Origin of the sequence: Butyrivibrio proteoclasticus (assembly GCF_900115735.1) — a bacterium.
GTDB lineage: Bacteria > Bacillota > Clostridia > Lachnospirales > Lachnospiraceae > Butyrivibrio > Butyrivibrio proteoclasticus_B.
This window is the reverse complement of the sequence record NZ_FOXO01000020.1, coordinates 1-57,671: the sequence shown is the minus strand read 5'-3', so window position 1 is coordinate 57,671 and position 57,671 is coordinate 1. Positions and strand designations below refer to the sequence as shown.

Here is a 57,671-nt window from a genome sequence, read left to right as displayed (position 1 = left end):
TTGCATAAAAAAAAGACGTAAATCTTTAGTCGCTTGTTTAATATATCATAGTAACTAATCTTAGTCAATGACTTTTTTATTTATAAACAATTTCCCTCTGAACGATAAAGCTGAGTAAAAAAAGCAAACAATCAACAGGTACCTTCACAACTATTTCCGGCACGTCGCCAAACAATCCATGTCCTATCGTTACAAAGAAGCCACTCAATAACATAATGCAAACTGCAAGCGCAAAATATTTTATTGCAGCATTTATTTTACTTCCTTTTCCTTTGAACACAATTCCATAGTTAATAGCAAAATTGTAAATTGCAGAAATAATCCTGGCAAGAATCGTTGAAAGCATGATATATCCTATCGCCGTTGGAACATTCCTAAAGATAGCACAGAATATACTGAACATCACTATATCAACAACACTTGATGACAAAGAAGAAAATAAAAACTTAAGGAATATTGCATAAATCCTTATTGAATCTACTATCGGATTAAAATGACTCGACTTATTTTCTTCTAAATATATTGTACTTATAGGTACCTCAATAATATTAATCCCCTGATCCTTTGTTGCTATCAGCATGTTGGTCTCAAATTCAAAGCGCTCTCCATCTTCAGTCAAAAGATATTTCATAAAGCAAGTACCAATTCCCCTGAGCCCTGTCTGAGTATCACTTATCGATAGCCCCACAAGCAGTTTCATTATCATGCGTGTCAACTTGTTTCCAAATACAGACCTTGCAGGTATTCCGCCTTCATCAAAGTTTCTCACGCCCAGTACAAGAGCTCCAGAATCAGCTAAAAGAGCTCCCTTACACTTTTTAATATCAGAAACAGTGTGCTGTCCATCAGAATCAGCAGTTATCACTCCTGCCAGATCCTCATATTCATTAAGGCAATAGTTAAAAGCAGTCTTAAGCGCCCTGCCCTTTCCCATATTGACCGCATGTTCAAGAACAATAGCCCCTCTCTCTTTAACGCTTTTAAAAACGTGTCCGAATCTTTCTTTGTCCGAGCCATCATTTACAACAATGATCGGTCTTACCAAAGCACTATTCAATTCATCCACAAGCTTTATCAGTTTCTCATCCGGTTCGTAAGCCGGGATAATAATCGGTGTAATCATATTGAAGTAAGAACAACTCCTTTTTCACTTATTTCAATTTTATAAACGGTACTTGGAATAAATTTTTCTCCATTCTTCATCAGTGGATCAAAAAGCTCTGCTGCCGTTCCATCCACATCTTCCACATATAAATATGAAGCATGGCTTGTTAATATCTTGTTTGCCATATCCCCAAAGCTTTCCTGTTCTGCAAGATAGCCATCATAAACCAAAGCCACAGGCGAAGCCTCTTTACTAATGTAAGTATCATGAACCCACGTATATGTATGCCCGTCTCTCATGACAAGAACTCGTTTTCCCCAAAGGCTCTCGTTTTGAACAAGGTTATCCACCAGGATTCTTCCCTCATCGTCAACCATATCATAACAATATTTTATATTTTCCTCTACACTTTTTCTGTATCCCCACAAATGCTTGTATACGCCTGTATAATCTGCTGTCAAAAGAACAAACATAAGAAATGCAATACCAATCCGCTTACTGATTTTAAGAGAGACTTTACTACATCCATTACAAAAGACTCCCATAATAAGATAAAAACCACCAAGAGTAAACGGACAAGCATATCTGGAAATGGAAACCGCCATTGCATAGGCGTCGAGATACTGATCTTCCGTCTGAAAAATGGAAATATGTGCAAGGAATATGATTCCATAGCATAAAAGTCCTGATATTCCAAGAAAAATTCCTATCTTCTTTGCCTCCACCGCATTCAGGATTCCACTTCTTTTTAAAGCAAAAAGAAATGCCGCAAGGATCAATACTGCCGCCCCCGTTGAAATATCAAATGTAAGATTTGAATCCGCATGCATCGGCATTGTCCAGAAGCCTTCTATAAAATACCCGGCCTTTTCCAAAGTGTTCTGAGGTGCAGTATAAGTACCTGAAGTCGCCATACGTAGTCCTGCTCCTGTCAGCTTTGCAACTCTTCTATTTATAAAACAGAACAAAAGCCAGCTCATATAAAAGCCACCAGACACAGCACAGGATATCAGTATTTTCCAGCTCTTTTTCCGGGTAAACAGGTAAAACAGGAATGCAAATATCGCCCACTCAATGCCCACGGATTTAGTCAAAAAAAGAACCGAAGAATAAAGAGCAATCCTGACATAGTAAAAACTTTCATCAACAATATCCTGATCATAAATAGCAAGAAGAAGCGCTCCATACACTATTCCCATGGTTATATCAGCCGGTGTTCCGTAATAGATTATCCCATTAAATACACCAGGCAATAGCGCTACCACCGCAAAGGAGGTCACCTGAAGAGTTGTTTTTTTTAAGGCTCCGACCCCCCATCCATCCCCTATCCACTTTCTTAATTTGCCTGCAAGAGGCATAAGAAAAATGAGGTTCAGTGAAAAATAGCCAGCAAATTGAAGACTCTCATTATAACTGCCAGAGCTGATCTGTAAAAAAAGCCATTTAAATATAGATGTGACCGGTGGATAATCCCCAAATTCAGGAGAAACATTTCCATATTTTCCCGGAAATCCATTCATATAAAAAAGCTGTTTTGCATCAGATGACCAAAAATTAATATCATCCCACCATGAAAACACCTGCTGCCTTGTAAGTATTGTAACTATTGCTACAACTGCAACAAACATGATAAATAAGGGATCCAGCGCATATATTTTTAATGAAAATCCACAAAAAGGCTCTTTTTTTGTGGTCTTTTCCGCATTATTTTTCTTAGCAGAAAAAAAACTCCCCAACAGAATCACCACAACAAACACAAGTCCAACAACTCCTATAAGCTTCATTCCCCTGAAAAAAGCAAGAATATAAAGAAGCAAAATTGTCGTGGCGCCTGATAGTGCTATTCCATCCCCAATACTAACCTTATATCTATCAGCTATGCAAATACTTAAAGCCAACATAGCCGCAACTGTCGTCCAAAATATCATCAGTATTTACCTCACTTACGCCATTATACACGATACAAGCCATCCCCACAAACCGCATCTGAGCAAAACAACGCTTTTCAAAGTAAAGCCAAACGCAAAGAAGCGGCATACACATGATGTATACCGCTTCTATATATAATTTCAAGTCACCTTCCTGCAGAAAAGGTAACTTAAGCGCGATCTCAGCAATAATTATTGAACATCATTCCTGAGTACTCGCTTGTAATATACGGAGATAAAGTATTGTCATTGCTGTCCGGATTCTTATAATTAACAACCGGTCTTTCAACATACTTCATAGGATCGACCGCTATATCTTTTGCCTTGTTTATAAGTGCATCTGTAAAATTCTTGATCGGCTTTAGCATTTCATCATTTTGAAGTCCTGCAACCGCCTGCCTGAGCATTTCATCATCTATAGAAATAGTTCCATCGCCCTCAAGCTTTATACCCATATCCTCTATAGACGACATATGCTGCCTCGCTATGCTCACAGCTTCAGCCTTAAGCTTGTCACTCTTAAACTTCGCATCCTGTTTGCCGGACGCTTCAAGTATAAATCTATTATAATTATCGACAAGAGATGAGATATGCTTAACCAGTGCTTCATTATCTCTTTTCAACCCGACATTTACCGGGGATGTAGTGACATCTTTAATTTGAATATCGAACTTACCGCCTACCGTAAAGTGATTAGATATCGCTATTCTATCTTCGCCATTCAATGTAAAGTGCGCATTCGCAGCGGGTGAAGATATCTGATCAAGCCCCAATGCCTCGACTGAACCTGTTGATAGTTCACCTCCAGACTCATAAATCTCAAACTGGCTGGTCTCGCCATTTCTTATACCGGTGCGCGCACTTCCAATCTGAAGCGCAGCTCTATTATCGCTACTTTCAACAACTTCAGCATTTAATCCTATACCGGCTCTATTTATAAGCTTTTCAAGCCTCTGTAAAACATCTATATTCTTGTCTGATTGATAAACACTAAACTGGAACTCATACTCCTGCTTGTCAATCCTGACGTCAAATGCATAATTTTCAGGCAAAAGAACTGTCGAAGAATCCTTGACCAAAAATCTTCCCGTATTAATCTGACTAGTTGCCAACTGTGAGATCTCAATATCAAATCCTGCATTTCCAACATCATCATCGGGTGTTCTTCCGATATAAGAAGCCTCTACCTTTGCATCATCTGTCGTAAACGCAGAGGTATGATTAAGCGAAGTCTTATCTTCCTGATTACTAAGCCCAAAAATTTTACCTTGAAGAAGCCTGGCCTTTTCTTTTATCTCAATCGCATCGTTGCGAGTTATATCGTCATCCGTTAGCAAATACAGAGGGGACTGTTTATTGATTTTGGCAATAGATTTATACACATCTCGAAGCTCATCCTTACGATGTGCATCAGCCTGCGTAACATCTTTAGATACATAATCTTGTATGAAATGGTTATAAACACCATTTAAAGAAACACCTGCCATATGTAGCCCCTCCTTTCTTCCTTGATAACGCACGAGTCCTTTCCTCTGCCAATCCTTTGGCATCTGCCGCGCGAGGGCACACCTAGCCACATTTAGTTACTTATATATTTACCTAAACTTGCCAATAAGTCAATAAACATATTCAAAATAAAAATTAAAAAAGTATAAATTATTGCAAACGTTTCACTGTTCTGCAACCATGTCAAGTGCTGCTCTTATAACCTGATCCATGTTGTAATACTTGTACTGCCCCAGTCTTCCACCAAAGAGGATATTGTTGTACTCGCCTGCAAGTGATGTGTACTGTGAAAAAAGATTATTATTCTTTTCATCATTCATTGGATAATATGGTTCATCACCATGTTTCCAGTTTGCAGGGTACTCTCTTGTTATAATAGTTCCTTTACCGTTGCCATACTCGAAATGCTTGTGTTCAATGATTCTTGTATAAGGAATCTCTCTTTCAGTGTAATTAACAACAGCGTTACCCTGATAGTTATCAACCTCCGGAAGCTCCTCTGTTTCAAATCTAAGTGATCTGTATTCAAGTGTCCCCAGCTTATATCCAAAGAACTCATCAATCATACCTGTAAATAAAATTTTATCGAAGCTGTCTCCACTTACTGATTCAAAAGGCTGAACAGGAATATTCCCATCCATTTTGACAAAATCATAATAATCAGTATTTGTCTTTACAGTTATAGATCCTGATAAAAATGGTACTTCCTCATCTTTTCTGATCAAAAGAAGCTTCTCAACAAGTGCTGTATAACCTCCTATAGGAATACCCTGATATCTGTCATTAAAATAATTGTTATCATAAATATATCTCATAGGAAGCCTCTTTATGATAAAGGCCGGAAGCTCCTTACAATCTCTTCCCCACTGCTTTTCCGTATAACCCTTTACAAGCTTCTCATAGATATCTCTTCCTGCAAGAGAAAGAGCCTGTTCTTCAAGGTTATCAGCAACGAACTCTGTTGTTCCCTTTTCCTGATTCATTCTCTCTATTTCTTCGCCTGCCTGTTTATCAATAATAGCCTTAGCCTCAGCAGGAGTCTTAATCCCCCACATTTTGCTGAATGTATTCATATTGAATGGCAGATTATAAAGTTCATCCTTATATGAAGCTACAGGACAGTTAATGTAGTTATTGAACTCAGCAAACCTATTAACATACTCCCACACTTCTTTATCAGAAGTATGAAAAATATGCGCACCATACTTATGCACATTAATCCCCATTTTATTTTCAGTATATATATTACCGGCTATATGATCTCTTCTATCAATAACAAGAACGTTCTTGCCCTTAACAGCCATCTCATGTGCAAACACAGCCCCAAAAAGTCCTGCTCCAACCACCAAGTAATCGTATTTCATGATACTTTCTCCTATTCTCAACTTATAATAATAACTACTTCATTATAACAAACTTTGCTCATATAACAACAAATGCACAGTTTCCAGTGATCTCATAAATGTTTTATCTCGAACAAATGAATATAAAATAAAAAAATAGCTATGCGACTTATTTTACCAATACGAAATAAGTCGCATAGCTATTTTATGCATTCTTGAATCAACAATTCAAGAATGCATAAACCAAGCCAATTTAAATCGACTTCGTCGATGAGGCTTGGTTGACTCTTCACTCATGTTCTCACGAAATCCGCAGTATATGCGGATTTCTGGAATTTAGTTCAAGATGTCATACTTTTATCAAATCATTGTGAACGATACCAGAGAAACAAAAAGCTTACCACTCTCTGGTTATGCATCCCTCAAAATATCAGTCTGCCTGGTACTTATCAAGCTGTGAGAAATCTCCCATCATATCAAGGATTTTCTTACGTCCTGCCTTATTAAGTTTAACATACTGCTGCATAACGCGGTTTTCAACAATCTTCTTGCCAAGATCTGTTCCCTGCTCCAGTGTTGAAAAATCTACCGGATTCAAGTTAAGACGATCGCACATTTTTATAACTGTACCGTAAGCCATACCCTCGATCCCCCTATCAAGTGCTGTAACAAGCGTGCTATATGGAATAGACATATCTATTGCGAACTGTCTGACACTCTTATACTGCTGTAAGATTTCTCTTTTTAAAATTTCTGCCTTTGTCATGTCATACCTCCTATTTATTTTTTATCTTGTGAATAATCATTCTTTTGGCAAAGTAAAGTCTACCACATTAACGTTTTTTCGTCATTCACTTTTTAGGGGAATTTTCTAATAAATTTTCATCAAGATTAACAAGGGTTTTTTGGCATTTTAACGAAATTGCAAGTGATAACAAGAATTTGCGAAAGTGTTCACACTTTTTTCACAATTCATTGTTACAATAACAACTTTTTTGCGTTAACTGAATATTATCGCACATCCGTTAACCGCTATAATCGACATGACAATTTACGAAAAAACAAACAGCACAAAAGTGCTGTTTATCATCATTAAATATTTGTTATTTTGTGTCGCACATAGACTTGAATTCCATGCACATATACAAGTCCCGTACTAATCCCTTATTTCCTGAATTCTATTGGTTAAATATACCATAATCTCATTGTAGGCATCTTTCGGAATACTATAAACTTTATGAACATTTCCCTCACATTGAATGTCTATAGCGCCCATTTTACGCCTAACTGCAATGATTTTTATAAAATCAGTAACATCTGTAAACGGTGATATAAAAAATCTTATCCTCATAAAAAAGTCTGTTCCCGCAAATGGGACAAAAATTTAATTTTGAACTAATCTTATCATCTAAAACTTGCTTACAATTATCACAGCGCATTGACTATTATTCGTCTCCTTTTAAACGAAGCCTTCATCTATAATGATACCATTTTGCTTTATATACTGTGAAGCCCTCACCTTACAAACGTCATTCCTGTCTATAAGTGCCACGTCAAAAGAATGATCTTTCCATGGCAATCTGCAGAGATTTAAATCCCCCCACGCCACCTCATCTGCCATATTATTTGCTATACCGGCAGCAAAAGACGTCCTGCAGACACCTGCCACATATATATCGGGAATTTCATGCTTTAAAAATGAAGCTGTTGCACCAAAACCACAGGTAAAATCTATGACTCGCAATGGTTCTCTTCTCTCGTCATATATCGCAACAATCGCAGCACAGGCTTCGTCCCATTGAAGACTAAAACTCCAGATATCAAATCCCCACTTATCAATAAACTTCTTCCGGCTATTTTCCATAGCTTCATTATGGCCCTCAAAACCACCTCCACCATGATGATAAATAAAGCTATTATCACATACATACTGCATAAATCCTGCTCTTGCAATCCTTATCCCCAGATCATCATCCTCAAAATACCCTGGTGAAAAGCGTCCGTCAAAAACCTCTCTATCAGGAGCAACCGCATCAAGAGCCTCTTTAGAAACCATAAGAGCAAATCCTGTCAGCCTGAATCGTCGTATATATGGATTGTGCCTGGGAACAGCGTTATCCTTTGAATAGTTTCCAAATATCTTAAGGCTCTCATCTAATGCCAGCTTTTTATGCCAACAATTTTCAAGCTTTTTCCCTGCATATTTTTCAAAACATAAAGGTTCTACTTCCTGAAGTGATGCGCTGTTTGAAAGCGCCGATACTGCCCCCACATTTTTATTTTCATACAACCCCATTCTCAAAAAGAAAACTGAATTAGGCATAAGTACAGCATCATTATTCAAAAAGAAAATGTCTCTATCCCTGTCGCAGTTTCGAGCTCCAAGATTACATCCCAAAGGAAATCCTAAATTTTCACCACTCTCAATAAGCTTAAAAGTGTATTTCGCAGTAGCCCTTTTTTCTTTCAAAAACTCTTTGACCAATACATCTGTTGAATCATTGTCCACCACAACAACTTCGATATCCTCCATAAAGCAGGTATTTTCTATACTCTCAATACACTTCCTTAAAAATTCCAAATCGTTGTATGACAACACCATGACGCTCAGTTTTTTTACCCTTAAAGAACTATCTTTTTTCAATTCAAAAAGCATATCTTTGATAGTTGCAGCATCTTCAGGCACTTCGCAATAAAGAAGCGCCTGCTGCACACAAAGATATGCTTTATTTAAATTTATGTCCTTATAAATCAGTCCCAACATGTAAAAGAGCTCATAGTTGCAAGGATCATATTTCAATCCCCGTGCTATAGCATCGAATTCCGCAGTGGTGTCCTCAAGCATTTCCCATAAAGAAGCCTCAAGAAGGCAAAGTCTGGCCGCATCTTTATCAGTCTTCCGGTCAATATGAAAGAACTCCTCCTGCAACTCGTAGAGGGCCTCTTTGTAATCTCCGCTCGAAATCAGCTCCTGCAGTCTTTCGTACATGCTTCACCTTACATTTTGGTCATAACAATCTATAGAATCAAAAAAAGAACTCTCAACCTTCCATCCGGTATCTTCCATAAGCTTTTTAACCATTGGTTTAAAAGAAACATAAGGCTCCGGATCCTTTCCGAAGTGTAAAAGCTTCTCATCTGCTCCAATATACTTCGCAGCCTCTTTCACAAAAACTTTAAGCTCCTTATAGTTGCCGCTTGCTATATTGTAGACTTCTCCGTCTCTGCCTTTCTCTCCAAGGAGCATTATGGCTTTAGCTGCATCTTTGGCATCGAGATAGTCCCAATACTGCCTGCAGGAACTTAAATAAACTTCCTCTCCCCGTTTAAGCTTTCTTACAAGATCAGGCAACATCCTTCCTTCCGGTTCGTACTTACCAATCAGGCTGAATATTCTGCCCCACACAAAATGTATTTCGGCTTTTTTAGCTTTATTCTTAATAAGGTGGAAAGCCGCTGCCTTTGCAGCTCCATAAGCAGAAAACGGCTCTAAAAGGGCATTCTCATCAAGCTCTTTTGAATCATCTTTTACACCATATTCCGCCTGTGACCCAATACCAACAAACACCACTTTATTTCCTTTATCAGCAAAAGAAATAGCGCTGTCCATGGCTTTAAGGCTTCCGTCTATGTTCTTAACCTGAGAATCAAAATCATCCCTTCCACCGCCCCATGATAGATGAAAAAAGATAACCTCTTTATCTTTAATATCCTCTTCATCAATAAGGTTTGGAATTTTGTCATAGTCCTCCATATCAATAAAGCGGGTTTTCAAATTCTGAGCACTTTGAAATCTGTCATTGTGCAAAGAGCCTTCTCTGCCAATGGCATAAACAACATAGTTACTTTCCAAAAGCTGTTCTACAAGATTGGCACCTGCAAATCCAAATGCACCGGTTACAATTGCAGTCCTCATCATTCCCTTCCAAGGGCCTTTCTGATAACGCTGGCCATAAACTCTATCTTTTTCTCATTCATTCCCGGATAAACACCTACCCAGAAAGCATTGTTCATGACTCTGTCAGTTACTTCCAGAGATCCAACCACCCTATAATCAACACTCTCTTTGTACTCAGCAAAGCAAGGATGTCTTAAGATATTTCCAGAAAAAAGAAGTCTTGTCTGAATATTATTTGCTTCAAGGGCCTTTGTTATATCATTCCTTGATACCCCGCTTTTCTCTTTCACGCACATGATAAAACCAAACCATGAAGGATTGGAGTTCTCTGCTGCCTCTGGAAGAATAAGAAGATCATTTACACTTTCAAGTTCCTTCCTGAGCATCGCCCAATTATTTCTACGGGCATTGGCAAAAGGAATAAGCTTATCAAGCTGAGCGCATCCAACTGCTGCCTGCATATCTGTTGCCTTGAGATTGTATCCAAGATGACTGTATACGTATTTGTGGTCGTATCCAACAGGAAGGTCTCCAAACTTGCCATCAAATCTGTGGCCACAGAAATTGTCTTTTCCCGGAGGACATACACAATCTCTTCCCCAGTCTCTAAAGCTTCTTACCATTCTATGCAGGAGTCCGTTATTGGTATAAACACATCCTCCTTCTCCCATAGTGATATGGTGTGGCGGGTAAAAGCTTGATGTTCCAATATCTCCCCAGGTTCCGGTAAATCTTGTTTCGCCATCGATCTCATATTCTGAACCGAGAGCATCGCAGTTATCCTCAATAAGCCACAAATTGTGCTTATCGCAGAACTGCCTTACAGCCTTTAAATCAAATGGATTACCTAAAGTATGAGCAATCATTACCGCTTTTGTCTTGTCGCTTAATGCCTCTTCGAGCCTTGTCACATCGATATTGTACTGAGGAATTGTAACATCAACAAATACAGGAACAGCGCCATACTGGATAATGGGTGAGATAGTTGTAGGGAATCCGCAGGCAACTGTAATTACCTCGTCACCTTTTTTTACTCTTCTTTCACCAAGTTCAGGAGCAGTAAGAGCCATAAATGCGATGAGATTAGCTGAAGATCCGCTGTTTACAAGACTCACGCCTTTTACTCCAAGAAGCTTGCCAAATCTCTCCTCGAATTCATCTGTATATCTGCCTGCAGTGAGCCAGAAATCAAGTGAAGAATCCACGAGATTTTTCACTTCCTTCTCATCAAAGACTCTCCCTGAATAAGGAATTCTGTCGCCTTTTTCAAAACCTGTATTATCCACCTTTAAAAATTTATCATAGTAATCTGCCACAAGATCTAAAATTTGTTTTCTGGCAGCTTTTTGTGCTTCATTGCCTGACATTAATCAAAATACTCCTTTATTTCTTTTTCCATAACTTCTATTGCGTGACCCTCAAGGTACCCACGAGTCCACTCTGCCGTCTTCTCAACAGCCATTTCAATATCCCACTTTGGTGCCCAGCCTAACCTGCTCTTTATTTTTGAGCAGTCGAGCTTAAGATAATTGGCCTCATGAGGACCATTATCAGATTTAATCTCTATATCCGGCTCGCCGTATTTTGCCCGGAACAATTTGGCAATCTTAAGCGTAGTGACAGCATCTGCCTCATTGGGGCCAACATTGTAAAAGCCGGCACTCTCGCCATTTTCATATTGCATTTTAGCAATCAAAAGATATGCTGAAAGAGCCTCCAGCACGTGCTGGTAAGGTCTAGTAGATTCAGGGTTTCTAAGAGTTATCTTTTGCCCGCTTCTGGCCGCTCTAACGCAATCGGGAATGATTCTGTCTTTAGCAAAATCGCCACCACCAATTACATTTCCGGCTCTAGCAGTGGATGTAGCTATCCCCATTTCCCTGAAAAATGAATTAATGTATGAATGAGTCACAAGTTCAGAGCATGACTTACTGTTGGAATACGGGTCATAACCATCAAGTTTCTCATCCTCTCTGTAGCCCCATTCCCACTCGTTGTTCTGATAAACTTTATCGGTAGTAACATTTAAAAAAGATCTGACCGTGTCCGACTCTTTTACGCACTCGCAGATGTTTACCGTCCCCATAACATTTGTTTCATAGGTATAGCGCGGTCTTTCATAAGAATCTCTGACAATTGGCTGAGCAGCCAGATGAAAAACTATCTCCGGTTTTGCCTCGTCAAAAAAAACTTTAAGTTTGTCAAAATCTCTGATATCTCCAATGCATGAGCAGATATCCTCACCCCCCCCGGAAATATCAAATAAGTTTTCATCTCCCTCAGGAGATAACGCATAGCCATAGACTTTTGCTCCTGCCATGATTAGAATCTTGGTCAGCCAGCTTCCCTTAAAGCCTGTATGACCGGTGACAAGCACCCTTTTCCCTTTGTAAAAATCTAACATTACTCTTCCTTTTGTACTTCTAAAGCTTCCTTTTCATAGTCCTGAGCAAGCTCATTATTGCCTAAAGCTTTATAACATTTGGCAATAGCAAGCCTTGGAAGCTCCTTGGATTTTTGAATGTCCAGTATACTCTCACATTCGTATGCTGCATTATAATACCACACTATAGCCTCATCATAGTCGTTTTGGCTATAGTAAAAATCACCAAGTTCGTAGCAAACCTCACTGGACATTTCAGTTATTGCGTCTTTCAAAGCATACTTCAAAAGAGCTGCAACATCCCCTTCGATAACCGCAATATGAGACAGGATGCAGCTTCCCTCTTTTATCTCATCAAGACTTCTGTGGGTATCCTGTAGCGATTCTTCGAAAAATCTTTTTGCTTTAAAAAAGTCATCATCCGTTCCTGACATCATAAGTTCTCTAGCGTACATTCCATAAAGGCGTCTTGATAAGAACTTGCCATCTTCGATAGCCTTTCTAAAGGAACACAAATCTCTTGATGAATGATTCTCAGCTGGATTATGTATGATTTCAATTTCAGAATTTACAATAACAGGATCTAAAACCACCTGCTCATGAATCGGGTCTTCCCATACAAAATATCTGACCCTCTTAAAGAGCTTGGGTCTTAATTCCCGATCATAATTGTATACTGTTCTAAAAGACAACTGGTTACAATAGTACATCTGTACAATATCAATATCAAGTTCTTCAAGATCTCTTTTCATCTGTAGGAAACGTTCACGATTGGCCTCATCAAGCTCCTCATCTGCATCTGCCGAATAAATATAGTCACAGCTTGCCTTAGAAAAAGAATAATTTCTGGCCTCACTAAAATCTCCGGTCCACTTAAAGTCATATACTTTAGCTCCGAATGCATTTGCCACCTCTTTTGTCCTGTCAGTTGATCCGGTATCAACAACAATCATTTCATCTACCAGGCCCTTTAAACTGTTCAAACACCTTTCAAGGCAGCTTTCTTCGTTTTTCACTATCATGCAAAGACTGATCGTAACCATACTATACCCCCTGGATATGCGATATTATTATAATAATCGTAACGTTTTATAGTATATTTTTCAATATCCTTTACCTCGAAACAAACATAATGTAAACTAAAAGGAGTTTTGAAAAGGACAGATTTTTTAATGAAAAAGACATTTTTACATAAATCATTAAGCGTATTTATTGTTGCTTCGCTGCTTTCCGGATGCAACATACAAGATTTCGGCAACACTTCAATTCCTGATTCTTCTGCCGACTCAGCAGTTGTTTACTCAACTACTCTGACTCCTGCAGCACCTTTTAACGGTGCATCTTATATCGAAGAGTCCAGTCTTACTTCTGTAGGTCAGGAACTTGCAGATGCTGAAGATGACGTTGACATAGAAGATGCCATAGCAGGCATAGAAATTGTGCAGAACTATGATACCGAACTAAGCGTTCCAACTTTCATCACCAAACAGGGTGATAACTGGTTCATAGTAGATTGTTATCACAATCGCGTTATTTACTCTCAGGACCTTAATGCACCTCTTGATGAATGGTACATCATGTCAAGCGATGCCACACAGCCACATACCATAGCAAGCGATGGCACTGTATACATGATCGACGACACAGAAAATAACAGAGTTCTGGTATATGAAATAGTTAATGATAAATTCGTTCATACCCAGACCTTTTATGATATTGGAAACAGACCACATTACACTGTTTACAACGAGATTACGGATACCTTTTATGTGTGGAGTTCTACTACCGGCGAGCTTTACTGTTTCAGACACACATCGGATTCAAGCAGAATGTACTTGACCGATATTCGCAAAATTGACGAACTTGATGGCATTTATGTCCGCTCTTTTTCTATAATTGATGGATACATTTACTTTGTTTCAGGAGTTTCCGACACAAATTCTGCCGCCGCTTCTAACATCATAATGTGCGACCTTGACACTTTAGAGATAAAAGAAAAATACACCGTCCCCGCAGAAATTGCAGGAATGGTGCAGATTACTAAAATTCAGGATTATTATTATATTTCAGTTTCAACAGATACAACAGGCTCACAGGACTTCGCAACCATAATAAAGACAGCCTCCCTGTCCGACTTAAGTCAGGGAAAATACGAAGACATCTATTCAGAATACTTTATTGGAGGAGGAACCCCTTACTACATCTCAAATGTAGATGACACCTATTTTCTTACAGAACACAGACTTAAAGGTCACTCAATCTGGTCTTTTAAAGTTACTGATAATAACATAACGGATGTCACCTCAATATTTTAAAGTTCCTGTCCCCTTACAATTTTTTTAATACTTCTCAAATCTTCAGCGGTTATCTGATGTTCACTGTATCTGGCCTTTTCATAAATACTAAAGGCCACAGACACTCTTCCATTTGATGCCTTTTCAAGTTCACTTGGTGTCTGACTTTTCTTAACATCAGTATAACCGCTTCCATTTTTAATATACTTCCTGAATAAGAGTCTGACTCTCCCCTCATTACTGAGCCTCATCTGCAAAAAAGATCCATTTCTTTTTCCTGATTTTTCACTTTCTTTTTTATCAAACGGACTTAAATACTCAACTTTATCACGCCCAAGCTTATCCTTAAGAACATTCCTTGAGTTCTTCAACGTCTTGTAAAGTCTGCCTATCCCCCTTATCAAAAGAACTATCGCAGCAATAAGAACAACTGCTGCCAAAACCCAGTAAAGAAATTCCCATATGCTGTGCCAAATGGAATCATCTTCATAATCTTGCGGCAGAAGACTCTGGAGATTACCAAATTCCTGTTTCTCCTGGAGCGGCACATATTCTTCCGGTTCTTTAAAACTTAAAAATCCAAAAAGCCACCTCAAGAAACTAATGACAAGATATTTTACCGCAGCAGCAATTTCTTTTCCGTAGTCGAACAAGGTACAGATAAACATTGAAACAGCCACAGTCATCACTGACAAACGCACCATTCTGCCATTATTCTTTTTTACCATCTCTATTGGAACACTTGAACCATCTTTAAAGGGAACCATTGCATCCAGTATCTGTCTGGCATTGTAATATAAAACCGCCAGAATTCCCCACACTGCTTCGCCCACAAGAACCACGATCACGCCTTCCTGTATTTTAACGATCCTGCAAAAAATGTAGAGACCAATAAAGAAAAAAGCCTCCGAAATCTCAGGATAAAAAACAAGAGTTTCTCTTATCCTCTCAAGAGCAGTGATTATTAGCACCAAAAGCAAATTGATGCACAAAAAGACAATGACCACTTCCTTCTTAAAGCCAAGCCTCAGAGACATTACACTTAAAAAATTCAGGCATAACGCTATCACTATGTTGTTTATTATCCTTAATATTTCTATTCTCTTATTCATGTATAACCACTTTGAAATCGATTTTTAAATTTTCCGGACGTTCCTGCTTCATATCCTTGGTTAAAGGGCACAGCCATAACAGTTTCCCGGACTTTTGAGCCAAGAAACCTGCTGCCTTTAAAGAATCATCACCTCTGGTGGTAGAAATATAGCAAAATGTTGTATTTTCTATATCAACGTTTGCCACTTCTCTTTCCACCAACTCCGCCATAGAATTGGGTAACGTCTTCTCAAGGTCAATCCTTGCAAGAGCTCTTTTTATGCTAACCATATGAAGTGATGATGCTCCCGCCATAATAAAGATGCTTTCCCCTGTAACCTTGTCTCTACCATTGGTCAAAAGAGATACCGGCACATTTTCCTCGATAAATCTCCCCGCTAAAGACATAGTTAGTCTTATGCAATCCTCCAAAAGTTCCCTTTCGAACAATATTCCCGGTTCATCCACATTTAAAATAAACATCACTTCCTGAGAAGATGTATGATCATGCAGGTTCACCTTCAGATTTCCTGTCTTGGCAGTTGCCTTCCAGTTCACCATGTTCTGCGGATCGGTCTTGGAATAATCCCTGATCCCACGAAAAGTAAAATTATCCTCATACAAAAAACGCTTTGAAAGCACATCTCCCATAAGCTGTCTAAATGGCACTTCTGTCTTACTGACAGAAAGCGGCGCCGGATAGACATAGAGATTCGTGTGCTGTTCAAAGGTGTTATATCTGATATCAGGGCTAAAAAGATCTGATGCCTTGAGAGAAGTCTTCAAAATGCTAAAATATCCTCTCTTTTGACAATCAAGTTCCAACTTTCTTGTTATTTTTTCATATAATCCCAGGCTAAATACGTCCGTCACATTGACCCTGTCAGAGACAGAGGAATTGGTCTCTTCTGAAAATGTAAGTCCCCTATCAGTCTGAAAGCTGACCTGCAAGATGTGCAGGGGCAAAAAATTCCTGTTAGTGATAACTTCCTGTAAATGAGCCTTCTCGCCCTCATTTACTGCTTCTTCAACAAAATCAAGCCTCGCCATAAGCCCTTTGTCCCAAAAATTACCAAAGAGCCATTTTTCCAAATGATATAAAGCGAAAATAACTATTGGTATAAGTATAATAGGCATCAGAAATCCTCAGTCGGTACAGAAATTTCATCAAGAATGCTATGAATTATTCCACTTGCATCCGTATTCACTCCATAGCCGGAAGCCAGAATAAGTCTATGAGCCAAAACAGGCACTGCAAGTCTCTTGATATCCTCAGGAACAACATAGTCCCTTCCTTCAGCAAAGGCCAAAACTTTGGCACAGTTAAGAAGTGCAAGACTTCCCCTTGTGCTAACGCCGGAAGAAACATCTCTTCTTTTTCTGGTAGCAACTATAATATCTGCTATGTACTCCTTTATCTGAGGGTGAACTTTTACCTTCATAGCCTCACCATGCATTTCTTCTATTTCTTTTGGACCTGTCACAGAGCTGATCTTTTCTAAAGCTTCTCCGCTTCCACTACCATCAAAGCGCTCTAGAATTTTTATTTCTTCATCTCTGTCAGGAAATCCGACAGACAGCTTCATAAGGAATCTGTCCAGCTGCGCTTCAGGGAGAGGGAAAGTTCCACTAGTCTCAACTGGATTCTGTGTCGCAATAACAAAAAACGGCCTCTCAAGAGTTCTTGTCTGCCCGTCAATTGTAACCTGCCTCTCCTCCATACATTCAAGAAGTCCTGCCTGTGTTCTTGGAGTTGCCCTGTTTATCTCATCCGCCAATAGAATGTTACAAAAAACCGGACCCTTGTTAAAAACAAACTCTCCCTTAGACATCTGATAAACATTAAGTCCTGTGATATCAGACGGGAGAAGGTCCGGTGTAAACTGAATTCTCTTAAAACTTCCATCTACTGATCTGGCCAGTGCCTTAGCAAGCATGGTCTTGCCGGTTCCAGGGACATCTTCTAATAGAACATGTCCACCGGCCACCATAGCAACCACCGTCAAAAGAACTGTCTCGTCCTTACCAACTAACACCCTGCCAATATTGTCTCGGATATCCTTTATGCTCCCCATATCAAACAACCACTACCTTGTTTCTTCCTGTATTTTTGGCCTTGTACAAAGCTGAATCAACATTCTGTATAGTCTTCGCGAAATCACCCGTGTACTTGGAAACACCCACAGATACTGTAAATGGAACAGGTGTATCTGTAGCAGCCTCTATATCGCGCCTGAACTGTTCCATTCTTGCGCAGGCATTATTCACATCGCAGTTCTTGAAGATAATAATAAATTCCTCACCGCCAAATCTGATAACATAATCATCACCGTGAGTTTCAGTTGAAAGCTTTTTACCTATATACAAAAGTGTAAGGTCCCCTGTATAGTGACCATGCTCATCATTAACCTGCTTAAAGTAATCGATATCAAGCATTGCTATTGCAATAGGCTCCTGAGCATCAATAAGAGCATTCTTTGTTACAATTTTTTCCAAAAGGTGTCTGTTATAAACCTGAGTGAGTGGATCTGTAACCATCGCAAGTTCAAGCTTCTGACGAACCCTGTAATGATCAAGGTAGTACAATGTCAAAAGAATGTGTGAACATACAACCGCAAGACCAACCGGAATCTGCAGTGCAAGGATAATATCAAGGTTTGGATAATGATTAAAAGTGTTGGTGATAAGGATCTCAAGAATAAAGATCACACTGGAAAGGAAGGTATATCTTGGCCTTGAAACGAATCCAACGGTCAAAAATACCACGTTCATGATAATAAAGCCTTCACTGGCATGAACCTTGATCTCAAGATGATAGATGGCCCACATAGTTGCCAACACTATGCAATGGGCAAGAGCAAAATCCAAAAAGGTAATGAGCTTGCTGTCACGCACAAAATTAATGAGCACCAAAAAAAGCGCCAGCGCCACAAGTATTGAAAATCTGGGAATAAGTGTCGGAAGATAAGTGCCATTGAGCAAATAATCCGAGAAAATATATGTAATAGAAACAAATGCGCCAACCACTAAGCTGATAGCCACATAATTCTGATAATAATCGCACTTTGACTGGTAAAAATCAGCCAAATCATCATCATTCATAGAACGGTAATCTTTAAATAGGTTCCATAAAGCTTTAGCATTCTCAATAATTTTCATAAACACAACTCCCCTAATACAATATTGTACTAGGAATACATAAATTTCGAAAGCTATTTTTTGAATAAAAAACATCAAAAAAGGATGCGACACAAAAGCCGCATCCCCTGTGATTATTCTTCTGAAGTATCTCCAACCGGCTTTCCACCTGTTGCAAGCCACTTAAGATATGCATTGATAAATGGATCAAGATCACCATCAAGAACGCCATCTGCGTTAGATGCCTTAAATCCTGTTCTTGTATCATTAACCATTGTGTATGGCTGAAGTACATAGGATCTGATCTGGCTTCCCCATGCATTATCCTTCACTTCACCACGAATTCCATCAAGCTTTGCTGCCTGTTCTTCCTGTTTCATGATGAACAGTTTAGCCTTCAACATCTGCATAGCCTTATCTTTGTTCTGGAACTGTGAACGCTCATTCTGGCAAGCAACTACAACACCTGTAGGAATATGTGTGATACGTACAGCTGATGATGTCTTGTTGATGTGCTGTCCACCGGCACCACTTGAACGATATGTATCAATTCTAAGATCATCAGGATTGATCTCTACATCTACGTCCTCTTCAATATCAGGCATAACATCGCATGATACGAATGATGTCTGACGCTTAGCCTGCGCATTGAACGGGCTGATACGAACAAGTCTGTGAACACCATGCTCTGACTTTAACAGTCCATAAGCATTTGTTCCTGAAATCTGGAATGTAACTGATTTGATTCCTGCTTCATCTCCGTCGAGAAGATCGAGAACTTCTGTTGTAAAGCCCTTTCTCTCTGCCCATCTTGTGTACATACGATAAAGCATGCTTGCCCAGTCACAAGCTTCTGTTCCGCCTGCTCCTGCATTGAGACGAAGGATTACGTCATATTTATCATAAGGCTGATTGAGAAGATTGCTGATACGGATATTCTCTAAAGTCTCTTCAAACTCATCAAGCTCTGATCTGATTTCAGCAGCCATATCATCATCATCTACGCCTTCTGCATTCTGCATATCAATAAGGTCAATAATATCACCGTACTGATTGTTAAGTCTTTCGATGTTTTCAACAAGATCCTGCATATTCTTAAGATCTTTTGTCTTTTTGTTGGCCTTTTCTGCATCATCCCAGAAACCAGGCTCTTCCATCTCACGGCTAAGCTCTTCAATTATTTTTTTCTTAGACTCAAGGTCAAGGGAAGCAGTTACTTCTTTTAAAGTATCCTGCAAGTTCTGAATCTCAACCTTCATCTGATCTAAAACTACCATATACTTACCTTTCTAATTACTTAAACTCTTCCATGACAATTCTTAAACTTTTTACCACTTCCGCATGGACATGGATCATTTGGATAAACCTTAGCTTCAACTCTCTTAACAGGAGTCTTTGCAACTGAATCATCCTTATTTGTTCCTGTAACCTTGGCTACCTGCTCACGCTCAACCTTCTCCTCGATGTGAACATGGAAAAGAAGTCTTACTGTATCTTCCTTGATGTTTCTGGTCATATCATCAAACATCTCGTAGCCTGCAAGCTTGTACTCAAGCTTAGGATCTCTCTGGCCATATGCCTGAAGACCGATTCCCTGACGGAGCTGATCCATATCATCGATATGATCCATCCACTTTCTGTCAATTACTTTCAGAAGGATTACACGCTCAATCTCACGGATTGTTTCTGGCTCAGGGAACTCTGCTTCTTTTGTCTCGTAAAGCTTAACAGCTTCCTCTTTTAACTGCTGAAGAAGACCAGCCTTTGTAAGAGTTTCAATGCGGCCTCTTGTAATCTTCTTAAGTGGTACAGTTGGAAGAAGTAGCTCATTGAGTTCGCCAAGATTCCAGTTATCAGGATCATTTTCCTCTCCAACAACTGTTTCTACTGCATTCTCTACAATATCCGTTATCATCTTGTAGATAGAATCCCTCATAGAGTCACCATCGAGAACTTTCTTACGTTCTGCATAGATGATTTCTCTCTGCTCATTGTTAACCTGGTCATACTCGAGAAGGTTCTTTCTTATCGCATAGTTGTTGGACTCAATCTTCTTCTGAGCTGATTCAATAGCCTTTGAAAGAGATGAGTGCTCAATTTCCTGTCCATCAGGAATCTTAAGAGCATTGAACATTGCTATAAGTCTCTCTGAACCAAAGAGTCTCATGAGGTTATCCTCAAGTGAAAGGTAGAACTTGGATTCACCGGGATCACCCTGACGTCCGGCACGACCACGGAGCTGATTGTCGATACGTCTGCTCTCGTGTCTCTCTGTACCGATGATCTTAAGTCCGCCTGCTGCCCTTGCCTCTTCGTCAAGCTTAATATCTGTACCACGGCCTGCCATGTTAGTAGCGATTGTAACAGCGCCGTGCTTACCAGCCTCTGCTACTATCTCAGCTTCCATTTCATGGAACTTGGCATTAAGTACCTGATGCTGAATACCACGTTTTCTAAGGAGCTTACTTATTTCCTCAGAAGACTCAATAGTGATAGTACCAACCAGTACAGGCTGTCCCTTTGCATGAGCTTCCTCTACTGCATCGCAGATAGCGTTCAACTTCTCTTTTTTAGTCTTATAAACTGCATCCTGAAGATCCTTACGGATAACAGGCTCGTTTGTAGGAATCTCGATAACGTCCATTCCGTAGATATCACGGAATTCTCTCTCCTCTGTAAGAGCAGTACCTGTCATACCACATTTTTTCTCGAACTTGTTAAAGAAATTCTGGAAAGTGATAGTAGCAAGAGTCTTGGACTCTCTTTTAACCTTAACATGCTCTTTTGCCTCGATTGCCTGGTGAAGGCCGTCTGAATAACGTCGTCCCGGCATTACACGGCCTGTGAACTCATCAACAATAAGAACTTCATCATCCTTAACGATGTAATCATGATCTCTCTGCATAAGGTTGTTTGCACGAAGAGCAAGGATGATATTATGCTGAATCTCAAGGTTTTCAGGATCAGCAAGGTTCTCGATTCTAAAGAATCTCTCAACCTTGGCAACCCCCTGTGCTGTAAGGTTTACAATCTTATCCTTCTCGTTGACGATAAAGTCACCGGTCTCTTCTCTCTCAACACCCATGATGGCATCCATCTTAGTGAGATCTTCCATATCCTCACCACGTGTCATCTGCTTTGCAAGGATGTCACATGCCTCATAAAGCTTGGTTGATTTATCAGACTGACCTGAAATAATAAGAGGTGTTCTTGCTTCATCAATAAGGATAGAGTCTATCTCATCGATGATGGCATAGTTAAGTCCACGAAGAACACACTGCTCTTTATAGATCGCCATGTTATCACGAAGGTAATCAAATCCAAGTTCGTTGTTTGTTACATAAGTGATATCACAGTTATAAGCAGCTCTTCTCTCTTCAGAAGTCATACTGTTTAAAACAACACCGACAGTAAGACCAAGGAATTCATGGATCTTACCCATCCACTCAGCGTCACGCTTTGCAAGATAATCGTTTACTGTTACTACATGAACGCCTTTACCCTCAAGGGCATCGAGGTAAGAAGGAAGAGTAGCTACAAGTGTCTTACCTTCACCGGTTCTCATCTCAGCGATTCTCCCCTGATGAAGGATAACGCCACCAATAAGCTGTACTCTGAAGTGTTCCATTCCAAGAACACGCTTACCTGCCTCACGAACTGTCGCATATGCCTCTGGCATAATATCATCAAGTGTCTCCCCATTTGCCAGTCTCTTCTTGAACTCATCTGTTTTGCCTCTGAGTTCTTCATCGGAAAGAGCCTGCATCTTTGGTCTCATAGCCTCAATTGAATCAACAGTACTGCGAATTCTCTTAAGTTCTCTCTCGCTATGTGTACCAATAATCTTATCAATAATACTCATGTTTTATTCCTCATAAAAAAGGGCATAATAACCCAATATTTTAGCAAAAGTCCGTTGTACATTGTAGCAGATTAATAATAGCTTTTCAATACGCTTGTCGTCATAGCAAATATCTAATGACATGCCCCTCATGCGCAAAAAGGTGCCGGTCAAAATGACCGACACCACTGATAAATTATCAATATTCTTTTGCCTGTTCCTCACCATTAAGTACTCGAATAGCACCCTGTGCAAGAGCAAGAAGCTCATCCTCGCCCGGATATACAGTTACAGGGCAGATCCAGTCAACTCTCTCTTTGATGGCATCAGTGATCACCTGGCCGTAAGCAATACCACCTGTAAGAATGATCTGGTCAACTTTACCCTTTAGTACTGTTGCGCAAGCACCAATGTTTTTACAAATCTGGTAAACAAAAGCATCACGGACAAGAATAGCCTTCTCATTACCCTCTTCGCACATCTTGTTAACTTCTCTCATATCGTTAGTTCCAAGATATGCATTAAGTCCGCCGCCTCCGACGATTTTCTTCTTCATCTCATCATATGTGTACTTGCCTGAGAAGCACATATCTACAAGAGCCTTTGCAGGAATACCATTGGCTCTCTCAGGTGAAAATGCACCGTCACCGTTAAGTGCTGCGTAAACATCTATCATCTTGCCGTTTTTGTGAACACCTGTTGATGTACCACCACCCATGTGTACAACAATTACACTGATCTCGTCATATTTTTTGCCAATTTCTTTAGCGTATCTTCTTGCAACAGCTTTCTGATTAAGAGGATGGTCGATAGATACACGTTCAATCTCAGGAACACCTGAAATACGTGCTACAGGTTCCATCTCGTCAACTACAACAGGGTCAACAATGTAAGAAGGAACACCGATCTCATCACCGATCTCTCTTGCAAGGATGCCGCCAAGGTTAGAAGCATGCTGGCCCTGAACACCCTTTCTAAGATCCTCTAAAAGAGCATCTGTGCACTCATATGTGCCGCCCGGGATAGGTCTTAAGAGACCGCCCCTTCCAACTATTACGTTAAAAGACTTAATATCAATACTCTCTTTTTTTAGGAAATCAAGAATGATGTTCTTACGGAAATCCTTCTGATCGATTATGCTTGCGAACTGATTGATCTCCTCAGTGCTGTGTCTTAATGTTTCCTCTTTTACAAGAGTCTCATCTTCAAAAATACCAACTTTTGTAGAAGTAGAACCGGGATTTATGATCAAACTTTTTATCATGATTATTCTCCTATTTTTAATGTAGTTACGCCTCGACAAAACCTCGTCAAGTTCTCTCAGCTTACTTATTTGCTACTACTGCAGCAAGTGCGATTGAGTTAACCTTAACTTCAACAGAATCTGATCTTGATGTAAGGATTACCGGTGCCTTTGTTCCTGTAAGAATGTTACCGTTCTTAACCTTCGCAAGTCTTACGATAGTCTTGTATGTAAGGTTTCCTGCGTGGATATCAGGGAAAAGAAGGATATCAGCATCGCCGACGATCTTTCTGTCAAGTGCTCCTGCTTTGTGCTGAGCTGCCTCAGGATCAATTGCAAGGTCCATTGAAAGAGGTCCGTCAACGATACAGTTCTTGATCTCGCCCTCTTCGTTAAGTCTTGTGAGCTCTGCTGCCTCAACAGTAACAGGCATCTTAGGGTTAACAACTTCTACTGCTGCAAGTGGAGCAACCTTAGGGCAGTCAACACCGCAAGCTCTTGCAACATCTACTGTATATTCAATAATAACTTTCTTATCTTCAAGTGTTGGATATGGCATGAAAGCAACGTCTGTAAGGAATAAGAGACGATCAATGCCTGGAATTTCAAATACGCAAACATGAGAAAGCGGACGGCCTGTACGAAGACCAACTTCTTTATCAAGAACGCTCTTAAGGAAGTCTTTTGACTCAAGAGCACCCTTCATGTAAATATCAGCCTTGCCTGATGACACAAGTGAAACTGCAGTACGAGCTGCCTCAATAGTATCCTTAACATCAATGATCTCAAAGTCAGAAAGGTCCATTTCAACCTCTTTTGCCTTCTCCTCGATCAGGTCCTTATCACCAACAAGGATAGAATCTACGATTCCTCTCTCTTTTGCAATCTTGACAGCCTCAAGTACGTGTGTGTCCTGTGCAACTGCAACAGACATTTTCTTGGTGCTTGCTGTCTTAAGTTTAGCAAGAATGTCGTCAAAACTCTTACTCATTTTAATAAACCTCCATTTGTCTATAAACTAAAGAAAGTGTTAAACTTCGCCATATGACAAAAGTTTAACACTCCCTATTGTTAATTTCAACGTCTTTATAAATTTTTTATTAGAATTTAGAATCCTTCCATTCTGCGCTGTTTGCGGAATTCACGCCTCTTGATGGCACCCTCCCACTCAGCCTTTTCATTTTCAGTCTTTATATTAAGTCCGTAAGGAACAAGGCATGGTGTCCCGTCGTCATCGATGCACACCTCAGTAAGATATGCTCTGTTGAGCACATGGCGCATTCCCGTCTTAACATCCTCAACATAGGTATCTACCCTTACTTCCATTGAAGTTTTGCCAACATATGTGATCTTGCCTATCATTACAAGAACATCTCCGAGAACTGCCCCCTGTTTGAACTGCATATTGTCGATTGCTGCCGTAGCTATAGGATTTCCTGAATGCCTTACAGCTACTGTTCCTGCAACCTCATCGATCCAGCTCATAAGTTTTCCGCCGAAAAGTCTGTCCTCGGCGTTGATATCATCATACTTAACCACCTTAGTCCATTCTGTGATGGAATCCTCAACATTTTTGTTTGCTATCTGCTTGTCAACATGAAAAACCTTGCCCATACTCGATACCTCCAAAAAGAGATTTTTATACCTATAATTCTAACCTAAAATTCATATAAACGCCATCTCAATCATCATTACTCTTTGTTTAAAAAAATGCTGTATGCTATTATAATCTAAGAATATTTTTAGGAGCATTTTAATGGCAAAAATCAGCTTTATCATTCCCGTATATAACACAGCCAAATACATTGCCAAGTGTATGGATTCTGTTTTAGGACAGACATTTTCAGATATAGAGATAATCATTGTAGATGATGGTTCAACCGATGGTATTAGTCCTGTACTTTGTGATAAGTACGCAGACAAAGATACACGTGTCAAAGTAATACACAAGGCAAACGGAGGTCTCATGTCCGCATGGATTGAGGGTTCGAAAGCCGCCACATCTGATTACTTATCTTATGTAGACAGCGATGACTGGATTGACCTTGATTTGGCAAAAGAACTGATGGCATTCACTGACCCATCTTTTACAGATTCAGAAATTATTTCCAGCAACTACATTGTTGAAAAAGCAGGCGAACGCCGCAAGGAAACTCAGTCTCTTGCACCTGGAATTTATATGGGAAAAGACCTCGAAGAGCTACATTCGCACATTCTCGGCGATGAAGTACGACCGATCACCATGTCCAGATGTATGAAGCTTATTTCAAGAAAGCTCCTTATGGAGAATCTGAAATACTGCAATACTGACATCTCTATGAGTGAAGACGTGAACATTATTCTTCCGTGCCTTCTGGACTGTAAAAGACTTGTAATAGTAAAGGAAGGATATTTTTATCACTACAGACTTGTAGGTTCATCCATCGCCCATTCCTACAGTCCCAAACTGCTTACCAATCTTGAACTTACCGATAAAACCTTTAGAAGTATTTTCGCCGACAAAAATATACCTGATTATGACAGACAAATGGACAGGGAATATGTCATTATGCTGCTCATTGTGCTAAAAAATGTACTTAGAAGCACTGACATGGGCACCATCAAAGGTGTCAGGGAAATATTCCTGAGCCCTGATATAAGAAAAAAAGTGATGTCAACCAAGGTAAACATCACTTCCAGATCAAACCGATTACTCTATACCTGTATAAGACATCCCAATGCATTTACCGTAAGTTTATGCAAGTTAATCATTAGTATATATGACAAAAAAACCAATTGATATCAATAAATGCGGCATAAATCAACTGTTTATGCCGCATTTTCTATTACATATTTATGATGCCAAATACATTAAGTATCGCACTTACTAAAATAATAAGAACAAATAAAGGACAAAGGAATCTGATCATAAAAGAGAAGACTCTTTTTCTTTTGAATGGATGTCCATCCTGCTCAACTTCCGCTTCAAGCTTATCAATTCCCATAAACCTGGTTATAAGTACACATGTAGCGACAGCTGCTATAGGCATCATAACTGAGTTTGTAAGGAAATCAAAGAAATCAAGGAACTGCATTCCTATTATTGTCACAGAGCTAAGAGGCCCATTTCCAAGGGATGAAAGGCTTCCAAGTACAAGCATGATGACAATCATTATTATGCTTCCCTTTTTTCTGCTCCATTTAAACTCATCAGAAAATGTTGAAACTGCGCTCTCTGTAAGTGCAATGGCACTCGTAACTGCCGCAAACAAAACAAGTGCAAAGAAAAGGATTCCTATAATCTTACCAAATCCCATGCTTGCAAATATCTGTGGCATAGTTATGAACATAAGTGATGGTCCTGCCTTGAGCATGCTCTCATCTCCGTGATAAAAAGAGAATACTGCAGGAATGATCATAAGGCTGGCAAGAATAGCTATTATGGTGTCAAAGAACTCAACCTGCTTGGTTGAACCTTCAATGCTGACTTCCTTTTTTACATATGAGCCGAAAGTGATAAGGATTCCCATCGCTATTGATAAGGAATAAAACATCTGGCCCATAGCTGTAACTATAGTCATAATGGAAAAGTGCTGGAAATTAGGGACAAAGAGGTATTTTACCCCCTCCAAAGCACCCGGTCTTGTTACTGAGTATACACAGATAATAACTGCAATTACCACAAGAACAGGCATAACCATTTTTGATACACGCTCTATTCCGCCCTCAACTCCCATGAATATTACTATCATGACAAGAGCAGCAAAGACTACAAACCAAATCTCTGACGCAATACCATCAGTTATAAAATCGGTAAAAAAGGTATCACCCGCTATCACATTCACATCATTTGTGATGTATTCATAAAGATATTTGCATACCCAACCGCCAATTACTGAATAATAGGGGACGATCAAAATCGGGATAATAGCATTGATCCATCCGCCAAGTCCCATCCATTTATTGTTGCTGATACTGTTAAATGCTCCAACCGGACTTTTCTTGGTATATCTTCCAATAGCAGTCTCAGCAATTATCATGGTATATCCAAATGTAAGCGCCAAAAGAATATACACGATAAGGAAGATTCCTCCGCCATATTTAGCGCAAAGATAAGGGAATCTCCAAATATTTCCCAAGCCTACTGACGCGCCTGCCGCAGACAATACAAAACCAATTTTTCCTGAAAAAGATCCTCTGTGTTCCTGTTTCAAAATACTACTCTCCAATCTATAATAACTTCTTTCAAAAAAGCATAAAAAAAATTATACACTAACGCCTCAAAATACGCTACCGGTTTAACGCAATAAAATCCAAACAACAGGTCTTATTGCCCCACCTGGCTTATTTACTACTTTTTCATCCATAACGATTGTTCCGTCAACCGTTACAATTGGTGCAGTTATACATGGAGTTGTATTTTCACCTCTAAGCCACCACCATGAGGATCTGTAGCCTTTCATATCCCAATTGTTGACCTTGCTGGGAGTGTTGATGTTCACTCCGTTTCTGGTCGCAACATCTGTTATTGCAATTTGCCTTGCCTCATCATTTTCAAAAAACTCTTCTGCTTCCTCAGGGGTTAACAAAGTCAGCATATCCCCATCATTTTGAAGGATGATATCCGCTTCCTTACCACTAAAGCTCCCCGTGAACTCTTTTGAATTTATAAGCTTTCTAATATCTGAATCTTCCCAGGTTATCTCCTGATGATGCTGATTGTAATAGCTTCCTGCGATTCCATACTCGCACATAAGGCACAGCCTGTCGTCCTGCCTCTTTACAACTTCCCAGGTCAGCCTCTCTTTCCCGGGATTGTTAATCTTGGTATTATAATGCCCAAACTTTACTACATCGCCCACCTGCGCATCCTTAAAAACAGCGCATTCTTCACTGAATTCTTTTGAAATAACAACTGAATGGATTACAGGGATTGCTATTACTGCCAAGCCGCACATAAGAGCTAAAATGATCGCTACCTTTTTTAAATTTGTTTTTTTGCTCTTCGTTGTTTCAAAAGAATTATTCAAAAGTTCTTTTACAGCCTTGACAGCAAAATTTGTAACCGGCGCGATGACAGCCGCAAGGCCTATACTTACGCCAATTATGATCACATATCTTAACAAGTCACTCACCCTTATATCATGCAAAAGAGTATTCACCACATAGCCATGTACCAAAAACAGCGGAAGCAAAATGCTCCCAAGATACTCAAGTATTCTGCTTTTTAGCGGGAATCTCATATTGAGAAGAAGCACAAAAGTCGTAAAAATAATACATGTAACCATCTGTACAAATAGAGTTATCGCTGCAAAACTCGCCCCATCATGCACCCATTCACGATAATAGCCATAGTGATCAAGGCAATAGATATTGCCTGCTGTCATGAGCAGCGTAAGAATTCCCATCACAACAACAAATGGATAGTAAGCTCTTTTTAATTTACTCTCTATCTGTTCCTTGAACCTTGCATATATAAGCCCATAGCAAAAGCAGATCGTAGAATTGTACCACCACTCGCCTCTAAACCAGTGGACCTTTCCTTCATATGGATCATGGCCCTGGAAAAAGCTAAATCCAATCAGTGCAACTGTTAAAAGACACAGCAAAAACAGCGCCATGTCCTTGTTCTTCACAACTGAAAAAACGCCATAAAACAAAAGATACAAAATAACAATCTCTATCACAAACCAGCCATTACTGTTTACCAATATAAGACCAAGTATCTCTTTTAACCCCTTAACTAAACCAAGGGATTCTTTTTTATAGAACAACTGGGCCAAAACAATCAAAAGATTGGTAATCCAAAAAGGGATAAGCACCGCCGGAAGGCGTTTTTTAAGAAAACCTCCAAGATAGTCCTCTTTACTTAGATAGCTATAGATAAGCCCATATCCAGAAAAGAAAAAGAACAGTGCTGTGAACATAAATCCTATGTAACTAAATACAGTGATGGGTCCTTTAGGATTATTTCCATATGACGTTATCTGCTGTGTGACGTGATGTATCATGATTCCGATGCACGCAAGCGCCTGGATCTGCTTACTCTGCTTCAGATTTAGATAGTCCTGCGAAAACTGTATCTTTCTTCCCCTAAAGATGCCTTCCTCCATTGTCCATAATCCCCCACTCATAGTAATATGCATTCTTGAATCAACAATTCAAGAATGCATCAACCAAGCTAATTTAAATCGACTTCGTCGATGAGGCTTGGTTGACTCTTCACTCATATTCTCACGAAATCCGCAGTATATGCGGATTTCTGGAATTTAGTTCAAGATGTCATGCTTTTTGCTACATTTATTATAAACACGTTTTCTTTTTATCGGTAGCATGTATTGTTGCAATATTTTTGTATACAATTATACATTTTACTTCCTTTTCTGATTTTAATGTGATAAAGTAAAAAAAACTTTTTTAATAGGATGGAGAGTCATATGGAGAAATTTTTATCAACTGTTGAAAACGTCAATAATGCCGTAAACGGATTTGTTTGGGGACTTCCAATGCTTGTTCTTTTAGTAGGAACAGGAATTCTTATGACATGTCTCACTAAATTTTTCCAAATATCCCACTTTAAACATTGGGTTTCGAACACGATCGGTGGAATATTTAAAGACTCGCATGTCACTGCACATACGAAAAAGAATGACACTCAGATATCTCAGTTCCAGAGCCTGTGTACAGCACTGGCAGCTACAATTGGAACAGGTAATATCGCCGGTGTTGCTGCTGCCATCGCATCAGGTGGCCCAGGTGCTATTTTTTGGATGTGGATTGTGGCATTTTTCGGAATGATGACTAACTTCTCAGAAAATGTACTTGGTATTTACTACCGCAGAAGAAACGAAAGAAATGAGTGGTGCGGCGGTGCTATGTATTATCTTCGTGACGGCCTGGGTTCCAAGCCCGGCTGCAAGGTTGCAGGCTCTGTCCTGGCAGTTCTTTTTAGTATCTTCTGTATCCTAGCTTCATTTGGTATCGGCAACATGGGCCAGATCAATTCAATCGCAGTCAATATGAACACTGCCTTTGGTATCCCAAGCATTGTTACCGGAATCTTACTTATGATCATTGCAAGCCTTGTTATCGTTGGCGGTCTTAAGAGAATCGCCTCTGTCACAGAAAAACTTGTTCCTTTCATGGCTATCATATATATGGTCGGCGCCATCATAGTCTGCATCATGCACATTGACCAGCTTGGCGCAGTATTTACATCAATCATCAAAAGTGCCTTTGGCCTTCGCGCTGTAGGCGGCGGTATTGTAGGTAGCGGCGTAGCAATGGCTGTTCAGTGGGGAATGAAAAGAGGAGTATTCTCTAACGAAGCCGGACTTGGCTCATCAGTAATCGTTCACTCAAGCTCAAACGTTCGTGAGCCTGTAGTTCAGGGAATGTGGGGAATTTTCGAGGTATTTGCAGATACTATAATCGTATGCTCCATCACAGCTTTTGCAGTTCTTTCAAGTGGTCTTGTGGACCTTGAGACCGGCGTTGTAACTTCAAGTCAGGTATCAACCGCTCTTGTCGCTGAAGCTTTTTCAACTGTATTTGGTAAGTTCGGATATGCCTTTATCGCAATCGCTATTTTGCTCTTTGCCTTCTCTACTACTCTTGGCTGGAGCCAGTACGGAAGCAAAGCATTTGAATATCTTTTCGGAAGAAAAAATATAAAGTTCTACCACATCATTTTCGTAGTATTCATCGTATTTGGCGCAACTATGGATCTTACACTTGCCTGGGATCTTTCAGATACATTCAACGGAATGATGGCAATACCTAACCTTATCGGTGTCCTTTCACTAAGCGGCACAGTTATGCAGATCACTCATAACTACGTTCAGAGAGTCATTCTCCATCAGAACGTAAAACCTATGCTCTCCGCAATTGATGATATTCAGGCATTGCATGAAAAAGAACTATAACACCCTTCGGGTGGTCCTAGCAATGTCATTTAGATAAGAAAATGCAGTAAATGCGAAATAGGCATGCTACGTTCTTCAGATTATATAGTAGCGTGGACATCTACGTGACACCGCTTTATCTTTAGACTGTTATCACGTAGTTTCGCAATGATTTTCTGGCATTCTACGTGATACACCCACGTTAACAAGCCTCTCCTCACGTATTTTTTCCAAATATCTGTTTATTTTTACGTGTTCTACTACTAATAAAGAGCAGCATCTCACGTAGACGCTATAAATATCATGCTTGTTGCTCTGTCACAACTTTTTCTTATCTAAATGGCATTGGGACGGAGTCAGGGGGACATTTGTCCCGGGCTGTTTTATAATATTATCGTAATCGCTGAAAATGCAGAATTCTGCATTTTGGGAGAGACTTTGTATGAGTGGTAAATTGTTTGCACAGGCAATAACAAAAGTGATATCGGGAGTGCTGCTTGTAGGTTTTCTTTTGTTCTTATCAATGCCTCTTGTGCTTGGATCGGTTATTTCTTTTGCCATCATGCTCTTAAATATTCCAATAATCGCTAAACGTATCCGCAATGAAGAACAGGTACTTGAAGAAGGGTTTGAGGGATACTCTGATTACAAAAAGCGGGTAAGGTACAAGGTTATACCACTGATCTGGTAAAGCGACGTATTCCGCCCGAACTCAAAAGGTACTATATAATTCCCCAGGTATATGTGGTATATCTTGATTATAGGGACATTTAATATGGTCAATTACCCATTTACAAAAGGAGACTTATATTATGAAAAAGAATATTCGCATGGTTTTACTTGGGGAACTTTTGCTCTTTGTGGCAGTATTTACTTTTCTGCTCCTGGGGGGAAGCTACGGATTATCAGCTGTGGCGTAGTTTATAGATCTTCCATCACTGATCATTATTCTGCTTATCCTGATCCCGGGGCTTCTTATCATGGGAGAATGGAAAGACTTTGTAAAGTCGTTTTCTGTGGGGATCAAAGATTACAGGCTTCTTGAGCTGAAAAACATAATAGAAGCCGTTGCGGCGGCTCAGAAGCTCACGGTCTTTGCAGCTCTTTTTGCAATCATAATATCAGGAGTGCTCATCATGGGCCATCTTGATGACATGTCGACTCTGGGTCCCAACCTGGCAGTCTGCTTTTTGTCCGGACTGTACGCTGTTATTATTGAGTTCTTCCTTCTGCCGCTAAGGCTCAATGCTGAGCGCAGGATGAATGAAGAAATGGATATGGAAGATGAGTTATGCCGGAATAACAAAGGATAAGTATCTTCAGGTGGCAAGGCAATTCGGACTTACAAAAAGAGAGCTTGAACTGGGATATTTAAAGGTGTCCGGTTTTTCAAACCGAAGAATAGCATATATGCTTGGAATCTCGGAGCAGACAGTCAGGAATCACTTCACCAGTATATATGAGAAGGCCTGGGTCCCTAGAAGAAAAGAATTTAAAGAACTTTTTCGCCCGACAGATAAGGCAGCATGCCTGCCCGGAAGGAACGAAAATGAAAGTGTCTCTCAAAAAAGCAGTTATAGCGATCATCATTGCAAACAGCATATTGATTGCCGGCGCAATCTGCGGAAGGATCCTCGGCAGATTTGATTATACTGAGCACCTTGACGATCCGGTCATCGCGGTTGATGGAGTAAACATCACACTCAGGGAATTTGGGTATTACATATATGAAGTGGAGGCCTTTGTCCAGAAACAGGCTCTCTTATATGATCCCGAGAATCCCAAACACTGGTGGAATACCCATTTCTCCGCGGGGATGGATTCTCAGTTTGTGTGTGACTATGCCAAAAAGGTAGCAATAAACTCCTGTATAGCTGATGAGTTATATTACCGGGAAGCCATGGGCAAAGGGTTAATGCTAAGCAGCGCTGAAGAAAAGAGCGCGGCGTCTAAGGCGCAGGAGACGATCGGCAGCATGGACGCGCTGCAGATGAGCGCTACAGGGCTAAGCGAAGCGATGATAACAGAAATATGCAGGAAACAGTCCCTGGCATCTAAATATGCAATGTCACTTGCCGTCAGCGAAGGAGTGAGCGCATACCCGGGAGATCCCTATAAGCTTGTGAACTGGGACGGTGAGTATTATCTTGAAGAAGTCCTGCCCAGGCATGTGACATGGACAAATGAGGATATTCTTGACAAGATCACACTGGGGAAAATAACAGTTAATATGCAGTAAATGGACCAACAACCCCGTCCCAATGTCATTTAGATAGCATAAATCTTGATAACAGTATATTATTATAACCATGATAAATCCAAACAAAATATATCCAGTTCTCGGGTTTACGGTCAAAAATTCTATTTTTGAAAAAGGCAAACAGACGGTCATCAGGGGCCGCCTACTATTCAGTGTATTCTGTTTTGTTGATTTATCGGTAGGTTAATGGTTCAGCCGACTGGTGACGTATAATTCTTATGAATTTACGTCCCGGTCGGACTGGCACCCAATGTCATTAAGATAATAGATAAAAGGCTGTGTTGAACGAATAATTATCAAGAAGTATATTAGTATAACATTTTATTTTGATTTTAGTGCAGCACAAATAGACAGATGTTTTCATCTGCCAAATTTGGTAGTATAGTATCATTGTTGTTAAGCTACGCGGTAGAGAAAACTTACTACTTTCTTGTGATCGACTTTGCGAGGGTCGTGACGTCCAGGACGTACAGGTAAGAATTCTTTACTTATTAGAGCTTCAACATTTGGCGGAGATTTCTCCGCCATTTTACTTATAAAATATCTGCATACATGAATTGCAAATGTGTAGTTTATTTGATATGTATGTTTCTCAGTGCATTTTTGGATGCTCACATGGGCTGTAATTACTTCGCAAAAATTATATAAAAGCAAGCGCGCCCATATTTCCTGAATAATGTATTCTCTTTTTTTAGAATGAAAACTAGTTAACCCTACTGCATATTTAAGTTCCCTGAATGAAGTTTCAATTCCCCATCTCATAGCATATAATCCCTTGATTTCCTTGGTTGAAAAGTCTTTTGTAGAAATGTTTGTTATAATGCACTCATACTCTGTTTCCGAAATTGGAAATCTTAAAATTCTTAGTTTCATTTTGTAGAATGGATTATCTTCAATGTCTATATAATCAAAGCTATTTTTTTTATGAAAACATTTATATATTTCAGGATGATTAATCACCTCATTTGTGCCTTTTCGAGTGAGGATTATCTCTATTTCCTCATCAAATTCATTCCTGTTTGGCAACAAATGTTTTAATCCAGATAGAATCCCACTGCTATTGATATCTTTAGCTCTAACCAAGACAAATGCGTCTTTTTCAAACACATGAGCAAGGTTATTATAGGATTCATAACCTCTGTCGATTATAAAGATGGTCTTATCGTTTGAAGCATATCTATCTACCATATCGCAAAAAGCTTTATGTTCATTTTCGTTTCGCGCTGGTTGAATTATAGCATCGGTGTATATTCGGTCTAATAAATCAAACATTGCATTGAGGTGTAACTGATTAAAACCTTTTGCAGTACCAACTTTAAAATAAGTTTCCTCATCATTGGGATTATGAGCAATGTTTATATCAGAACCATCGCAAGCCAGTAATCGGTATCCTTTATAAAGGTTCGATTTTGTATTATAGGTTGCAGTAAATTTTTGAAAGAGATATTGAAATGCTTCTGATTTAATCTGAGCTCGTCTTTGATTGAATGAAGCATTCGTTGGACAGTCTGTTGTATAACCAAAATACTTATGAAGCTCATTTTTTAGTGATTGGCTTTCCATGGAAATGATAAATTTAATTAATGTTTGAAAATCCCATTTTCTTTTCCTCTTAAAATCAGTATCTGGATTTACTGTAAACCTACCTAAATCCAAAGTCATTTCATCAATTAAACTCCACAAAGTAGCCTTAACTTCTTCCGAAAATTGCATATGGGGCGCCTCCTTAAAAAGTATATATTTCAAGGGCTTCGCCACATTTTTTGATTAATTTGTCAAGTGTTTTTTTCAAAAAAAATAGCAGATATGCCACACGCATCACATATCTGCTAAATTTATTCAGTTTTTCTTATCTTAATGACATTGGTGGTCCTAGGGGACGGGGAGTTTGTGGTCCATTTATCTCAATATTTCATCTATGGTAGATACAGTGCTAAAACTCCCTGAATGGCTTGAAATAATCTCCTTCATTATAGGAAGCTCAAAATAACTGATGTAACAGATCAGTGTATTATTATTTCCTGCAATAGCACCTCTGGTATCCATGATCGTACAGGTCTTATTAAGTCTGTCCTTTATGTCTTTAATAATCCCGTCTGGATCCTGCGTGATGATCGTAACCTGCTTGATGGCTTCAAAGTGATCTGTATAATGGTCTATTACAACAGTTGCCACAACATAAACCAAAAGGCTTAAAAGAGCTGCCGTCATATCTATCTCCACAAAAACTGTAAGGTATACCAATGCATTAAAAACAAGTAATACCGGCGTCATACTGTAGTTTCTGCCTGTAACATCAGATAACTTCTTTACTACAATATTTGCAAGGATTTCCGATCCGTCTATGCAGCCTCCACTGCGAAGAATAAGTGACAATCCCGCACCTAAAATAGCTCCTCCAAATGCTACAGCTAAAAAATGCTCTGTGTTTAGCTCAAATGGTACATTCTCAAAAAATTCAAGCCCCACAGTATATACAACAGATCCAATAGCAGCCTTAATTGTGAACTCCTTGCCCAGAAATGCATAGCCCGCAATAATAAAAGGGATAAATACAGAAAGAACACAGATTGATAATTGCGCACCTGTCAGTTTGCTTATTATGATTGCCACACCGGCAGTTCCATAATCAATAGCATCATTGGGAAGAAGTATAAGAGCAACCGAGAAACTTGCCATTAAAGCACCAACAATGATAAATATGTAAGACACCAAATCTTTCCTCTTCTTCATTTAGCACTACCTTCCTCTATTATGTAGCCTTCATATGTAGGGGCAGTAATATGCTGCCCCTATATTGACTCTTCTCTTACACTTGTCATCTACAAATGGCATATCCAATATAAACCAAGTATATCAGAACCAATGAGCATCCTTCAATTCTGTTTATCCTATTAGATGTTCTCGAATACATAAGCGCTAAAAATGTTGGAACCAACAACATTGCTCACTGAAATTTCATTGGATCCCTGTAGTGCAGCTGAGACACTTACTGCCAGTTCCGGTGCACTTGTGCCAAGAGCAACAATAGTAAGTCCAATTATTACTGAAGGAACTTTAAGGTTCTTTGCTGCATCTGAACTTCCTTTAACAAATATATCAGCACCTTTTATAAGTGCAATAAAGCCAATCAGCAGTATAAATACATCCTTTATCATCTTTTTTCTCCATCATTCATAATATTATAGAATCTTCTCCCCGAATTTAATCTTTCTATAAATCTTATATATGATTGTTACCGGAAGTGATACTACAACATATAATGTAGAAAAACCGCCAAAGATGACCATAAAAATAATGAATATGTATGTTATAAAGTTGTTCATTTTCTAACCTCCGAATCTTTCTTATCATTTTTTTCCTTTGTTTCGCCTTCATCATAATCCGGCGCATTATGCTCGGCTATAACCACCCAAATAACAGCACCGACCACCAGGACCGTGCATATCACAACAATCGCATCTGCAACCATTTCTAAATCTCCTTTTTCAAATTAAATATGGCAAATACTTTTTTATTCAGTTGTTTTGGGAATTAATTATTTTAGACCATCCTGCTCATGAATATAGAGCATGATGTTGTTCCTTGAACAAATGACACTTGTCCAAGGAAAGATTGAAGGTAGATTGCACTTAAAAAAAGTGCCTATAGACAGAAAGAAGCATAAAATCAGTGTCAGAATGACAATTCTCTTATTTGATGAGCTTCTTTCAAGTTTTTTAATTACTTCACCAAGAATACTGACATCCTTTATCTCTGCTGCTGACAGTATATGCGTGATGTTATAGTTTACATAAGAGTTTGCTTTCAATGGTCTGGATGTCTGAGACTCTTCAACAGCTGCGCCATAGCCAAACCAATCTGATAATTTCAGGCTTTCATGGGCATCAAAAAAGATACCACCTACTACAATGGTAAACAATATAAGAAGCAATATTGAGTTTTTAGCAAATGCTCTAAGCTTCATCTAAAACTCTCTCATGTATTTCAAACTTCTTCCAATATATTAGCAAAAAAAGGAAGAGGCTGCAAACTCAGATAAACTCTAAGATTACAGCCAATCTCATTACTGTCGGCAACCGGGATCGAACTTTCCTGCGTCTTGCAAACATTGATGGAAAGGAGGCTGGCGGTTTCACTTTATTTTCTGAATCCACTTTTGAACCTAGTTATGGATATACATCAAATGTACTTAAACTACTTTATTCTTTATAGTTTCTATGTGTAAATACAGGTGTCACAGTACCTGTAACCTTGTCGCGTTTTTCAACCTTAAGAACTGTATACTGTGTCTGTCCAACTGTGTAGTCATTCTTGCTTGCCTCTGAAGAAAAGATAGACATTTCACTGATAAATATTATTCCTGCCAAATTATCACTTTTCTTATATAACATAAGATTTTCAAATCTCTCATGATTGTTTATCAGATAATCTGCATTGATACTTGTCCAAGGGCACTTCTTTTTACTAAAGCCAAAAAAGCTGTACTCTTGGTTGTCCAGCTTTTCTATTATGTCCGCAAGCTGTCCGAAAAGTTCTACCCTTGATTCCATTTCATCTGTATAATGCCTTGATTTTTTAAAGTCAGCATTTTCATAGGTTCCTGCGATGATTTCATCATATAAAGATTCTGTTTGAGCTCCATGTACGTTTAAGAATTCAAGATCCTTCAGATAATGCAATCCCATCGTGTGGAACCAATCAACCTTATCAAAAACCAGACAAAGAACGCCAGCCTTTCCTTTACGGCCTATTTTTATAAGATATTCCGTATTTAGCAATTTGTCATATGAACTTAAAGATTCTAATACTCCCATTGTATCTCCAAAAAATAAAGACCTTGTATTTGGCTACAAGGTCTTTTAGATAATTTTCTTTCGGATAATCCTATCTGGTTTGTGGTTATTTATCGAACCCACCTAGAACTCCATCAAAGAAAGCGTTCCAGAACCCTCTTTGATTTCAACGTTCAAACGAACCTCAAGTGTCCGCTGTTAAGATTATAGTATTGTAATCAAAACCTTAAGTCAAGAATATAAAAAGATAATTCATAGAAAATTCATTGCACATTTTTACGCTCCCAATTCATAATCCTGAATCCTCTCTTTCCACTTTTTATACTTCTTGTACTGAATATCATCCAATTCCCAGAAATTTACTCCAGGGTCACATTCACCCACTATTTGCTTTTCACCAACCAGTTTATAACCTAGCGCCTCAAAAAAGTTCTTTATGTAGTCATACCAGACAGAAGGTTCGGCAAATTTACCAGCTATCGACTCTAATCGATTATCCTCATTAAAAAACCACGGATTTGGAAAGTTTTCATCCATTTTTTCATACGGATTGACCCTATTTGAAAACTTTATGTACTCCTTGATCAATGTCTCATCTGGCGCAGGAATTATCTCTAGTTCACCTGCCACAATCGTCCAACATCCCATTTTTATTTCTCCTTGATAAATGAAAAATTTAGGCTATAATATAACCATCGGTTATTGTATAATACATAACCATTGGTTACTTGCCAATAGTGTAATGAGGTACATATGAAATTCAAAGCTGAAAGAATGATCAAAATTCGTGAACAATTAGGTATGAACAAAGCTGAAGCAGCAAGAAAACTCAACATGTCCGCAATGGGTTACGGGCGTTATGAAAATGGGCAAAGGGAGCCATCATTCCAAACTGTGTGTTTCATAGCATCAACGTTTAACACTACTTCTGACTATCTTTATGGCTTAACAGATGATCCATCTCCCAATGTAATAACAATTTCTTCATCTGAAGACCCAGAACTCTTTTCATTTGTAAACTCTCTCCAGAAGGATAAATCCTTAGAAAAAAGGTTATTAGAATGCTTTAATAAACTGACTCAGCAAAATAAATGAACGCAAAAAAGAGAAGCATCACTGCTTCTCTCTTACTGCCGGCGACCGTGATTGAACTTTTATGATGCCTCAGAATTCCCCATTCAGCTGCCTGAATCATTCTTCCAACAGTATCTTCTTCGAAAGATCCTAACAGTTACGATAACCAAAAGCAATCCACATAGCAAATATAATAACGATCCTGTCTGAAATGATATCAAATATGTCCCAAACAGCTTAGTTAAGCGCATATCCGGAACATTAGAATTTAGCAATACAGAAATTGGAGTCAGATAACATATCTGGCTCAACACACGCATATGTGTTGGTACACTTCCCAAAAGATCACATACTATAACGGTAAAAACCATTCCCGCAGCTGCCATAGATTTGTCAAGCAACAGTGACAACATCATTACCAGGAGTCCGGTGAGTATACAACCTAGCATATACACCACTGTATGCAAAAGTAGCATCTGCCATGCCTTAACAGACATCACCGAGAAAGGCATGACCATATACCATGGCGCATCAAGACCATGGAGTCCACTGAATATTGCAACCGGGATATGAGTCATGAGGAACATCATAAATCCTATTACAAGTGAAAATGTACATCCGGCCATCAGTTTTGTAGCCACTGCATATTTATGTCCATATTTACTGGAATAGATAAGTGCATCTGTTTTATCTTCACTTTCCCCCGCAAAGCTTCCGGATAAAAACACAGCTATCAGCAAACAGGTTATAGTCATGGTAAACTGATAGGTGTCTCGGAGGTTCTGAACATCAGTTGTGCTGCGGTAGATAAACGGTTTCGGATTGATTTCTTCCATTTCATCCCAATATTCCCGCTCTTTTCTCGTCAGATAGAATGCATCTGCAAACTCATCTATAACTCGTTTTCTAGTCTCATAAAATATATCTTCTGTCCATTTTTCTTGTTCCTCTGAGCTATGAAGAAGAGACTGTGACTCATTATATCTAAATACTCTCCTTGCATATAGTGTCGCAGAATACCATAACCCTGATTCTTCCTGATCAGCAGACTCTCTCATCTCTGTAAAGAAATTCTCATCCATTATCTGAATTATCCCGAATTCGGGATAATAGCGATAAAGGGATACATTATATGTTTGTTCCTTCCTTTCAAATAATCTCTACTTAATATCGTTTGTCTTAATTATTTATCCATTCATCTACCATATAGTGAATAGAATACTTTTTATCAAACTCTTCTGTATCAGCGATGTTATCTTTTATGACCTTTTTATCATAGAGTTCCCTTGCACGTTTAAGATACGCTTTCTTTATCACTTCGTGCTGTTTCTTCTCTTCAGCACTTCTCATATCAAAAGTCGCTTTGTTATCCTGTTTAAATGCAAGATAGACATAATAATCTATAGATATGCTTTCCCTATCATAAAGGTCTTCAAGATAGAGCCTGCCTTCATCACGTACAAAATCCGCTCTATCCTCCATGGTTTCAGGATTAAAGGAAAGCCTGGGGTAATACTTTAGATGCTTATCTCTGTCTTTATTTTTCTCAATGCCGTTATCTTTATTTTCAAATGTACTAGCTATTAGATAATGACACTTTTTGTATTTTTTCCCACTGCCACATGGACACGGATCATTGCGTCCAACATTCTTAAAAGGATTTTCAAGCATATCATAAGCTCTTTCAACAGCAGAATTAAAATCAATCTTCGAAAAATCCCGTTGTATGTTACCCTTTTGGTTCTCCCAGCCTTCAATCTCATACCACTTATGAAGTTCTCTCTCCAGAACAAAATCCTTATTTACAAATTCACCTTCATCAAAGCGCTTTTCAAATAATATGTCCACGTAATCAGAATAATACCCTGCTATCATTGGATCGATGAAATCTTTTTCAAACCACTGGCGTATTTTAGGTAGATATTCATATATATGTGCTTTAACCATATTCAGGCACAGCTCGGTCACAACAAGATAATCGTTTTCTTCCTCGGGAATCTTCTCCAATGATTCCATTATTTCAAGCAACATACTCTTGCTTATCTCACCATCTGTATACATCTGAAAAATAATATCCATGAATGGAGTTCTGGCAAACGATTCCATTTCGCCATCTAGCATACCGATCTTTAGATTCTCAAAATCCCCATCATATAGCTGCCACAAAACTGCCGGAAAATTTTCTGTGAGAGCATCACCGGTCCAACGATGTATATTATCTCCCAAAAGATGGAACAGCTTTTGGACTTTCTTAAATGCTGAAGTTTCTTTCCATTCCGCCAAAAAGAATACTCCAAAAAAGCTCTCATCAATAATCCTGATATTTTCTGTCATCGGGTCATCTATCATTGCGTCAAGGCTTTGCAAAAAATACTCTGTAGCCTCTTCTCTGTTAGCTCTTATTGTTTCGAGCGTTTTTTTCCTTATTAATTTATTATCAACATTAAGCTCTCTTATTGCTTTTTTCAAATCTTGATTCATATCTATTTCTCCTACGCTTTCTCTGTATGTCCCATAAGCGATGGTTTATTAGTTTTTAGGGAACAATCCGTAATAATCTGTTTGAGTTTATCTTTTGTTTCGTCCTTAAGAATCCATGTAACAGCTTTAAGCTCATTGTCATCGAGTATATCATCTATATCATTATTACCCATAATTGACATTGTTATGTAACCAATCAAATCTCTAACATTATCCTCGACGTCATCCATTGAATAATATCTACGCTCCAAATTCCCTTTATCAAATATTCTAAACATTGCACCTGTAGCATTTTCAATGGTTTGCTCATCAAGATAAATCTCCGTAATAAGGTCTTTGAGCCTGGCGTAGCATTCTCTTGTCGGCCAATAGCCATTATCCAGATACTCCTTCATCTCTTCTGCTGACGGAATGTAATGTTTCAGATGAGATTTCTCCATTTCTTCAATCGTCGCTTCAAAGAATGATGGATAATCATCTTCACTTTCCTTAACCTCAATAATCTCTCCATCAGTTATGGCAGTCTCTAGATTTCCCGGCTCTGTCATATATTTTTTGCCTTTATATTCACATATACAATGCATTCCTCTATGGGAGCATTCCAGGGACTTATCAATATAATTTTCAAAGGAAAGCAACTGACACTCCTTCGTCTGCTCTGCATAAGTCCTGAAAAATTCATAGGCTGTTTCTATCGGCAGTGCATCATTATATTTTATAGCCACATAGTTGACATCCTCTATTACGCTCCTTATTCTGCGCTCTGTATCGTTGTCCACTGTATCAAGTTTTTCAAGAATCCCAAGCACTTCTTTGTCAAAAGATACAAAAACAAGGTGTTCATACCCATCCTCTGATTTATATGCCGGCACTCTTTTAAATTCGCAGATACCACAATAAGTTTCCAGAAAAATCACGCGTGTTCTATCGTCACTCTTTAAGTCAATCTCCATCACAACATCACCAGTTCGCGTTTCTTCGCCTTCTTCTATCAACTTCCTGATAAAGAAAAGTGTATTATCAGAAAATCTAAGATACATTTCTTCAAGGGTTGATTGCTTTGTAAGATGCTCCTCTAGTGCCTTGCAAATAATTACTTTTGAGTTCTCAATCTTCTTTATAGTTCTGCCAAGTTCTTTTTCTTCAGCCCAGACTCTTTTGCTTTCTTCAATAAAGTCTTCTCCTTCCTCAGCATATTCAGACCAATCCGGTTCATCTTCTTCCAAACAGTCAATGTAAAATTCCGGCGAAAGTGATCTCTCATCTGAATAAGCCCTATATGCTTTATCTATATCGACCGGAGAGAGCCCCAGGCAGTCCTCCAGATCATACTGTCTAAGAAGTCTAATTAGTTCTTTCATTTCCTTCTGCTCTAACATTTTATTAAGACTCATACTTATCTCCGTGTTCTCAAACTTATATCTATAAATTTCATATGAAATCTGTACCGGTTTTCAATACCCAGCCGGCTTTGCAATCTCTCCCAATGTCATTCTTTCTTCCATACCGACCTTATAAAAATATTGTCTGCCCCAATGCTAAGGGCTGCCCAGAAGTCGAGGTCAATACATCTTCTTAGTTTATCGCAAATCTTGAAAACTTGATAAATTCATATTCCAACCCCATATTTTCTGAATACTTGCGTATTTCTGCCTTTTCATCGTCACACATTTCATCATAGAAAGGCCGGTCCTTGACTTTGTGATATGTGCTGACTTCATCGATTTTCAGCATATCGCCCCATGGGGCAATATATAGTTTACCAAGCTGATATTTTCCGACTTCTTTGTATACTCTCGTTGTATAGCAGTATCCCAATTTGCTTAAATAGTTCTGCACTGATTCATACTCGTGCTCAGGAAATGTCATTTTTTCAAACATATTGTTAAAATTCTTCATCGTAGGAATATGGATTAGCACCGCTCTTCCCTGATACTTTTCAAGTAAGTACCAATATGCCTCATTACAAAGGTACTGAGTTGGAGTTTTCGATATGGTACTTCTTATACCAGTTGCTGCCAGACGTTCCGAAATAGTCTTTAGATCAATAACGCTTAAAAGCCTGCTCCTGTCTTTTTCTGCACATTGCTCTATACGAAATGATTCAGTCAAGTTCTTATCCACTCCAAAGAAATATACCACATCATAATCTGCCGGAAGCAGATCAATATCTTTCTTAAGCCCGGTAAAAGAATTAGTCAGTAAAATATTATAATGCGATAATGCTTTAACCAACATAGATGATGAATTATTCCGACCTTTAAAGCCTATATACGCTTCTCTTCTTGTCATATATGCCCCCTATGATAGACTTTGTTCACATGCAGTATAGCGTCATCAATCATCTCATTCCCCGCAAGATCGGAATAGTTTAGATAATCTTTAATCATATCAACAGCTTATCCAGTTCACAAAGAAGCTTTGCCTTCATATCCTCAAGTGCATCGTTACTTGGCCTATTTTCGTCTGAATACATCTTCTCGCGCGGATACCACCAAACGGGACCCTTGCCATTATTGCCATAATTCTCTATATCACCGGTTCTTCTCGGAAACAGATGCCAGTGAATATGTGCCCCTCCTTCACCATTCCCAAGGCATTCGTAGTTCATTTTTCCTGCTCCAAAAGCTTTTTTACAGCTTCAGCAACAAGTGTCATTTCATATAAATGCTTTGCTCTTGTCTTCTCATCCAAATCAAATAGCTCAACAACATGGTCTTTATACAGAAAAAGAGTATACCCCTTAAAATGCTGATAATCCCCCATTACCACATATCCAGTCTCAAGCTCTTTTACAAGAAAAGGATTCTTCCCCGCTTTTGTCTCATTAATTCTTTCACAAACGCCACACATTGTAGTTCTTTGCCCTTTCATAATCAATATTATCAAGTCTTTTTCGATTTATCTTGCATATTAGCTTCTGCCTAGTTCCCTAATTTCTTCCTTGCAATGATTCGATTTCCGATGTATTGAATTTGAAAATCCCTTTTAATGTACATTGAATCTGTTCCACCACAATTCCTTGCGTCAAATGCTCCATCAGAAGGATAGCCTTCAATGTAATCAAAGCCATTTTCTTCTGCATAACTACAGGCGTATTCCAATAATGAGTCTGCTATTCCCATTCCTCTCATATCAGGGGCAACTATATAGCATACCATAGCTAACACCTTGGAATCAGAATCTATCCCATCCCAACTTTCAGGATCATTATCTTTGCTGTGTCTAAAGTAGTTTTCTTTCAAATCCGCATTGCAGAATCCAACAATCTCTCCATCAGAAATTGCAACAAATCCATTAAGCTTTCCATTCTTCACCAATTCATATGCATAATTTCTTTTGCTGAAAGGTCGTTCATTTTCCGGAAGTGCATTTCTTTCTGCTTCCTTCTGCTCGGTCCAATGATGCCAAACACAATAACAACCTTTTTGCTCATTACCATCTGAAAACGCTCTATTATCAAAATATGCTACATATTGCTCTGCCATATCAGGTGTCAATCTGTGTACACTAATCTTATTCATATCAACTCCCCAATAGCACATTATCCCAAGATTTTTACTATAACTTCATACACATAGCCGATATCTTCCTTAAGATCCCAAAGATATACCTTAGACTTTCTCATCTTCGTAGTTAACTCTCGACTAGCACATCTACTTCATCTTCGGATGGCTCTTCGAATAATGATTTGACCTTATTAAGCAAACCTTCATCAACATAATACGCAGCTTCACCCGATGCATTTCTTTTATTGATTCTTTCCTCCCATACTTCAGGTGAAACCTTAAGATAATGCAGCTCTGCTTTTATATCTCCGTGGGAAGCATAGAATTCTTTGATTCTATCCCTTGTAGCTCTGTTCCAAAGTCCCCAGTCAAGAATTACATTTATTCCAGAATTCAAAATCTGAAGAGATAATTCCAGTAGGTACCTTTCTGCACGCATTACATAAGTATCATGCATATCTCCAGCTCCCTCTGGGAACATAGAGAGCGTTAGATCATCAATAGAGAGAATGACTGCACCGCTCTCGCTCTTAATCCTTTTGGCATATGTGCTTTTCCCACAACAAATTAATCCACAGGTCATGATTACCTTAGACATATATAAAATCTCCCTTATTTTATAAAACTGTAATTCTGTACTACTTTTGCCCCAATATCAGCTCATTTAGACTTAGCAACACTTAATTCCAATCGCCGTAAACTCACCTGGCAGCCTTTCATCTTCCCATGAAGGGTGCTCATCAAACTGTTTTAAAGAAAAACCATTTCTTAGCATAGAGTTTATGATTTCGCTTATCGTGTATTTTCTATAACTGCATTTAGGGATGCTTTTTCTTATTTCTTCATCGTAAAATCTGGCATGTGCCATTTCACCCTCAAATATATCAGTAGAGAAATAGCTCCCCGTGGGCTGTTCCAGCTTTAAACTATCATAGATTTTTGTAAAAGGATGAAAATCACTGCAGATTATCTTTCCGCCTGTTTTAAGAATAGCGTTCATAACTTTCATAAACTCATCTATATCGTGAAAATAGTGAAGTATTCCTCCCTCCATAAAAACTACATCAAAGTATTCAGCATACCTACCAAGGTCTATGTCAAGCACATCCCCAACTTCAAAAGTAATCTCAGTATTTGCAGCAGCAGCTACTTCCATCGCATACTTTTTGTTATCTTCAGAAATGTCAAAAATAGTGACATCTGCCCCAAGAAGTGCCAGCGGAATTGCTTTCTTTCCGCAAGATCCGCAGATATTTGCAATCTTTATACCTTCAAAGGAATCAAAATATACGGCATATTTTTTGAGCATTCCTATAGGATCCGCCATATCCTTCTGTGCTCTTTCTTGTGGTGTTCCGCTTGTCCTAACCCAAAAGTCGTAGGTATTATACTCCCATGCTTTCTTATGCTGCTCACTGTAATCCCGCATTGACAGTCCTCCCATATATAGCTATGCTTTGAATATTAGAAAATACCTATATATCTTAGCATAACCATTGGGTTTCTCCCATAAAATAGCTATATTTGAGAACATCTCCGCAATAATTTAATATCGTCGTAAATCGTTAGTAAAACAAAAAGCTTCAAACCCAGATAAATTCTAAGTTTAAAGCTACTTGAATTACTCGACTCACTTTGTCACTTGCTGAAGAAGTCCATTATCTATGACCTCATCATCAAGCTCTTCAAGATTATTGACTATTTTATTTGTGTTAACAACATGAATTTGAAAAGGACCTTTTCCAAAATTCATAAGGTACCCCAGTCTAATTGTTACATCCTTGTTCTCGCCTATTTTTAAAAGCCATTTGGCACAATTATCCCCACAAGCAGAAGCATTATATATATGCTCATTATCATTTGCGATAAGGATAAGTGTCTTCACACCACCAGAAAGTTTTTCTGGCGGAATAGCTCCTAAAAAAGGGCTTTGAACAAGATGCGGCCCAATTATTTCTGATTGATCAACATCTTTTACCATTTCCTTTGTAAACTCATCCTCAAGCCATGCATCTTCACTTTGATGATTAAAAAAAGTATCAGGATCAAAAATATAATTATCTTTTTCTACTTCTCCGTAAATGATATTTAGCATTCTCTTACACCTCAATTTGTTCCGGCAACTGCGCCCTAATCTTTTCCAAGTTACCCTCAGTCAAATATGCTTCATTAATCCTTGCTTTGTTATAATGAAGAACAGTATCCTTTGTTCTTTCAATCAGGTAGGCTGTATAAAACCTCTCCCAACTTGGATAATATCTACTGTCAGCATAATCATATGTATTCTCAAGAACATTCTCGTCCACCTCAACTATTCCTGAATTCTTCCCCAATTGACTATAGTCAAGCAGCATATCTATCAAAGTTGTCTTACCAGTTGCACTGTTCCCCTGTATTATCGTTATATTTCTTTTCACGATAAGGTGGTAATGTACTTTGTTGTCATAGATTTTTATATCGTACTTTCCAACCAAAATTTTATCCTTCCTATCCCATAATTTATTCATCCACTTATCAACCATATAGTGGATTTCATTATTCTGACTGCATGCTCCCTTATCAAATACTATATCAAAAAAGAGAACCGCTATCTACTCACGGCGTGTTAAAGATTCTAATACTCCCATTGTATCTCCAAAAAAATAAAGACCTTGTATTTGTCTACAGTCTGAGAGAAGCATCACTGCTTCTCTCAGACTGCCGGCGACCGGGGTCGAACTTTTAGTGGTTTCGCAAAGCCGCAGAGAAAGGGAACTTTGCCGGTAAAGATAAAGACAAGTAATAATCCATTTCATCTTTTACAATTCACTCATAATGATTTTCAAAAGATCCACTACACCAATATCTTGTCCGGATTCATATTTCTCAAGTTCAGCCGCCATATCATCTTTTCCAAAAGAAATCAGTCTATCAACCTCATTACTGCCTGTCTCCTTCTTAAAGGAATCAAAGGCATGTTGAATTGTTTTTGAATCAAGGTTTGAATAAAAAACAAATGGAAAGCCATACTTATTGTCATTAGTAACAAGATACGATTTGCCTATATCAGTAACGCTATCCCTGATTTCCTTTCCAACCTCTTCTTCAAGCTCTCGAAATGCTGTCACTAAAGGTGATAACTTGTTATTATCTGTACTGCCATCCTCACGTATGGCGCCACCAATAAACCTGTCAGAAGGGTCCATAACTCCACCTATTCCCTGAATCTTTCCTACAAACTCTGAACCTACGCCATTTAACGAAACAAATAGCTTTTTGTCATATGAGACTAATATGCAACCGGCATACATACTTCTACATGCATACTCTCCAAGATCCTTGATCTCACTGTATTTGTAATGAGCATAATCAGAAGGCTCACAGGTTATCGTGACTATGCCGTCATCATTTTCCATATTGATTACAGAATATAACGCCCCATTAAACATCCCCGGATACTTTGCTGTAAGTTCATTCCAGTAAACTTGTACTCTTTCTTCAATATCCTTAGGAAGCTCTCTTGCTGCAGTTTCTTTTATTTTTAGCTCTTTTATTGGAATGATATTAGTCATATTTGTCTTCGCTTTCTATGTATTTCTTGATTTCTTCGGCAGTCCTTATCACGTTCTCAATATCCGCATCAGAAGCATTATCTTTGGCAAAAGCATTGATATCACGCAGATACTGCAAACCATATCCAAATTTTTCCAGCATCCACTCCTGATTAGGAAAAATCCATATATGAAAGTGCTTGGAGCGTTCTTCCTGAACCAATGTAACAGTTTCGGCAATTTTCAGATCCTTTATAGCTCTTTCTGCAATTGCTATTGTATTTCCTATCTCAGCTCTCTCGTCTACAGTTAATTCCGCAAAAGACTGAATGTGTCTTTTACTTGTAATTATTAGAAAACCGGGAATTGGAATCTCAGGATCTGCGGCAAGAATAATCGACTTCCCATCATAAATTATTCCCCCAGGAAGTTTCACCTCGCCACGCACAATTGCGCATCCTACGCACTCAGACTTAATTTCATTCCCTAATATATCTTTTCTGTTCATAGCTTCCCCTTTGCATATTTTTTTCACCTATAAGGATAAAGCATGCCCTTAGGGCAAGGTCAATACTTTTTTATAATCTTCCAAGCACTCAGAAGCTTTTCCATATTCCATGCGGCATTGGCAGGGCTCGTCGAAGGAAGACATATTGCAGGCCTTTTGATCACAGGCTCTGTATACTTTACATAATACTTAAGCGCTGTTTTACCATTGACATATATTGCCTTGATATCCGCTGTATTTAAAATAACGCTTAGATCGTTCGGTACTACATTAGTGATGCTGGAGTCCGATGATCCAACAATATCGCAGGATTGTATCACATCCCACAACGCTATCTTATTTCTTATCAAAAGAGATTTCTTTTCCTCTATTGACTCCGGCTCTTCCTCTTCAAATATTCCCGAAACCACCTTCCAGAATCTATTCTGCTTATGTCCGTAGAAGAACCCTTCTTCTCTGGATTTTACAGACGGAAAACTTCCCAGAATAAGTATTTTTGAACTCTTATCATATATTGGTTCAATTGGATGTATAACCATAATTAAGTCTCCCCTTCCCCCATCCAACATATATGCACACTCTTTTATAGTACAAGATGGCAACAAAAAAGAGAAGCATCACTGCTTCTCTCTTACTGCCGGCGACCGGGATCGAACTTTTGAGGCGTCTTGGAACCCGCATGGATTACACGCTGCACTAAACTCGAAGGGACCTCGTTAAGTGCACGTGTATGGTTCGCACTAGCTTCGATAATACCTCAGCAAGTGCTCTACTCAAGGAGCCTTGCGACGTGCAGCTAGTCCTTTAGGGCGGACTCACCTTCTTTGCTGGTCCAATTTCTGACCCACTTTCGTATGATAAAGGATGCGCATATTTACTAATATAAACCATTTCGCATACCTCTTACCACTAGACCCCATGCTTTTTAAATAAAGGCATCGTAATACTTGTGAAGCATCTGTTCAATTTTTATTTCTTCTTCAACAATAATCATCAGTGGATTTTCCCCTCGTATTATAAAACAGATTATTTCTAACCAACAACGCTATTCCTGCTGAAAAACCATATTTATGCTCTAAACCCATAGTTCTTCAAAGCCTGAATAAATGACCTTCTTCTCGGATACTTTGCTTTATAACTCATCATAAGCGACTGCTTTGCTTCTTTTTGCCCTCTTGACTCAATTACTTCACCAAAAGCTGCAATAAATGATGCACATTCCCCATAGTAGTTACGTCTTTCAGCCTCCATTATCGCAACAACTCGCTTTTCAATAATTTTTCCTATCTTATCAAGCCACTTTATTTTATCATCTTCAGAGACATCTAATTCCATCTTCAAGTTAGTAAAGAGCTCCATAAACAAAGAATAACTGTCCTTGTGTTCCAAATCACATGTTCCTTTGTAGTAATCATCAGCATTAAGCTTACATCCTGACACTGCTAACCTAGCCATACTCTGAAGTCCGCTTTGGTATTTTTCACTTTCGTAAAGAATCAGCATAAACATAGCCAGCCCCTGCTTCATAAAGGTACCAGACCATCCTAACCTCTGTTTTTCACAAAGCCCAAGGTTAAAAACTTCGTCAAATTTCTTTTCCCAGAAAAGCAATGTACAATAATCATTTTTATATAACGCATTTTCGTTCAGTATGTATTCCCTATTATACGTATCTACACTTTTGCTGCGGGATAATGTCTTGGCATATTCACTCTCAATAATATCTTCAACTTGCTTGGCATAATCCTTCCAAACCCTGGTAAGAAAACGTATACGCAGATAATTAACTACAGAACTATCTGATCTAAAAGCTTCTAACCAACATAGCTCTACTCCTGGTAGTGTATTTATCCTGCCAGCATAGTTTGCAGTTAAAAGCGCTATTTCTCCGCGAATAGTTAGATTATCCGGTATCTTATCCAAAGCTTCCGTTCCTATCCTAAACAACTTGATTGGATCTGCGTCAGACTCCCCGATTTCCAGAATCTGCTTAAATAATTCCGGATGCGTTACAGCATGCGTTCTAGCCACATTTAAAGCCTGATACTCATCTTGAATCATAGAAACAGCTTCTTTTAAAAGCCTTTTAGTTCTCCAGTCATTATGAGCACCAATGAGTGTTATCCAATCTGACAAAAAGGTATTGAACTCAGGAAGAGAATGATTTCCTATCTGCATTACATCTTCAAGCCTAAGATCATTACAGTCAAAATTTCCCATCATTGTATATATTTCACTTGCACGTGCCCTTGATTCCTTAGCCATATATGTCAGATATAATGATTCTGCAACCAATTTGTCAAAAGGACCTACTATAAGTTCATGTTCATATAAATCCTTTATTCCTAAAGGATCTCCGCAATAATCATCCCAATCTCCATCAGCGAAAATACTGATTGAAGATAATACCTTTGCCAGTTTATACCCCTCTGTATACGACTCGGTGTCAACACATTCATGGATTAGTCTGATAGCTGTTATAAAATCAGGTACTATTTTCTCTGGATCCGAGAAAAAAACTTCATCATCATCACTATTGTACCAATCATCCCACTCTTCATTATACTCACTGGCAAGACAGCGCTCACCTTCACCAATTTCTTCAAGTACAGATATGATATCCTCAACTTTTTTCTTTAATAATTTTTCTTCATCACTGTCCCGTTTTACTATTCCACTTCTATTATCAATAATACTAAGAAAATGAGTTCTATCATTTTCAGGAAGAGTTCTTGCCAATTCACGAAGACATGACTTCAGCTCCTGTTCTGACATACTTTCAAGTTCTGTATCTACTGCTCTCATAAATTTTGGCAGGTTCATGTTGTATCCTTCCCCAAACTAATAGATTCTAATTTTTTACTTTTACTTATTTCAACATCTGCTCTGTAATTTCCAGCAATTCTTCTGCTGCGTGGATATCTTCTATCCTGATAAGATTATACCAAGCATCTGTTTTTCCCAAAAGGTTCATCCCGCCATGCCAGACAATAGTCTTGTCTATGACAGCATAGCATTCAGAGTAATCATCGGTGGTTCTCACCAAAATACCCACTTTTTGGAGTTCATCAATAAGAAGTTCAAGCTCAATAGTATCCTCATATCCCACTGTCTCTGGATTCATTGTTATTACCACAATATTAACACTTGATTCCTGCCTTGGCTTATCTCCATAGATGACGAATACATGATCTGCTTTATTTTGCAATTTCTCCCTTAATACATCCACATGCTTTTTGAGCTTAGTAAGCACTAAAGGTGTCCTACCATCAGAAATCTGTACCTTTGATTATCCAAAAGTAAGCTCCAATAGTTCAAGCGCTGCTTCTTTACTCTTAACTCGAATCAGATTGTCATCAGACTTAGCTCTGGATAGTAGATTCATACTTCCATACCACACAATCTCATTGTCAATAATTGCATAGTGTTCATGCATGTGATCCTGTATTCTGACGTTTACTCCGTTGTCCTTTAATAACTGCACAATGCCTTTGGTATCTTTAATCCTTTCCTCCGGATATCCTTCTGGGTTAAGGGTGACAACAGTTATTCTGATCCCATCTTCCTGTTTTTTCTTTACAAGCCTAATAAAAGAATCAACTTTAGAATGATTTAATCCCGGACTTGAAATGACAATCTCCTTATTCGCTTCCAAAAGATCCTTCTCATAAACACTTTCATATGAATCCATGTCAAAGATAGAATTTGCATCCTGCTTGTCTATAATCGCATTATTCCAAATTTCATACCCTATCTTCTTATAAGCTCTAAGGCGCTTGTGGTACATTTTTTCAAGAACTCGGATATGCGAATCTACGTAATCATATATTATTACTTCCGTCTTTGTCTTATAATCTCTATGCAACCTCCCGGCAAATTGCTCAATATTGCCTTCAGCTGCTGCAGGCATTGCCAGCATCAATGTATCAAGTCTTGGAAAATTAAACCCTTCACCAACATATTTATCAATTGCCACGAGTATTACAGATTCATCATCAGAAGCAGCTCGCATCTGCAATCTCATTTCGTCTTTAGCTTTTCTACTTCCTCCGCCTTGCAGAAGGTATACATGATCTGCTTTTCCCTGCAATCTCTGATAAATCAGCTCCGCATGTTCTTTGTATTTGGTTAATACCAGCGGAGTTCTACCATCCTTAATACAGTCTTCCACATCAGATATTATCTGATCATTCCTAGAATCACACTCAATTACAGCCCGGTTTGCGTCTGTTATCTTCAGATCTGTAGAACTTACAAGCCTCGTAAATCGAGGATATACAAAATGCGCTATGCCTTGTTTCTGCGCTCTCTCTTTAGCAGTATATCTGAACCGAATAGGTCCAAACTGCATAAACACTTTCTTTTCAAGTCCATCTTCCCGTTTAGGAGTAGCTGTTAATCCATATACATACTTTGCTTTTGCTGCCCCAATTACATCTTCAACCGTCTGCGCTGCTCCATGATGGCACTCATCCATAATTACCATTCCGTAGTTTTCGATAATTGGATTGATTTCATCACCCTTTCCAAGAGATGAAAAAATAGCAACATCAACTATTCCAGTCATCGAATCATGCCCGGCATACAGTTTTCCAATCAAGTTTTTTCTCTTTTTAATTCTTCCTGTTTTTGTTTTATATTCAGGTAATTCAGCTTTAATATCTAAGAATCTGCTTAAATCTTCAATCCAGTTCTTCTGAATTTCTGTGTTATGAACAAGAATTAGCGTATTCACCTTTCTTTGGGCAATTAAATATGCACCTACAACCGTTTTCCCAAAAGATGTCGTGGCTGCTAGTACACCGTTGTCGTGCTCCAAAATTGTTTGTGCACCTCTCATCTGTTCCTCATATAAAGCACCATTGAAAGAAACATCTAAAGGAGTTCCCTTACATCTGTTATCAGTAAGAGAAAATGGAATTCCAGATGCATTTAATTTTTCAATTAGTGAATCCAAAAGAGCTCTCGGAATACAAATATAATCTCCATCATCATAACCACAAGAAATGATTCTAGACATACCTTGCGTTGAAAAGCCCATACCTGCAGTCTTATAGAACTCCGAATTGCTAAATGCAGCCATTCTCCTTATAGCATTCTGCATTTTATATTGCATTCCTTTTGAATTAATGTATATCTTATCAGAAATGATGATTTCTACTACGGAAGGTGCATCTTCCTTACAAAATGAAAGTTTCACTTTTTCCCAAGGCTTCTGTTTTCTAGCCATGGTATCATCTGCATCTTCATCAAAATCATTACATAGGCCCCCTAATAAGCCATCTGCTCCCCAGGCCTTTATCTTTTCTTCAACAATCTCTTTAGAGATTCTTTTAACATTCTTGAGGCACTCCCATTGATCAGGATATGCATTCCAGTTTTCATCTATGAAAGCACTATTCCCTGCCTGTAAAGCCAGTCCCTGTAATGGCAGCGCTATCAGATTTCCTAATCCAGATCTCCCAGTCTTTGTATTAATCGGAATATAGTCCTGAGCTGGGAGCATTCTGTCGTAATATGTGAATTTTTTCATATTAACAGATTCGGCACCTTTGGTTAGCAAAGCTGTTCCAAATCTTCTTGCTGTAGATGCCAATATCGGCTTTTCAAAGAATATCCAAAAATGGGCTCCCTTCCCCGACCTTGAGCGCTCAACCAAAACAGGCACATCATTGTCTTCACATATCTTTCTAAATGTATTTACTTCAGTCATCCATTCAGAATCAGGATTTGCCCAGTCATCGCCGCAAATATTGTCATTATGGCAATCAAAATCAAATACAAGAAAGTTTATAGTTTCATCAAGAAGAAGTGGGTATACCCCTAATACATCCGAAGCATCTTCCTTCTTTCCTCTCAGATGCTCATAAACCACTTCATCCGTCAATTCCTTATAATTCGGATTTCTACATTCACCACAAGAAAACTTGGGATTATTTCTCTTTGGACACAATCCATCTTTCCAAAAATACCAACATTGAGTATAGTAGCTGTGCTTTCCGGTTTTCTTATTAACCTTTCCATAACGCAGACTATAAACATCGTTTCGTCCGTTAAACAAGTTGCGGAAGAATTTTATTCGATGCTTGGTTATTTCCAAAGGTCTGACTCTTGCACCTTGATTATCGTCAAATAGAATGTTCTTGTCAGGAGATAGATCTTCAATATTCTTTGCTTCTTTTCTATAAGTAATACCAGCCTCATCGAGCAAACTATGCAAATAACCTATCTCTTTTTCAAGTTGATTGATTCGTGAAATATATTGATCTTCGTTCATATACGTTATCTCTTCAAATATCCTTCCATTTGTCAAAAATGGGTACGGCATAAGCCATACCCACAAAATATCATTTTAATTTCTTTTGCCATTCATCAGCGACCCTAATGACATGTGCTATAGTATCTCTCCTGATAACGCTTGTTGGATAATATCTGGACACCACTTCCCAGGATGTAATCATCTTAGCCTTTTTACAAATAAAATCAGGTACATCAACGCCATTTTGTTGGGCTAAAATTACAAGTTTTGTAATATCATGTCCCCAAGGCTGTCCTCCCGTTTTTAGAGAAATAGTATACTTTAAAGTTTTCTCTACACCATGCTGAGTCAAATAGGCAGCCTGATGCTTTTGATACTTATCATCACTGTTAACAAGGTTCTTAGCAGTTTTTATATCAGCTTTTGCAATTGATAACAAAGTATTCCCCATTACGCAGCCTGCCTTTTATAAATAATCTGTCCCTTTTCCGCTAATTCCTTGCAGATAGGAGCTTTTTCTTTTTTCTGATAAATTTCATCAATAGATTTAAAATATAGGAAATCATATTCCTGGGTAAAATCCAAAAGATACAAGTCCTTCATAAATTCATTAAAGGATTTTCTATCACTAAGCGCATTGACTGTTTTCTTACTGATGATAACAATATCTATGTCAGATTTTTCTTTACATCTCTCTTCCAACACGGATCCAAACAGCATAATAGCATCAATATCCGGGCACTTTTTTGCTGTACTAATGATGTGCCTGATAATCTCAGCTTTATAATCCGCAACCATTACGGATGAATCATAATTTGTATTAACTTTGATAAGTTTGCACATAAATGATCACCACCTATCCATCAATAACTATGATTTATAGCCTTATTATACCTTACAAACATCGTAAAAAAAAGAGAAGCATCTTACGCTTCTCTCTTACTGCCGGCGACCGGGGTCGAACCGGTACGGGTATCACTACCCACGGGATTTTAAGTCCCGGGCGTCTGCCTATTCCGCCACGCCGGCATTTACCATATTAACTTCTGGTAAAAAATACGCGATATGCTATATACAACATATCGCGAATGGGGCCTACAGGGCTCGAACCTGTGACCCTCTGCTTGTAAGGCAGATGCTCTCCCAGCTGAGCTAAGACCCCATATACTGGGCTAAGTTCAAAAGAACTAATGGAGATTCAGGGACTTGAACCCGGGACCGACCGGTTATGAGCCGGTTGCTCTAACCAACTGAGCTAAATCTCCTAAATGACTCCGACGAGAATCGAACTCGTGTTACCGCCGTGAAAGGGCGATGTCTTGACCGCTTGACCACGGAGCCTTATGCTTTGCAACCGTGCTACGGTGCTTTGTGCTCTGCCCACTCTACTAACTCGGTAGCGGTGCAGACTCTAACTCCGGCTGCCTCACTAGGTTCGGAAATACCTCACCAAGTGATCATCCAGGTTACGTACTAAGCTCGATAAGACCTCGCTAAGTACTATCGCTCCCCCTGTCGGACTCGAACCAACGACACTTCGGTTAACAGCCGAATGCTCTACCGACTGAGCTAAGGAGGATTATAAGATACTGTATATATA

54 protein-coding genes, 5 tRNA genes and 2 pseudogenes are annotated in these 57,671 nt (G+C 38.8%); 8 read left to right on the top strand and 53 right to left on the bottom strand.

Annotation, left to right across the window (positions count from 1 at the left end; genetic code table 11):
• Positions 1 to 76 precede the first annotated feature (76 nt).
• The 11 genes from BM146_RS12555 to BM146_RS12505 all read right to left on the bottom strand — a co-directional run bounded on the left by BM146_RS12555 (position 77) and on the right by BM146_RS12505 (position 13,206).
• Entirely contained in the window at positions 77 to 1,123 is a 1,047-nt protein-coding gene (locus BM146_RS12555; RefSeq protein ID WP_074889557.1) for a glycosyltransferase, read from the bottom strand.
• Complete coding sequence (locus tag BM146_RS12550; RefSeq protein ID WP_207649926.1) at positions 1,120 to 3,006, bottom strand: hypothetical protein; 1,887 nt, start codon at positions 3,004 to 3,006, stop codon at positions 1,120 to 1,122. The genes BM146_RS12555 and BM146_RS12550 overlap by 4 nt, the downstream gene beginning before the upstream one ends.
• Complete coding sequence (locus BM146_RS19195) at positions 2,978 to 3,178, bottom strand: hypothetical protein (RefSeq protein WP_143087485.1); 201 nt, start codon at positions 3,176 to 3,178, stop codon at positions 2,978 to 2,980. The genes BM146_RS12550 and BM146_RS19195 overlap by 29 nt, the downstream gene beginning before the upstream one ends.
• 37 nt (positions 3,179 to 3,215) lie before the next feature.
• On the bottom strand, positions 3,216 to 4,520 hold the full coding sequence (gene fliD / locus BM146_RS12545) for a flagellar filament capping protein FliD (protein WP_074889551.1): 1,305 nt from the start codon (positions 4,518 to 4,520) through the stop codon (positions 3,216 to 3,218).
• A 183-nt stretch (positions 4,521 to 4,703) separates the two neighbouring features.
• The gene (glf, locus tag BM146_RS12540) at positions 4,704 to 5,903 is read right to left on the bottom strand and encodes a UDP-galactopyranose mutase (RefSeq protein WP_074889547.1); all 1,200 of its coding nucleotides are present in this window, start codon (positions 5,901 to 5,903) and stop codon (positions 4,704 to 4,706) included.
• 409 nt (positions 5,904 to 6,312) lie between these two features.
• Positions 6,313 to 6,648: a hypothetical protein gene (locus BM146_RS12535; RefSeq protein ID WP_022774658.1), complete on the bottom strand. Its 336-nt coding sequence runs from the start codon at positions 6,646 to 6,648 to the stop codon at positions 6,313 to 6,315.
• A gap of 693 nt (positions 6,649 to 7,341) precedes the next feature.
• The gene (locus BM146_RS12525) at positions 7,342 to 8,871 is read right to left on the bottom strand and encodes a glycosyltransferase (RefSeq protein ID WP_074889540.1); all 1,530 of its coding nucleotides are present in this window, start codon (positions 8,869 to 8,871) and stop codon (positions 7,342 to 7,344) included.
• 3 nt (positions 8,872 to 8,874) lie between these two features.
• Positions 8,875 to 9,798 (bottom strand): NAD-dependent epimerase/dehydratase family protein, encoded by a 924-nt coding sequence (locus tag BM146_RS12520; protein ID WP_074889535.1) that lies wholly within the window; start codon positions 9,796 to 9,798, stop codon positions 8,875 to 8,877.
• Positions 9,798 to 11,147, bottom strand: a complete 1,350-nt coding sequence (gene rfbH / locus BM146_RS12515; protein WP_074889532.1) for a lipopolysaccharide biosynthesis protein RfbH — start codon at positions 11,145 to 11,147, stop codon at positions 9,798 to 9,800. The genes BM146_RS12520 and rfbH overlap by 1 nt, the downstream gene beginning before the upstream one ends.
• Positions 11,147 to 12,184, bottom strand: a complete 1,038-nt coding sequence (rfbG, locus tag BM146_RS12510) for a CDP-glucose 4,6-dehydratase (protein WP_074889528.1) — start codon at positions 12,182 to 12,184, stop codon at positions 11,147 to 11,149. Before rfbG ends, rfbH begins: the two co-directional genes overlap by 1 nt.
• Complete coding sequence (locus BM146_RS12505; protein WP_074889525.1) at positions 12,184 to 13,206, bottom strand: glycosyltransferase; 1,023 nt, start codon at positions 13,204 to 13,206, stop codon at positions 12,184 to 12,186. Before BM146_RS12505 ends, rfbG begins: the two co-directional genes overlap by 1 nt.
• A 129-nt stretch (positions 13,207 to 13,335) precedes the next feature.
• On the opposite strand from BM146_RS12505, the gene BM146_RS12500 reads away from it, so the two are divergent.
• Positions 13,336 to 14,478 carry a hypothetical protein gene (locus BM146_RS12500; RefSeq protein ID WP_074889521.1) on the top strand — a complete coding sequence of 381 codons (1,143 nt, stop codon included), beginning with the start codon at positions 13,336 to 13,338 and terminating at the stop codon, positions 14,476 to 14,478.
• Here the strand turns inward: BM146_RS12500 and BM146_RS12495 are convergent.
• The 9 genes from BM146_RS12495 to BM146_RS12455 all read right to left on the bottom strand — a co-directional run bounded on the left by BM146_RS12495 (position 14,475) and on the right by BM146_RS12455 (position 25,385).
• Entirely contained in the window at positions 14,475 to 15,569 is a 1,095-nt protein-coding gene (locus tag BM146_RS12495) for a hypothetical protein (protein ID WP_074889517.1), read from the bottom strand. The two genes, BM146_RS12500 and BM146_RS12495, sit on opposite strands and share 4 nt — an antisense overlap.
• Entirely contained in the window at positions 15,562 to 16,686 is a 1,125-nt protein-coding gene (locus BM146_RS12490; RefSeq protein ID WP_074889515.1) for a DUF58 domain-containing protein, read from the bottom strand. The genes BM146_RS12495 and BM146_RS12490 overlap by 8 nt, the downstream gene beginning before the upstream one ends.
• Entirely contained in the window at positions 16,686 to 17,624 is a 939-nt protein-coding gene (locus BM146_RS12485) for an AAA family ATPase (RefSeq protein ID WP_074889511.1), read from the bottom strand. The genes BM146_RS12490 and BM146_RS12485 overlap by 1 nt, the downstream gene beginning before the upstream one ends.
• Before the next feature lies 1 nt (position 17,625).
• A complete protein-coding gene (locus tag BM146_RS12480) occupies positions 17,626 to 18,708 on the bottom strand; it encodes a GGDEF domain-containing protein (protein WP_074889509.1) in 1,083 nt (360 codons plus the stop codon).
• A gap of 113 nt (positions 18,709 to 18,821) precedes the next feature.
• Positions 18,822 to 19,964, bottom strand: coding sequence for a peptide chain release factor 2 (prfB, locus tag BM146_RS12475; protein WP_022774642.1), 1,143 nt, complete (start codon positions 19,962 to 19,964; stop codon positions 18,822 to 18,824).
• A gap of 20 nt (positions 19,965 to 19,984) precedes the next feature.
• Complete coding sequence (secA, locus tag BM146_RS12470; protein ID WP_074889507.1) at positions 19,985 to 22,549, bottom strand: preprotein translocase subunit SecA; 2,565 nt, start codon at positions 22,547 to 22,549, stop codon at positions 19,985 to 19,987.
• Between the two features lie 178 nt (positions 22,550 to 22,727).
• Positions 22,728 to 23,792: a butyrate kinase gene (buk, locus tag BM146_RS12465; RefSeq protein ID WP_074889504.1), complete on the bottom strand. Its 1,065-nt coding sequence runs from the start codon at positions 23,790 to 23,792 to the stop codon at positions 22,728 to 22,730.
• A 61-nt stretch (positions 23,793 to 23,853) separates the two neighbouring features.
• On the bottom strand, positions 23,854 to 24,762 hold the full coding sequence (gene ptb, locus BM146_RS12460) for a phosphate butyryltransferase (protein WP_074889501.1): 909 nt from the start codon (positions 24,760 to 24,762) through the stop codon (positions 23,854 to 23,856).
• A gap of 116 nt (positions 24,763 to 24,878) precedes the next feature.
• Positions 24,879 to 25,385, bottom strand: coding sequence for an acyl-CoA thioesterase (locus tag BM146_RS12455; RefSeq protein ID WP_022774634.1), 507 nt, complete (start codon positions 25,383 to 25,385; stop codon positions 24,879 to 24,881).
• Between the two features lie 142 nt (positions 25,386 to 25,527).
• Between BM146_RS12455 and BM146_RS12450 the strand changes: the two genes are divergently transcribed.
• The gene (locus BM146_RS12450) at positions 25,528 to 26,550 is read left to right on the top strand and encodes a glycosyltransferase family 2 protein (RefSeq protein ID WP_074889498.1); all 1,023 of its coding nucleotides are present in this window, start codon (positions 25,528 to 25,530) and stop codon (positions 26,548 to 26,550) included.
• Positions 26,551 to 26,596: 46 nt separating this feature from the next.
• Here BM146_RS12450 and BM146_RS12445 read toward each other — a convergent pair whose 3' ends face one another.
• Entirely contained in the window at positions 26,597 to 27,967 is a 1,371-nt protein-coding gene (locus tag BM146_RS12445) for a sodium-dependent transporter (RefSeq protein ID WP_074889603.1), read from the bottom strand.
• An 81-nt stretch (positions 27,968 to 28,048) separates the two neighbouring features.
• Positions 28,049 to 29,884, bottom strand: coding sequence for an acyltransferase family protein (locus BM146_RS12440; RefSeq protein WP_177201658.1), 1,836 nt, complete (start codon positions 29,882 to 29,884; stop codon positions 28,049 to 28,051).
• A gap of 303 nt (positions 29,885 to 30,187) precedes the next feature.
• On the opposite strand from BM146_RS12440, the gene BM146_RS12435 reads away from it, so the two are divergent.
• The 5 genes from BM146_RS12435 to BM146_RS12415 all read left to right on the top strand — a co-directional run bounded on the left by BM146_RS12435 (position 30,188) and on the right by BM146_RS12415 (position 33,893).
• The gene (locus BM146_RS12435; RefSeq protein ID WP_074889492.1) at positions 30,188 to 31,675 is read left to right on the top strand and encodes an alanine/glycine:cation symporter family protein; all 1,488 of its coding nucleotides are present in this window, start codon (positions 30,188 to 30,190) and stop codon (positions 31,673 to 31,675) included.
• A gap of 421 nt (positions 31,676 to 32,096) precedes the next feature.
• The gene (locus tag BM146_RS12430) at positions 32,097 to 32,345 is read left to right on the top strand and encodes a hypothetical protein (RefSeq protein WP_177201657.1); all 249 of its coding nucleotides are present in this window, start codon (positions 32,097 to 32,099) and stop codon (positions 32,343 to 32,345) included.
• Positions 32,346 to 32,634: 289 nt separating this feature from the next.
• A complete protein-coding gene (locus tag BM146_RS12425; RefSeq protein WP_074889489.1) occupies positions 32,635 to 32,967 on the top strand; it encodes a hypothetical protein in 333 nt (110 codons plus the stop codon).
• Positions 32,918 to 33,301, top strand: a complete 384-nt coding sequence (locus tag BM146_RS20515) for a helix-turn-helix transcriptional regulator (RefSeq protein ID WP_083413538.1) — start codon at positions 32,918 to 32,920, stop codon at positions 33,299 to 33,301. The genes BM146_RS12425 and BM146_RS20515 overlap by 50 nt, the downstream gene beginning before the upstream one ends.
• The gene (locus tag BM146_RS12415) at positions 33,204 to 33,893 is read left to right on the top strand and encodes a hypothetical protein (protein WP_143087481.1); all 690 of its coding nucleotides are present in this window, start codon (positions 33,204 to 33,206) and stop codon (positions 33,891 to 33,893) included. The genes BM146_RS20515 and BM146_RS12415 overlap by 98 nt, the downstream gene beginning before the upstream one ends.
• 417 nt (positions 33,894 to 34,310) lie before the next feature.
• Here the strand turns inward: BM146_RS12415 and BM146_RS12410 are convergent, their stop codons facing one another.
• The 8 genes and pseudogenes from BM146_RS12410 to BM146_RS12385 all read right to left on the bottom strand — a co-directional run bounded on the left by BM146_RS12410 (position 34,311) and on the right by BM146_RS12385 (position 39,358).
• The gene (locus BM146_RS12410) at positions 34,311 to 35,627 is read right to left on the bottom strand and encodes an IS4 family transposase (protein ID WP_074889480.1); all 1,317 of its coding nucleotides are present in this window, start codon (positions 35,625 to 35,627) and stop codon (positions 34,311 to 34,313) included.
• Positions 35,628 to 35,813: 186 nt separating this feature from the next.
• Complete coding sequence (locus BM146_RS12405) at positions 35,814 to 36,647, bottom strand: YitT family protein (RefSeq protein ID WP_074889477.1); 834 nt, start codon at positions 36,645 to 36,647, stop codon at positions 35,814 to 35,816.
• A gap of 176 nt (positions 36,648 to 36,823) precedes the next feature.
• Positions 36,824 to 37,072: pseudogene (locus BM146_RS12400) on the bottom strand (sodium:calcium antiporter); the annotation flags it as partial.
• Positions 37,073 to 37,096: 24 nt separating this feature from the next.
• Entirely contained in the window at positions 37,097 to 37,240 is a 144-nt protein-coding gene (locus tag BM146_RS19515) for a hypothetical protein (RefSeq protein WP_177201656.1), read from the bottom strand.
• A complete protein-coding gene (locus tag BM146_RS19510; RefSeq protein ID WP_177201655.1) occupies positions 37,237 to 37,386 on the bottom strand; it encodes a hypothetical protein in 150 nt (49 codons plus the stop codon). The genes BM146_RS19515 and BM146_RS19510 overlap by 4 nt, the downstream gene beginning before the upstream one ends.
• Before the next feature lie 66 nt (positions 37,387 to 37,452).
• On the bottom strand, positions 37,453 to 37,881 hold the full coding sequence (locus tag BM146_RS12395; RefSeq protein WP_074889472.1) for a hypothetical protein: 429 nt from the start codon (positions 37,879 to 37,881) through the stop codon (positions 37,453 to 37,455).
• A 235-nt stretch (positions 37,882 to 38,116) separates the two neighbouring features.
• A complete protein-coding gene (locus tag BM146_RS12390; RefSeq protein ID WP_074889469.1) occupies positions 38,117 to 38,731 on the bottom strand; it encodes a PBECR4 domain-containing protein in 615 nt (204 codons plus the stop codon).
• A gap of 255 nt (positions 38,732 to 38,986) precedes the next feature.
• Positions 38,987 to 39,358 carry a hypothetical protein gene (locus BM146_RS12385; RefSeq protein WP_074889467.1) on the bottom strand — a complete coding sequence of 124 codons (372 nt, stop codon included), beginning with the start codon at positions 39,356 to 39,358 and terminating at the stop codon, positions 38,987 to 38,989.
• Positions 39,359 to 39,463: 105 nt separating this feature from the next.
• On the opposite strand from BM146_RS12385, the gene BM146_RS12380 reads away from it, so the two are divergent.
• Complete coding sequence (locus tag BM146_RS12380) at positions 39,464 to 39,805, top strand: helix-turn-helix domain-containing protein (protein ID WP_074889464.1); 342 nt, start codon at positions 39,464 to 39,466, stop codon at positions 39,803 to 39,805.
• Positions 39,806 to 39,888: 83 nt separating this feature from the next.
• On the opposite strand, the gene BM146_RS12375 is transcribed toward BM146_RS12380, so the two are convergent.
• From BM146_RS12375 to BM146_RS12265, 23 genes and pseudogenes are all read right to left on the bottom strand, one after another.
• Positions 39,889 to 40,866: an ABC transporter permease subunit gene (locus tag BM146_RS12375; RefSeq protein WP_074889461.1), complete on the bottom strand. Its 978-nt coding sequence runs from the start codon at positions 40,864 to 40,866 to the stop codon at positions 39,889 to 39,891.
• Between the two features lie 97 nt (positions 40,867 to 40,963).
• Positions 40,964 to 42,265, bottom strand: a complete 1,302-nt coding sequence (locus tag BM146_RS20035) for a DUF1186 domain-containing protein (protein ID WP_074889457.1) — start codon at positions 42,263 to 42,265, stop codon at positions 40,964 to 40,966.
• An 11-nt stretch (positions 42,266 to 42,276) separates the two neighbouring features.
• Positions 42,277 to 43,659, bottom strand: coding sequence for a hypothetical protein (locus BM146_RS12365; RefSeq protein WP_074889454.1), 1,383 nt, complete (start codon positions 43,657 to 43,659; stop codon positions 42,277 to 42,279).
• 181 nt (positions 43,660 to 43,840) lie between these two features.
• Positions 43,841 to 44,557 carry a C15 family peptidase gene (locus tag BM146_RS20030; protein ID WP_242949400.1) on the bottom strand — a complete coding sequence of 239 codons (717 nt, stop codon included), beginning with the start codon at positions 44,555 to 44,557 and terminating at the stop codon, positions 43,841 to 43,843.
• Between the two features lie 94 nt (positions 44,558 to 44,651).
• A pseudogene (locus BM146_RS20420) lies at positions 44,652 to 45,118 on the bottom strand (HIT family protein).
• Between the two features lie 71 nt (positions 45,119 to 45,189).
• Positions 45,190 to 45,789, bottom strand: coding sequence for a GNAT family N-acetyltransferase (locus tag BM146_RS12350; protein WP_074889452.1), 600 nt, complete (start codon positions 45,787 to 45,789; stop codon positions 45,190 to 45,192).
• Positions 45,790 to 45,901: 112 nt separating this feature from the next.
• On the bottom strand, positions 45,902 to 46,372 hold the full coding sequence (locus tag BM146_RS12345; protein WP_074889447.1) for a P-loop nucleotide/nucleoside kinase family protein: 471 nt from the start codon (positions 46,370 to 46,372) through the stop codon (positions 45,902 to 45,904).
• Positions 46,373 to 46,444: 72 nt separating this feature from the next.
• Positions 46,445 to 47,203: a class I SAM-dependent methyltransferase gene (locus BM146_RS12340; RefSeq protein ID WP_074889442.1), complete on the bottom strand. Its 759-nt coding sequence runs from the start codon at positions 47,201 to 47,203 to the stop codon at positions 46,445 to 46,447.
• A 201-nt stretch (positions 47,204 to 47,404) separates the two neighbouring features.
• Positions 47,405 to 47,869, bottom strand: a complete 465-nt coding sequence (locus BM146_RS12335) for a DUF4869 domain-containing protein (RefSeq protein ID WP_074889440.1) — start codon at positions 47,867 to 47,869, stop codon at positions 47,405 to 47,407.
• A 4-nt stretch (positions 47,870 to 47,873) separates the two neighbouring features.
• Entirely contained in the window at positions 47,874 to 48,296 is a 423-nt protein-coding gene (locus BM146_RS12330; RefSeq protein WP_074889437.1) for a hypothetical protein, read from the bottom strand.
• Between the two features lie 276 nt (positions 48,297 to 48,572).
• Positions 48,573 to 49,325 (bottom strand): NUDIX hydrolase, encoded by a 753-nt coding sequence (locus BM146_RS12325; protein ID WP_074889434.1) that lies wholly within the window; start codon positions 49,323 to 49,325, stop codon positions 48,573 to 48,575.
• Positions 49,318 to 49,812: an HIT family protein gene (locus tag BM146_RS12320; RefSeq protein WP_083413535.1), complete on the bottom strand. Its 495-nt coding sequence runs from the start codon at positions 49,810 to 49,812 to the stop codon at positions 49,318 to 49,320. The genes BM146_RS12325 and BM146_RS12320 overlap by 8 nt, the downstream gene beginning before the upstream one ends.
• 59 nt (positions 49,813 to 49,871) lie before the next feature.
• Positions 49,872 to 50,351 (bottom strand): DNA-deoxyinosine glycosylase, encoded by a 480-nt coding sequence (locus tag BM146_RS12315; protein WP_083413534.1) that lies wholly within the window; start codon positions 50,349 to 50,351, stop codon positions 49,872 to 49,874.
• Positions 50,352 to 50,880: 529 nt separating this feature from the next.
• Positions 50,881 to 52,635, bottom strand: a complete 1,755-nt coding sequence (locus tag BM146_RS12310) for a hypothetical protein (RefSeq protein ID WP_074889426.1) — start codon at positions 52,633 to 52,635, stop codon at positions 50,881 to 50,883.
• A gap of 46 nt (positions 52,636 to 52,681) precedes the next feature.
• Entirely contained in the window at positions 52,682 to 53,020 is a 339-nt protein-coding gene (locus BM146_RS12305) for a phospholipase D-like domain-containing protein (RefSeq protein ID WP_143087478.1), read from the bottom strand.
• Positions 53,021 to 53,101: 81 nt separating this feature from the next.
• Positions 53,102 to 56,089: a TOTE conflict system archaeo-eukaryotic primase domain-containing protein gene (locus tag BM146_RS12300; RefSeq protein ID WP_074889420.1), complete on the bottom strand. Its 2,988-nt coding sequence runs from the start codon at positions 56,087 to 56,089 to the stop codon at positions 53,102 to 53,104.
• A 70-nt stretch (positions 56,090 to 56,159) separates the two neighbouring features.
• The gene (locus BM146_RS12295) at positions 56,160 to 56,522 is read right to left on the bottom strand and encodes a HEPN domain-containing protein (RefSeq protein ID WP_074889416.1); all 363 of its coding nucleotides are present in this window, start codon (positions 56,520 to 56,522) and stop codon (positions 56,160 to 56,162) included.
• The gene (locus tag BM146_RS12290; RefSeq protein ID WP_074889414.1) at positions 56,522 to 56,914 is read right to left on the bottom strand and encodes a nucleotidyltransferase domain-containing protein; all 393 of its coding nucleotides are present in this window, start codon (positions 56,912 to 56,914) and stop codon (positions 56,522 to 56,524) included. The genes BM146_RS12295 and BM146_RS12290 overlap by 1 nt, the downstream gene beginning before the upstream one ends.
• 100 nt (positions 56,915 to 57,014) lie before the next feature.
• Positions 57,015 to 57,100 (bottom strand) — tRNA-Leu (locus BM146_RS12285).
• A gap of 60 nt (positions 57,101 to 57,160) precedes the next feature.
• Positions 57,161 to 57,233, bottom strand: a tRNA-Val gene (locus BM146_RS12280).
• Between the two features lie 29 nt (positions 57,234 to 57,262).
• Positions 57,263 to 57,336, bottom strand: a tRNA-Ile gene (locus BM146_RS12275).
• A gap of 4 nt (positions 57,337 to 57,340) precedes the next feature.
• Positions 57,341 to 57,412, bottom strand: a tRNA-Glu gene (locus tag BM146_RS12270).
• Positions 57,413 to 57,577: 165 nt separating this feature from the next.
• A tRNA-Asn gene (locus BM146_RS12265) sits at positions 57,578 to 57,650 on the bottom strand.
• Positions 57,651 to 57,671: the final 21 nt, after the last annotated feature.

Excerpts from the sequence above, each read along its gene's own strand:
- BM146_RS12550 (WP_207649926.1), bottom strand. The coding sequence starts at position 3,006 with ATGTTGGCTTTAAGTATTTGCATAGCTGATAGATATAAGGTTAGTATT.
- rfbG (WP_074889528.1), bottom strand. The coding sequence starts at position 12,184 with ATGTTAGATTTTTACAAAGGGAAAAGGGTGCTTGTCACCGGTCATACA.
- BM146_RS12310 (WP_074889426.1), bottom strand. The coding sequence starts at position 52,635 with ATGAACCTGCCAAAATTTATGAGAGCAGTAGATACAGAACTTGAAAGT.
- BM146_RS12535 (WP_022774658.1), bottom strand. The coding sequence starts at position 6,648 with ATGACAAAGGCAGAAATTTTAAAAAGAGAAATCTTACAGCAGTATAAG.
- BM146_RS12525 (WP_074889540.1), bottom strand. The coding sequence starts at position 8,871 with ATGTACGAAAGACTGCAGGAGCTGATTTCGAGCGGAGATTACAAAGAG.
- BM146_RS12300 (WP_074889420.1), bottom strand. The coding sequence starts at position 56,089 with ATGAACGAAGATCAATATATTTCACGAATCAATCAACTTGAAAAAGAG.
- BM146_RS12500 (WP_074889521.1), top strand. The coding sequence starts at position 13,336 with ATGAAAAAGACATTTTTACATAAATCATTAAGCGTATTTATTGTTGCT.
- BM146_RS12385 (WP_074889467.1), bottom strand. The coding sequence starts at position 39,358 with ATGGGATGTTGGACGATTGTGGCAGGTGAACTAGAGATAATTCCTGCG.
- BM146_RS20030 (WP_242949400.1), bottom strand. The coding sequence starts at position 44,557 with ATGACAAGAAGAGAAGCGTATATAGGCTTTAAAGGTCGGAATAATTCA.
- rfbH (WP_074889532.1), bottom strand. The coding sequence starts at position 11,147 with ATGTCAGGCAATGAAGCACAAAAAGCTGCCAGAAAACAAATTTTAGAT.
- BM146_RS12350 (WP_074889452.1), bottom strand. The coding sequence starts at position 45,789 with ATGAATAAGATTAGTGTACACAGATTGACACCTGATATGGCAGAGCAA.
- BM146_RS12485 (WP_074889511.1), bottom strand. The coding sequence starts at position 17,624 with ATGGGGAGCATAAAGGATATCCGAGACAATATTGGCAGGGTGTTAGTT.
- BM146_RS12405 (WP_074889477.1), bottom strand. The coding sequence starts at position 36,647 with ATGAAGAAGAGGAAAGATTTGGTGTCTTACATATTTATCATTGTTGGT.
- BM146_RS19515 (WP_177201656.1), bottom strand. The coding sequence starts at position 37,240 with ATGAACAACTTTATAACATACATATTCATTATTTTTATGGTCATCTTT.
- BM146_RS20515 (WP_083413538.1), top strand. The coding sequence starts at position 32,918 with ATGAAGAAATGGATATGGAAGATGAGTTATGCCGGAATAACAAAGGAT.
- prfB (WP_022774642.1), bottom strand. The coding sequence starts at position 19,964 with ATGGTAGTTTTAGATCAGATGAAGGTTGAGATTCAGAACTTGCAGGAT.
- BM146_RS12380 (WP_074889464.1), top strand. The coding sequence starts at position 39,464 with ATGAAATTCAAAGCTGAAAGAATGATCAAAATTCGTGAACAATTAGGT.
- BM146_RS12320 (WP_083413535.1), bottom strand. The coding sequence starts at position 49,812 with ATGAACAGAAAAGATATATTAGGGAATGAAATTAAGTCTGAGTGCGTA.
- BM146_RS12430 (WP_177201657.1), top strand. The coding sequence starts at position 32,097 with ATGAGTGGTAAATTGTTTGCACAGGCAATAACAAAAGTGATATCGGGA.
- BM146_RS12555 (WP_074889557.1), bottom strand. The coding sequence starts at position 1,123 with ATGATTACACCGATTATTATCCCGGCTTACGAACCGGATGAGAAACTG.
- fliD (WP_074889551.1), bottom strand. The coding sequence starts at position 4,520 with ATGGCAGGTGTTTCTTTAAATGGTGTTTATAACCATTTCATACAAGAT.
- BM146_RS12495 (WP_074889517.1), bottom strand. The coding sequence starts at position 15,569 with ATGAATAAGAGAATAGAAATATTAAGGATAATAAACAACATAGTGATA.
- buk (WP_074889504.1), bottom strand. The coding sequence starts at position 23,792 with ATGATAAAAAGTTTGATCATAAATCCCGGTTCTACTTCTACAAAAGTT.
- BM146_RS12435 (WP_074889492.1), top strand. The coding sequence starts at position 30,188 with ATGGAGAAATTTTTATCAACTGTTGAAAACGTCAATAATGCCGTAAAC.
- glf (WP_074889547.1), bottom strand. The coding sequence starts at position 5,903 with ATGAAATACGATTACTTGGTGGTTGGAGCAGGACTTTTTGGGGCTGTG.
- BM146_RS12375 (WP_074889461.1), bottom strand. The coding sequence starts at position 40,866 with ATGGATGAGAATTTCTTTACAGAGATGAGAGAGTCTGCTGATCAGGAA.
- BM146_RS12395 (WP_074889472.1), bottom strand. The coding sequence starts at position 37,881 with ATGAAGCTTAGAGCATTTGCTAAAAACTCAATATTGCTTCTTATATTG.
- BM146_RS12490 (WP_074889515.1), bottom strand. The coding sequence starts at position 16,686 with ATGCCTATTATACTTATACCAATAGTTATTTTCGCTTTATATCATTTG.
- BM146_RS12520 (WP_074889535.1), bottom strand. The coding sequence starts at position 9,798 with ATGAGGACTGCAATTGTAACCGGTGCATTTGGATTTGCAGGTGCCAAT.
- BM146_RS12455 (WP_022774634.1), bottom strand. The coding sequence starts at position 25,385 with ATGGGCAAGGTTTTTCATGTTGACAAGCAGATAGCAAACAAAAATGTT.
- BM146_RS12325 (WP_074889434.1), bottom strand. The coding sequence starts at position 49,325 with ATGACTAATATCATTCCAATAAAAGAGCTAAAAATAAAAGAAACTGCA.
- BM146_RS12390 (WP_074889469.1), bottom strand. The coding sequence starts at position 38,731 with ATGGGAGTATTAGAATCTTTAAGTTCATATGACAAATTGCTAAATACG.
- BM146_RS19510 (WP_177201655.1), bottom strand. The coding sequence starts at position 37,386 with ATGGTTGCAGATGCGATTGTTGTGATATGCACGGTCCTGGTGGTCGGT.
- BM146_RS12480 (WP_074889509.1), bottom strand. The coding sequence starts at position 18,708 with ATGAAAATTATTGAGAATGCTAAAGCTTTATGGAACCTATTTAAAGAT.
- BM146_RS12340 (WP_074889442.1), bottom strand. The coding sequence starts at position 47,203 with ATGCGGGATTACAGTGAGCAGCATAAGAAAGCATGGGAGTATAATACC.
- BM146_RS12415 (WP_143087481.1), top strand. The coding sequence starts at position 33,204 with ATGAAAGTGTCTCTCAAAAAAGCAGTTATAGCGATCATCATTGCAAAC.
- BM146_RS12295 (WP_074889416.1), bottom strand. The coding sequence starts at position 56,522 with ATGGGGAATACTTTGTTATCAATTGCAAAAGCTGATATAAAAACTGCT.
- BM146_RS12505 (WP_074889525.1), bottom strand. The coding sequence starts at position 13,206 with ATGGTTACGATCAGTCTTTGCATGATAGTGAAAAACGAAGAAAGCTGC.
- BM146_RS12440 (WP_177201658.1), bottom strand. The coding sequence starts at position 29,884 with ATGAGTGGGGGATTATGGACAATGGAGGAAGGCATCTTTAGGGGAAGA.
- BM146_RS12365 (WP_074889454.1), bottom strand. The coding sequence starts at position 43,659 with ATGAGTCTTAATAAAATGTTAGAGCAGAAGGAAATGAAAGAACTAATT.
- BM146_RS12410 (WP_074889480.1), bottom strand. The coding sequence starts at position 35,627 with ATGCAATTTTCGGAAGAAGTTAAGGCTACTTTGTGGAGTTTAATTGAT.
- secA (WP_074889507.1), bottom strand. The coding sequence starts at position 22,549 with ATGAGTATTATTGATAAGATTATTGGTACACATAGCGAGAGAGAACTT.
- BM146_RS12330 (WP_074889437.1), bottom strand. The coding sequence starts at position 48,296 with ATGGTTGATAAGTGGATGAATAAATTATGGGATAGGAAGGATAAAATT.
- BM146_RS12290 (WP_074889414.1), bottom strand. The coding sequence starts at position 56,914 with ATGTGCAAACTTATCAAAGTTAATACAAATTATGATTCATCCGTAATG.
- BM146_RS12315 (WP_083413534.1), bottom strand. The coding sequence starts at position 50,351 with ATGGTTATACATCCAATTGAACCAATATATGATAAGAGTTCAAAAATA.
- BM146_RS12425 (WP_074889489.1), top strand. The coding sequence starts at position 32,635 with ATGGGAGAATGGAAAGACTTTGTAAAGTCGTTTTCTGTGGGGATCAAA.
- BM146_RS12450 (WP_074889498.1), top strand. The coding sequence starts at position 25,528 with ATGGCAAAAATCAGCTTTATCATTCCCGTATATAACACAGCCAAATAC.
- BM146_RS12345 (WP_074889447.1), bottom strand. The coding sequence starts at position 46,372 with ATGTCTAAGGTAATCATGACCTGTGGATTAATTTGTTGTGGGAAAAGC.
- ptb (WP_074889501.1), bottom strand. The coding sequence starts at position 24,762 with ATGAGTAAGAGTTTTGACGACATTCTTGCTAAACTTAAGACAGCAAGC.
- BM146_RS20035 (WP_074889457.1), bottom strand. The coding sequence starts at position 42,265 with ATGAATCAAGATTTGAAAAAAGCAATAAGAGAGCTTAATGTTGATAAT.
- BM146_RS12335 (WP_074889440.1), bottom strand. The coding sequence starts at position 47,869 with ATGCTAAATATCATTTACGGAGAAGTAGAAAAAGATAATTATATTTTT.